This window comes from Oceanicella actignis (genome assembly GCF_008124525.1).
GTDB classification, from domain to species: domain Bacteria; phylum Pseudomonadota; class Alphaproteobacteria; order Rhodobacterales; family Rhodobacteraceae; genus Oceanicella; species Oceanicella actignis.
Genome location: NZ_VNHJ01000001.1, coordinates 334,166 through 390,600 on the forward strand (window position 1 = coordinate 334,166; position 56,435 = coordinate 390,600).

Genomic DNA, 56,435 nt, shown 5'->3' on the forward strand with positions numbered 1-56,435 from the left:
GACCATCGCGCCGTCGCCCGCACGATCATCGACGAGCTGCGCGAGATCGCCGAGCAGGCCGACGCGGCGCGCGAGGACGACGACGATCCGTTCGGGGTGCCGAAGGCCGAGGCGCCATCTCTCGTTGCCGAAATTCGCGGTGCGCTCGACAGCGGCGTGAGCGTCGAAGCGGCGCGCAAGCATTTCGCCGACAAGATCTCGGCTGCCGACGCGTCTGTCCGCGCCGAGGCCGATGCCCTGCTCTCCAAGCATGCGGAGGCCGCGCAATGACCTTCCGAGAGATCGACACGACCGGCTTCCATCCCGCTCAGCTGCGCGACCAGATGCAGCCGAGCCTGATCTGGGCCAAGGTGGCAGACTTGGTGATCGACGACCGCTACCAGCGTCAGATCACGACGGCTGGACGGCGCGCGATACAGAAGATCGCCGACAACTGGGACTGGCGCCTGTACCAGCCCATCATCGTCGCGCCGTCTGACGGTGGGCGCGTGGCGGTCGTGGACGGACAGCACCGCGCGCACGCGGCCGCTGTCTGCGGCATCGAGGCCCTGCCAGCGATGATGATCCCGATGACGCCGCGCGAACAGGCCAAGGCGTTTCATGGGCTGAACACCGAACGCACGCGCCTGCACACGACGGCGGTCTATCGCGCGCGCCTGGCGGCGGGCGATCCTGCGGCCATCGCCATGCGTGACGCCGTCGAGGCCGGAGGCTGCACGCTGATGACCTATGTCCCGTCTTACAAGGACCGCAAGGGCGGCCAGATATTCGCGATCGGCATGATCGAACGGATGGTGACGAATGGCGAGGCCTCCGCCGTGACGGCCGGTCTCAGGGCGATGATCGCCAGCGAGGCGGCGGGCCAAGAACCAGACAATTACGGCACCCATCTGCGCATCTGGGACGCGCCTGTGCTGACCGTCTGGCTGGCCGCGATCGCGTCGAACCAGCAGTTCCTGTCGATCGACCTGACAAGCGTGTTCGACGAAATCGATTGGTTTGATCTGCTGGACCGGTCACGCGCCCGCAGCCGGCTGCAGGGCAAACCCGCCCGCCAAATCGCGATCGAAGGCGTCAAGGACCGCCTGCGCGGCGCTCTGGACAGCGCTCGCGCCAGCAAGATGGAGGCCGCGCAATGACGAAGGTGATCGCGCAACCAGAGGAGGTCTCCTGATGATCACCTCGATCGGACACAGGTCACTCGCCATCGCGCGCGCGCGCATGATCGCCGCCGGCCTCATCGAGGCTGACGGCGAAGAGACCTGCGCGGCCGTCAATCTCCTGGCGCGCAGCGGAGAGCCCGGCGACGCCGGTCGCGCCGAGCGGCTCTTGCGCCGCGCCATCTTGGACGGAGGTAGGCCCGTGATCGGCTTCATCGGCCCGCTGTTCGGAGCCGCGATGCGCGTCATGGACCGGGATGTCGTGCTCGACGACGGGAAAGATGCCCGCAAATGAAGGAGGCAACCGCATGAAAGCGCTTCTGCAATCCTCGCCCTTCGATTCCGACGGCGGGAACCTGATCGGGCGCGACCCGCGACACGTGACGGCCGAGGAATGGGAGGCATCTGGTTTGCCGCTGCTCATTGGCATGCGGGCGATCAGGGCGAAATGTCTCGACTGCTGCTCCGGTTCGGCCGCCGAGGTTCGAAAATGCACCAGCGTGAGATGTCCGCTCTGGCCGCTCCGTATGGGCGCCCAGCCAAAGGGCATGGCCGCGGCGCGGCAGAATCACGGCGCCAAGCAGGCCACGGACCTGGAGGCGGAGCGATGAAGGATCCGCGCCGCGTGATCCGGTCGACGCAGGTCGAGAGCGTCGTCAGGGCCGCCCAGCGCGCGGGCCTGCGCCGCATCCGCGTCGTCGTCGACTACGAGCGCGGCAGGATCGAGATCGAGGGCGACATGACGCCGGAGACGACGTCCGTCCGCTCGCTCGACACGATCAGCTTCAGGGCGCAGTGATGAAGAAGCCCAACCTGCCATACCTCGTGCGCAAGCGCGGCCGCAGCAAGTACTACTGGTACTTCGAGCGGGCAGGGGAGCGCATCCCGCTGCCGGATCCTGACGCCCCTGATTTCCTAGAGCGATACGCGGCGGCCAAGCGCGGCCACATCCCGCCGGCGCTGCCCGACGGGCGCACGTTCAGGCGGCTGATCGCCGCCTATCGACAGTCCGCGCGCTGGACCAGGCTCGCGCCTCGGACGAGGCAGGATTACGAGAAGGTCCTGCTCTGGGCGATCCGGACGATGGGCGACCTCGACCCGACGAAGCTGGAGCGCCGGCACGTCCTGCGCGCCCGCGACGAGAACCGCGATCGCATGCGCTTCGCCAACTACATCGTCCAGGTCCTGTCCGTGCTTTGCGAGCAGGCGATCGACATGGGCTGGATGACGCACAACCCGGCCCGAGGCGTGCCGCTGCTGCGCCGCGAGGGAGATGGCCCGCACAAGCCCTGGCCGCAGGAGATGCTCAAGGCCTACGCCGATGAGGCCAGACCCGGCACGCTCGCGCGGACGGTGATGGAACTGTGCATCGGCACCGGGCAGCGCATCGGCGACGTCCTCGCAATGCGCTGGGACCATATACGCGACGGCGGCATCGAGCTGCGCCAGGCCAAGACGGGGACGCGCCTTTGGATCCCGTTCACGCCTCGCATCGCCGATTACTTGGACGGGCTTCCGCGCGCCGGACTGACCATCGTCGCGGATCAGGCCGGCCGCCCGCTGCGCTACCCAGCGGCCGCGCGGGCTGTCATGTCGATCCGCAAGCGCATCGGCGCGACCGGCTACACGATCCATGGCTGGCGCTACACCGCCGCCGCCGAGCTCGCCGCCGCCGGATGCTCCGATGATGAGATTCAGGCGATCACCGGACACAAGGCCTTGGCGATGGTGGTCAAGTATGCTGGTCCTAGCCGTCAGGAGGCTCGAGCGCGGGCCGCTCAGGCGCGCCGCAGCGACCCCAACAAGGAGGCCTGAATGTATGGCGCTACCGCAGCCGCACTCGTCGAGCTCGGCATCGTCGTCGCATGGCTCGCTTTCGTCGTCACCAGGTTTCGATGCTACGTTTTCCGCATGGACCGCCTGACCCCAGCCGCCCGCTCCGCGAACATGTCTCGGATCCGGAGTCGGGACACGAAACCGGAGCTCCGGGTCCGGAGGGCTCTCCACGCCATGGGTTACCGCTTCCGATTGCACCGCCGCGATCTGCCCGGTCGGCCGGACATTGTTCTTCCGAAGCACCGCACCGTCGTGTTCGTCCACGGATGCTTTTGGCACCGGCACCCCGGCTGCAGCAACGCGGCCGAGCCGAAAACCCGCGCGGAATTCTGGCGCCGGAAATTCGAGGCCAACGTGGCGAGGGACGCGAAGGCGCGTGCGGAGCTCGAGCGCGCGGGATGGAAGGTCGTGGTGATCTGGGAGTGCGAAACCGAGAACCCGGAGACGCTCGACCGCGTCATCCGGGAGCGTCTGCCCGCGCCTGACGGTCGCGCACCAGCCCGAGAAAATCGCGGAACCGCATGAGCCAGCCCACCGCGGTGCGGTCGTAGGCCTCGTGCAGGCTCTGCGGAACCACGAGGCGCAGACTGTTGCGCCGCATCTCGTCCATCTGGTGGACGGAGACGCCCGCCTGAAGCGTGAGCAGATGCTTCTCCGGGATCCGCTCCGCCTCGGCGAGCACCTGCCGCCAGCGGTCCTTCAGCGTCGATTTCACGCCAAGCATCGTCAGCAGCCGCGCATCGAAGGCCGGATCGTGATACTCGCGCGCGCCCGGGAACAAAAAATCTGGACTCGATTTGCCCTCGGTGGACGCCCCGCGGTCATAGCGCAGCCGCCACGCGCGGATCACCTCCTCCACGTGGTGCTCAAGCGAAAGGCCCATCCGCGACTTGCGCCGATTGAGGAAGGAAAGCGCCATTTTGAGCACTCCGTCCACGTCGGGATCGCCGCCGGCGCTCCAATGTTCCGGGAGGTGCATGACGAAATACGCCCGCTCGAGGCGCCGGAAAAGCGCTTCCTCGAAGTCGAGCCACGCCATCAGCGCGCCGTCCGGATCGTCCCATGGATCGGGCGCCTCCGCCTCCGCGCGGGCCAAGCCTGACACCACGCTCGTCGACGGGAATCTGCCGCCGGAGGCCCGAAGCAGGTTCTCGGCCAGTTCGTCCAGCCGTCCTTCCTCTGGGCTGCCGGCGTCTATCCCGAGCTCGTCGAGAATGAACCGTGCCGCGAAGTCGAGCTCACGGTCGCTGTGCCCGACATCTTGGAACAGGAAGCCGCTCCCAATCTCCTTTCCGACGTCGAACAGCCAAAGGATGCCCCGTTCGAGCTGGGAGCCCGCCGGGACCACGACAACGAGAAGCTCGCCGTCCGGTCGCTTGGCGATGAGCAGAAGGTCGCCCTCCGACGCCAGCTCCATCACCTCGTTCGAAGGGAAATACAGCCGCCACTCCGAGCGCGTCGGATGCCGTTCACGCGCGTCGTACCATGTCAGGAAGCCGTCGGACGAGAGGCCTTCGTTCTCGCCTCCCAGCCAGATGAATTTCGCCGGCATACGCTCACGCCGCTCCGTGCCGAGCAGTCGCCGCAGCGCCAGCGTGCCGTTGAATTCGTGCTGGTTCGACGAGGCCGGCTCGGCTTCGACTGCTGCCAGCCGCTTGACCACGACGCCCGTGAACAGACGGGAAAGACGCTCACGCTGCAAGCCGACCTCCTATTCGGCCGCGACGCCTGCCGCGCACCGCCCGTCGGCGCCGGCCACGGAGTCGATGGTCGGCGCCATATGCCGGGCCACGGCCTTGACCACGGGAACGACGACAGCGTTTCCGAACTGCCGGTAGGCCTGCGTGTCCGAGACCGGAATGCTGAAGTCCGCCCGCCCCGGCTGGTCGAAACCCATCAGACGGGCGCACTCGCGTGGCGTCAGACGCCGCGGATTGCGACCCTCGACCTGCCGCACGAGAATCTCGGAACCGTCCTTGTAGTAGCGGGCCGAAAGCGTGCGGGCCACGTCATCCGGGCCCACGATTCCGAAGCCGAACCCGTTGCCGCGGCGCCGGTGCTTCTCGGCGTAGTCCTGCAGATACCGCCAGAGCTTGTCCGAGAGGGTGTATTTCGGAAGCACGCGGCCAGCGTCGTCGAGATAGGCGGGATCGGCGGGCTCGCTCCCGTCCTCGCGGTGCAGGATGCTGCGGAGCTTTGGCCCCGTCGATGGGTCGGGAACCTCGAGAGCCGCCAGATCGACCGGCCTCCCAAGATCGCGCCGGACACCGGCGATGAAAATCCGCTCACGGTGCTGCGGCACGAATCCCTTGGCGTCCAGAACCCGCCAAGAGACATCATAGCCGAGCTCGCGCTCCAGCGTCCGCATGATCACGCTGAACGTCCGGCCGCGGTCATGGCTCGTCAGATTCTTGACGTTCTCCAGAAGGAACGCCGCAGGCCGGTGGTGGGCGATGATGCGGGCGACGTCAAAGAACAGCGTGCCCTGCGTGTCGCAGGCGAAACCGTGCGCGCGGCCGAGCGCGTTCTTCTTGCTGACGCCGGCGATGGAGAACGGCTGACATGGGAAACCGGCCAGAAGAACGTCATGCGCAGGGATCTCCTCAGCCGCGACGGCGCGGATGTCGCCCGCAAGGACATGGTCGGGGCCGTCCCGGAAGTTTGCCTGGTAGGTCGCCTGCGCATGCCTGTCCCATTCCGAAGTGAACACGCACCGCCCGCCGACCGCCTCGAAGCCGAGACGCAGGCCTCCGATGCCAGCGAACAGGTCGATGAACCGGAAACGCTCCGGCCGCGGAGCGAGCGCGCCGGCGATCTTCTCGAGCGCTTCCAAGATGTGGTCGGGCGCCCGCGCCTCGCCGTTCTCCCAGCGGTAGGCGGAGCTCTTCGAGACGCCCAGTCTCGCCGCGGCTTCGGGAACAGACACGGCTGCGGCTCTGCGCAGTCTGGAGAAGTCGCTCATGGTTTCTGCCCTGGGTTTGTTTTTCCCACTTTGGCACGGGAACAATGGCCGAACAAGGCCTAACCTTGGATGAACGGGATTCCGCGTCAGGGCAGAACAGGAACGGAGTGCGAATCTTGAAACCGCTCTTGAAACCGCTCGGACGGGGCGGGCTTCAAGATCACCGCAAGCCATTGAATGGCAATGGAGGCGACGACCGGAATCGAACCGGTGTACACGGATTTGCAATCCGCTGCGTAACCACTCCGCCACGTCGCCGCAGCGCCCCGTCCGAGCGTGGCCGTCATATAGCCGCGCCCCGCGCCCATGTCCAGCGCCCGCGCGTGGAGCGCGCAATCCCGACGCCCGCGCGCGGAGCGCGTAGTCCCGACGCCCGCGTGCAGAGCGCGGGGGCGAGACGACCCCACAGGTTCGCGCGCTTGCATCCCGTCTCGCGGGCGCAGGGGCGGCCGCCGGCGCGCAGGCTGGCCGACGGCGTGGCCGCGCACGACGCCTGCGCGGGCGGCGCCTGGCTTGCGGCGCCGCGCCGCCAAGCTCGCCCGGGGCACGCCATGAAGAGCGAACATCCAGACCTCGCGCCGCCGGGCCCGCACGGGTCCGGCGCGAGGCGCGGCGCCGCGACCCGCAGGCGGCTTGCGCCGGTGCGGCCGGGGCGGGGGCCGGCGGCCGCGATCGGACTTGCGCCCTCGCCGGGGCGCGGGCGGCCGCCGATCCGCCGGGCGCGGCCCGCCTCGGCTTTCGCCGCCTTGGCCGCATGGACAGACGGCGCGCGCTGTGGCAAAGCGTTCGCGTCCGTGTTCAACGCACAGCGGGAGTCCCCGATGACCGACTTCGAAGCCGCCCGCGTCGCCATGGTCGACAGCCAGGTCAGGCCGTCGGACGTGACGAGCCTGCCCATCATCGAAGCGATGCTCCACGTCCCGCGCGAGCGCTTCGTGCCCGCCGCCCTGCGCCCCGTCGCCTATGCGGGCGAGCATGTGCCCCTGTCCGAGGGGCGGGTGCTGCTCGATCCGCGCGTCTTCGCCAAGATGCTGGACGCGGCCGAGATCGGCCCCGACGACCTCGTGCTCGACGTCGCCTGCGGCTTCGGCTACTCGACCGCCGTCATCTCGCGGCTGTGCGCGGCGACGGTCGGGCTCGAAAGCGACGCGGCCATGGCCGCCCGCGCGGCCGAGCTGCTGGCCGAGCTGGAATGCGACAACGCGCAGGTCAAGGAGGGCCCGCTGGACCAGGGCGTGGCCGAGCACGCGCCCTACGACGTCATCTTCGTCAATGGCGGGGTCGAGGTGATCCCCGATGCGCTGGCCGCGCAGCTGCGCGAGGGCGGGCGCCTGGTCGCCATCGAGATGCGCGGCGTGATGGGCAGCTGCGCGGTGTGGACGCGCGCGGCCGGCACGCTCAGCCGGCGGCGCATGTTCGACGCCGCCGCGCCCGTGCTGGAAGGCTTCCGCAAGGCGCCCGAGTTCGTGTTCTGAACATCGCGCGGCCCCGCGCGCGGGGCCGGCGGCGCGGCTTTTGACCTTGGACAGCCGCGCGCCATCCCGCTATCGTGACTGCCAAATCCGCCCGCAAGGGGCGCGCCGCCCGGCGCGCCGCCAGGGCCGACAGCCACGAGGCGAGAGCATGAGCAAAAGCTTGGGCAAGAGCGCGCTGCGCATCTGCGCGGCGCTTGCGGCCGTCCTGACCGCGCCCCATCCAGCCGCGGCCGAGACCCTGGCCGACGCGCTGGCCAAGGCCTACGCCTTCCACCCGCGCCTGGCCTCGAGCAGGGCGGCCTTGCGCGCCGCGGACGAAGGCGTGACCCAGGAGCGTTCGCGCGCGCTGGGCACGGTCAACGGAACCTATTCCTACACCGTCTCGAACAGCTCGGGCTTCCGCCGCATCGTCGGCTCGCGCCGCGATTCGTCCGATCGCGACACCTTCGACACCCTGTCGCTGGGGATCAGCGGCGCCATTCCCATCTACTCGGGCGGGCAGATCGAGAACGCCATCGCCGGCGCGCAGGAGAATGTCGGCGCGCAGCGCGCCTCGCTGCTGGCGGTCGAGCAGGAGGTGCTGCTGGCCGCCGTCACCGCCTATGAGGACGTGCGCCGCGACCTGCAGCGCGTCGCGCTGGCGCGCAACAATGTGCGCGTGATCTCCGAGCAGCTGCGCGCCGCGCGCGACCGCTTCGAGGTGGGCGAGGTGACCCGCACCGACGTCAGCCAGGCCGAGGCGCGCCTGGCCTTCTCGCGCTCGAACCTGGCGGCGGCGACCGGCACGCTGGCGCGCTCGCGGCAGGCCTACGTGGCCGCGATCGGCGAAGAGCCGGTCGACCTGGCCCCGCCGCCGCCCCTGCCCGACCTGCCCGATTCGCTCGAGGCGGCGCTGGCCCTGACCGAGGCCGCGCATCCGCGCATGGTCGCCGCCCGCCGCGCCGTGCGTCAGGCCCAGTTCGCCGTCAAGCAGGCGCTGGGCGCCGCGCTGCCCACGCTCAACGTGACCGGCGGGGTCAGCTACGAGAACGACCTGACCACCGGAGCCAGCACGACCGGCGAGACCCTGTCCGCGCAGGTGGGGCTGTCGGGGCAGGTGCCGCTGTGGACGGGCGGGCGCAACGCCTCGCTGGTGCGCGCGGCGCAGGCCCGGCTGGCGCAGGCCCAGGCGGAGCTGCACGACGTCGCGCGCCAGCTGCGCCAGCAGACCTCGGTGGCGTGGGCGAATCTCGACGTGGCGCGCGCCTCGATCCGCGCCGCGCGCGAGCAGATCGAGGCCGCGCGCATCGCCTTCGAGGGCGTGCGCGAAGAGGCGACGCTGGGCGCGCGCACCACGCTCGACGTGCTCAACGCCGAGCAGGAGCTCAACTCGGCCCGCGTCTCGCTGGTCGAGAGCCTGCGCGACGAATATGTGGCGGCCTATCAGCTGCTGGCCGCGGTCGGGCGGCTGACGGTCGCGCATCTGGGCCTTGACGTCAGCCCCTACGACCCCGACGCCTATGTCGAGCAGGTGCGCGCCGCGCCCTACGATTACCCGCGCGACGACAGCGTGGCCTGGTCCAGCCCCTGGCGCCCCTGACGCGGGGCGCCCGGGCCGGGGTCGGGCCGCGCCGAGGCGCGCGCCGCAACAGACGAGGAACGTCATGCAGGACGACGACAAGAAGGGGCCGGGCGCGGACCCGCTCGACGCCATCCGCCGCATCGTGAGCGAAGAGCTGGGCCGTCCGCCGCTGCCGCCGGCGCAGGCGATCCGCCGCGCGGCCGATCCGGCGCCGGCCCCCGCGCGATCCGCCCCGCCGGCCCCGCCGGCCCCGCCGTCATCCCGGCCGCCATCCCCGCGCGACGAGGATGACGACGATGTGCTGGTTCTGACGCCGCAGATGCGCCGCGACCGGCCCGAGGCGGACGAGGGTCCGGCTGCCGAGGGTCCGGCGGACGAGGCGCCCGCGCCGGGCGACTCGCCGCTGCGTCTGCGCGCCTCGACGACCATCGCCGCGGAGGGCGCCGCGCCCTTGCGCGCCACGGCCGACGCCGCGCCCGCGGCGCGTGGCGGCGGCGACGAGGGCGCGGCGCGGCTGCGCGCGACCATGGCGGCGCGCGATTCGGACGCCTCGGACGAGGATGACGCCGACGCGGCGTCCGAAGCGCCGCTGACCCTGTTCGCCGAGCGCGACGATGACGAGCGCGTCGCGCAGATGAGCGTCGCCGAGCTGCGCGAGCTGGTGCGCGACGTGCTGCGCGAGGAGCTGGGCGGCGCGATGGGCGAGCGCATCTCGGCCAACATCCGCAAGCTGGTGCAGATCGAGGTGCGCCGGGCGACCGGCCGCTGACGCTGGGGACGGCGGGTGCGTGGGGCTGGGCTGGCGCGCCCGGCCGCGCCGCGCGGCGGACGCGCAAGGCGGCGCGGGGCCTTGAATTCCGGCGTCGCGACGATCGTCTACCCATGACGTCGCCGCCCATGAATGGCCCGGAGCCTGGCGCGGCCGGCGCATCGGCCGCGCGCGGCGCCAGGATCAGTGGCCAGGATCAGGGGGGGGGGGCGGGATCGGCGGGCGGCTCGACCCTGGCCGTTGCGGCAGGCGCCGCGGTCAAGACGCCTCGCCGCCGCCATTGCGGCGGCGCATTGCGCTTGCTTGCCCCCGGGGCCGCCGCGCGCGGCCCGTCGATCGGATCCGGTCGGCCGGACCGGGTCAGCCGCGCTCAGACCGGCCGAGGCGCCGAGACGGTCGCGACGCGCGTCGGGCCATACCCGTTGAAGCGCGTCACCGTCGCCATGCCGTAGGCCCCCAGCCCCTCGAACAGCACGAAATCGCCTTCGGCCAGATCGTCGGGCAGGGCGGGCTCGCCCGGCAGGCGGTCGACGCTGTCGCAGGTCGGGCCGAAGACCACGCGCGGGCGCGGCGCGCCGCGGCGCGGGCGCCCGGACGGATCCAGAACCCGCATGCGCGTGGCCGAGCCCAGAAGCGGCGCTTCGGCCAGGGCGCCGTAGATGCCGTCGTTGAGGAACACCGCGCCATCCTCGCGCACCAGCTTGACGCGCGTCGCCACGCTCATGCAGTCGGCGGCCATGGCGCGGCCCGGCTCGCAGGCCAGCGGCGGAACCTGATCGCCGAAGGCGCGGCGCGCGGCCTCGGCGATGGCGGCGAAGTAGTCCTCGAGCGCGAAGGCCTCGTCGCCCGTGCGCCGGGCGGGGAAGCCTCCGCCCACGTTCAGCTGCGCCAGCCGCACGCCGGCCATGCGCGCGATGCGCGCGGCGGCCTCGATGTAGATGCGCCAGGCGTCGGGGTTCAGGCACTGCGTGCCCGGATGGAAGGTCAGCGCGGGCGCGAAGCCCGCCGCCGCCGCCTCGGCCAGAAGGCGCGCCGCGGCCTCGGGCTCGGCGCCGAACTTGGCGCCGAAATCATAGGCCGCGCCCTTGGCGGGCATGCGGAAGCGAACCGAGATCTGCACCCCCTCGGGCGGCAGGACTTCGCGCATCTTGGCCAGCTCGGCGGCGCTGTCGCAGGCGAAGACGCGCACGCCGCGGCGATGGGCGAAGGCCAGCTCGGCGCGCGATTTGACCGGGTTGTGATAGTGCAGCCGCGCATCGGGCGCGAGGGACAGCACGGTCTCGATCTCGTCGGGCGAGGCGACGTCGAAGGCGCGCACGCCCGCCTCGAGCAGCGTCGCCAGCACCTGCGGGTGCGCGTTGGCCTTGACGGCGTAGGTGGTCAGGCCGGGGAAGCCGTCCAGAAAGCGCCGCGCCTGCGCCTTGAGGGCGGCGGGCGCGAAGATGAAGACCGGCTCCTCGGGCGCCTCGGCGGCGAGGAAGGTCACGGCGTCGGGCCAGATGATCGGTGCGTGAAGCATCGCGGCGTCTCCTCGCGTCGGCTGCGGCGGGCCTTGGGCGGGCCTTGTTTCAAGTGGACGCGCATTTGCAGCCGAAATCGACCGATGAAAAGACGCAGATCGACCGAAAGCATTGGCGATTCCCCGGAAACGCGATAAAATCGCCGACATGGAGACTCTGGACGACATCGACCGCAAGCTTCTCGCCCTGCTGCGGCGCAACGCGCGCACCCCGGCCTCGGATCTGGCCCGCCGCGCGGGCGTCGCGCGCAGCACCGCCCAGGCCCGCATCGAGCGCATGGAGCGCATGGGCGTCATCCGCGGCTACACCGTGCGCACCGACCCGCACGCGGCCGAGATGATCCGCGCCTATGTGCTGATCCAGGTCGAGCCGCGCCGCGCCGCGGCCGTCGCCGCAGCGCTCGAGCGCATGCCCGAGATCGAAAGCCTGCACACCACCTCGGGGCGCTTCGACATGGCCGCGCAGGTGGCCGGGCGCACCACCGCGCTGCTCGACCGCGCGCTCGACCGCATCGGCCTGGTCGAGGGCGTGCGCGGCATGGAGACGCTGGTCCAGCTCTCGACCAAGGTGGACCGGCGCGCCTGAGCGGCTTCCATCGGGCGGCCGCGCGGGGTAAACAGCCCGCCAGCCCCATGCATCCGAGCCGGAAAGCCGAACCCATGACCATGGACAAGACCTTCGACGCCAAGACGGCCGAGCCCGAGATCTACGCGCGCTGGGAAGAGGCGGGCGCCTTCCGCGCCGGCGCCAACGCCTCGCGTCCCGAGACCTTCTCGATCGTGATCCCGCCGCCCAACGTCACGGGCTCGCTGCATATGGGGCACGCGCTCAACAACACGCTTCAGGACATCCTGGCGCGGTGGAAGCGGATGCAGGGCTTCGACGTGCTCTGGCAGCCGGGCCAGGACCATGCGGGCATCGCCACGCAGATGGTGGTCGAGCGCAAGCTGGCCGCCGAGGGCCAGCCCTCGCGGCGCGAGCTGGGGCGCGAGAAGTTCCTGGAAAAGGTGTGGGAGTGGAAGCGCGAGTCGGGCGACACCATCATCCGCCAGCTCAAGCGCCTGGGCGCCTCGTGCGACTGGTCGCGCAACCGCTTCACCATGGACGAGGGTTTCCACGACGCGGTGCTGCGCGTGTTCGTCGGCCTTTACAAGGCGGGGCTGATCTATCGCGACAAGCGGCTGGTGAACTGGGATCCGCATTTCGAGACGGCGATCTCGGATCTCGAGGTCGAGCAGGTCGAGACGCGCGGCGCGCTCTGGCGGCTGCGCTACAAGCTGGCCGACGGGCTGACCTACCGCCATCCCATGGTGCGCGAGGGCGAGGGCCCCGACGCGCCGCTGCGCGGCTGGACCCCGGCCGACGGCGCGCCCGATGCGTGGGAGGAGCGCGACTACGTCGTCGTCGCCACCACGCGCCCCGAAACCATGCTGGGCGACGTCGCGGTGGCCGTCTCGGCCGATGATCCGCGCTATCGCGACCTGATCGGCAAGGAGCTTGTGCTGCCGCTGGCCAACCGGCGCATTCCCATCCTTGCCGACCAGCACGCCGACCCGACCAAGGGCACCGGCGCGGTCAAGATCACGCCCGCGCACGACTTCAACGATTTCGAGGTCGGCCGCCGCCACGGCCTGCCCATGATCAACGTCATGGACACGCGCGCGCGGCTGGCGCTGGAGGGCAACGAGGATTTCCTGCGCGCCGCCGCGCCGACCCCCGAGGCCATGGCCCTGCACGGGCTCGACCGCTACGAGGCGCGCAAGCGCATTCTCGAGCTGGCCGAGGCGCAGGGCTGGCTCGACGGCCGCGACGAGGAGGTGCACGTCGTGCCCCATGGCGACCGCTCGAAGGTGGCGGTCGAGCCCTTCCTGACCGACCAGTGGTTCGTCGACGCCAAGGCGCTGGCCGCCGAGGCGCTGGCCGCGGTGCGCGACGGGCGCACCGTGTTCCACCCCCGCAGCTGGGAGAAGACCTACTTCCAGTGGCTCGAGAACATCGAGCCCTGGTGCGTTTCGCGCCAGCTGTGGTGGGGGCATCGCATCCCCGTATGGTATGGCCCCGACGGCACGCCCTTCTGCGAGGCGTCCGAGGACGAGGCGCGGGCCGCCGCCGAGGCCCATTACGGCCGCCCTGTCGCGCTCGAGCGCGACCCCGACGTGCTCGACACCTGGTTCTCGTCGGGTCTGTGGCCCATGGGCACGCTGGGCTGGCCCGAGGACACGCCCGAGCTGCGCCGCTACTACCCGACCTCGGTGCTGGTGACGGGCTTCGACATCATCTTCTTCTGGGTCGCCCGCATGATGATGATGGGCCTGCACTTCATGAAGGACGCGCAGGGCCGCCCGCAGGTTCCCTTCCGCGACGTCTACGTCCACGCGCTGGTGCGCGACGAGAAGGGCAAGAAGATGTCGAAGTCGGTCGGCAACGTGATCGACCCGCTCGACCTGATCGACGAATACGGCGCCGACGCGGTGCGCTTCACCCTGGCGTCGATGGCGGCGATGGGGCGCGACATCAAGCTGGCGGTGGGGCGCGTGGCCGGCTACCGCAACTTCGCGACCAAGCTGTGGAACGCGGCGCGCTTTGCGCAGATGCATGGCTGCAAGCCCGATCCCGCCTTCGACCCGGCCGCGGCGCGGCTGCCGCTCAACCGCTGGATCGCGGGCGAGACGGCGCGCCTGCGCCGCGACGTGGATGCGGCGCTGTCGGACTACCGCTTCAACGACGCGGCGGGCGCGCTCTACGCCCATGTCTGGGGCGTGGTCTGCGACTGGTATGTCGAGATGGCCAAGCCCATCCTGACCGGCCCCGACGGCGCCGACAAGGACGAGACCCGCGCCGCCATGGCCTGGGCGATCGACCAGTGCCTGATCATGCTGCACCCCTTCATGCCCTTCGTGACCGAGGCGCTGTGGGGGCAGATCGCGCCGCGCGACAAGATGCTGATCCACGCCGACTGGCCCGCCTGGGGCGCCGAGCTCGAAGACCCCGCCGCCGATGCCGAGATCGGCTGGATCATCGCGCTGATCGAGGGGGTGCGCTCGGTGCGGGCCGAGATGAACGTGCCGCCTTCGGCGAAGATCCCGCTGACGCTGGTCTCGGGCGGCCCCGAGGCCGAGGCGCGCATCCGCAAGAGCCTGCCGCTGATCTCGCGCCTGGCGCGGATCGAGACGTTCTCGGTCGCCGATGCCGCGCCGCGCGGCGCGGTGACGCTGACGCTCGAGGGCGCCGAGGTGTGCCTGCCCCTGGCCGGCGTGATCGATGCGGGCAAGGAGAAGGCGCGGCTGGAAAAGGCGCTGGACAAGCTGCGCAAGGAGATCGCCGGCCTCGAGAAGAAGCTGTCCAACCAGAGCTTCCTCGCCAAGGCCCCCGAAGAGGTGGTCGCCGAGCAGCGCGAGCGTCTGGAGGCCGCGCGCGACGAGGCCGCGCGCCTTGAGGGCGCGGTGGCGCGCGCGGCGCAGATGGTCTGACCGGCGCGCCCGCGCCGGCGTCTTCCCCCGCGGGCCCGCGGGTCGTCATGGGGGCGCGCAAGGGGCGCATCAGGCCCGGCCTCTCCCGCGCGCCCGCGGGTCCCCGCGGGTCATGGTCGGACCCTGCGCTTGCGCGGCAGGTTTCGATCTGCGCGTCTGCGCGGCGGCCGGCCGCTCTTGCGCCGCGGGGCGATCGGTCGGCGGCGTCTTGCCCGAGCTCGCGGCGCCGGGCGTGGGCGGATCAGTCCGCCTCGGCCGGCGCGTCGCGCAGGCTGGCCAGCAGCTTGTCCAGCGCGCGGTCGAAGGCGGCGGCCTCTTCGGGGGCGAGGGCGGCGCGCATGCGGCGCTCGAATGCCAGCGCCTTGGGCGCGATCTCGTCCATCAGCCGCCGCCCCGCCGGGGTCAGCGACAGCGCCACCAGGCGCCGGTCCTCGGGATCGGGGGCCTTGCGCACATAGCCCGCCGCCGCCAGCCGCGCCGCCGCGCGCGAGACCTTGGACTTGTCCATGTCCACGCGGCCGTGGATCTCGCGCACGGAAACCTGCTCGACCTGCGACAGGTGGCACAGCACCCGCCATTCGGGGATCGAGATGCCATGCTCGGCGCCGTATATCGCCGCCAGCTTGCGCGAGGCGGCGCTGGCCAGCACGGCAAGCCGGTAGGGCAGGAAGTCGTCCAGAATGAATTCGGTCACGGCGCGTCCGGGCTGATCGTTGCTTCTCCAATGAAGTCACGGATGGCGCGCCGGATCAAGGCGCGCGCCACGAGGCGCCGGCCATGTCGAACGGGCGCGAACGGCGCCGGCGCCGGCGCCCGCGCGATCCTGTCGGAGCGCGACGGCGGCGGGTGGGACGCCGGCTGGAGAGGCGCCGGCGGGCGGCGGCTCTCCTGCCCGGGGGCGCTCGGGAATCGCCAGCGAGATTCGCTTCCTCCCTTCTCCGTCAGAGCCGATGAAACTCCGCAACGGGCGAAGGGCGCGGAGTTTTCCGGGCGTCCGCGCGCCGATCCGCTCCGGCGGCGCCCGGCGGCCAATCTCGCGGACTTCGGCTTGCGCCGAGCCTCGAGGAACAGCCGGTCGTCCTGCGCTTTCGCTTCCCAAGGCGGCAGGCCTGCCCGCGGCGCCCCGTCCGAGTCGCTCATGCTTGCGGAGATCGCCGACGCTCCGCATCTGCGGGCCATCGATGAATCGGATGATCGCCGTGCGGTGAATCACGCTCTTCTCGCCTCCGCGCAGGTCCGCGCCGGATACGATCCGCGCCCTCCCGCATCGGGGCCACCCGGGCGACGCCGGCCAGGCCGAGTTGCAAGGTGGCGGCGTTTGCCGGGACGCGATCGGCGCCAGCCAGAACGGGCCTCATCCCGTTTCCAAAGCCAGGATGTGCTTGACGCCCGCCGCGGCGAGGTCCGGCTCGGGCAGCCGGAGGGTTCTGGCCAGGGCGCGCAAGGCATCGATGTCCGGCGCAACGCGACGACCATGAAGAAGGTCGTCGAGCCATCCCGCATCGAGGCCGGCTTTCGCGACCGCGGCCGATGCATCAAGGCCCCGCAGCTCCATGATCCGGGCAACGGCTTCGGGAAAGCTCAGATCCGGATCATGCAGCATGCCGACGCTGGCGAGGTCGGGGCCGTCTTCCGCCGCTTCCTCAAGCTGGGGGATGAAGCCGCGCCGCCGCGAGAGCCAGAGCCTGGCATCCGCATTGGCAAGGGTGAATCCGGTTCCCTCGAGTCTGGAGCGCGCGTGGCCCCGTCTCTTTTGGAGCTTGAAGCCCTCCTTGCTCAGCGAGGTGCGCACAGCCGGCACGGTCATGTTCGCCAGCAGCGAGAGCTGACGAATGTCCATGTCCCACTGCCAATCCTTGTCCAAAAGGGCGAAGCGGGCGAAGAAGGTTTCGAGCATGCGCCGCAGCGGGAAGTCGTTGAGCGTGCAGAACGGCGATGGCTGGGCGTCCGCGTCCGTTTCCGGAAAACCCTGCAGAAGGCCATCGACCTCGTGCCAGGTGCTGAGAACGGCGGAACGGTCCTGCGGGCGGCATTGATAGGCGTAATCATATGCCACGCGCGCATGGTAATGGATCTCGTGGCGCGTGATATCGATCGCGGCGATCTCTTCGCGCGTCAGATCCTGAACGTCCACGAAGCCGTCTCCGTCGAGGCCAAGATAATCGCGCACCGTTCGCCCGTCATCGTCCGGCCCGAAGGCCGCGAGGATGCTTGCCTGACACAGGATTGCGTCACGGATCTGCTCTTCGATCTGATCCCAGCTGTAAGGGATTTCTCCGGTCTTGTTCATGCGGACTCCCCTTCGCGCGTTGCCATCTGTTCGGAAAGACGGGCGAATGCCTCGATCAGCGGCCCGGGCCGTGTTCTGGGTGAAGCGTCCTCGGGGCGTTTTCGGCCAAGGAAGACGGCGACCCGCTCGGCATTCGCTCCGCTGGGGTGGGGCATGCCGGCGAGCACGCGCGAGCCGCGCAAGAGGCCGGCCTGAACCAGGTGCGCCGCTGCGGCCTCGGCCTTTGCGCCAAGCGGCAGCCAGAGCGCATCCGGCAGCAGCCGGGCTTCTTCCGCCAGCCAGGTTTCGACCATGCGCCGCAGAATCGGGGTTTTCAGCATGTGCGGGGCGCCGTTGTAGTTCTTGCCGTCGACGAGGACCGGGTAGCGCAGGGCCGAGGTGAAGTGGACATCGGTCGACCCCGAGCGGAACAGTTCTGCGGCGCTGGTCAACCCGAAACGCCGCGCCACGCCGATGGCGTCCAGCATCGCCACAAGGTTGGCGCGCGTCGCCCCGCCGCTGAAGCTTGCCGTCATCTTCGCCTTTTCAAGAACGGCCTCGATCGGCAGGCCGGCATCGCGCGCTTCGACGGCGGCGTTCACGGCGTTGACCGCCTGCGTCAGGCCAGGGGTGATGCCCAGGATGACGAGGCGCGCCGTGCGGACGATGTGGTCGAACGGGGCGTAATGGACGCTCACGCGGCCGTCCTGCGCCAACAGGAGGTTCTTCTGGCGAGCGAATTCCTCGTTCCTCGTGGGGGTCAGGGTTGGAAGGAGCATTCTTGCAAGCGTCAGGTCTTGTTCCATGGGTCTCAACCTTTTTCGAGGGGGTTACTGACGGAATCGGCGAGTGCGACGTGCGGCGGTGATGATCTGATCGCCGTCGCCGACGATCACATACGCGCCGCAATAGCGCCCGAGCCTGTCCCGTCGCGTGCGATCGCCGTCGGCGGCCAGATCGATCGCTTGACGGTCGAGCGTCAGGCTTGCGGCGCCCCTCGAGTGACGAGGGGTTCCGAATTCGTAGATCGTGGCGACGACATCGAGCGGCAGGCATCGCTTTCGAGCGCGATATTCGGCGTGGCGTGTGAGTTGCATGGCCCCTCCTTGAGATTATGTTGATAACATATCGATAACATTTTTTAGCGCAACAAGGAAAGTGATACGGATAACTCATCAATTGCCTGTTTCCGTGTTATGTTGCCTTCGTGCAACAGCGGCGGCCTATGCGGCTGTCTGGCGGTTGCGAGCTGAAGGCCGCCGGCGGCTGGGCTTGCGATCCTGGCCATGGCGCATCGGCTTTTCATGATCTTGCGGTTCGGCGCGGGCGCTGACGCGGGCTCGGCCCGGCGCGATCCGTGACGGCGGCGGCGGCCGGCCGTCGGACCAAGGGGGCGGTCGCCTTCGCCGCTTGACATCGTTGCAAATGCAACGTTACCGTTCCCCCGAGGCCGGCCCAGCATCGCCGGCCAGGTCACCGGGGAGAGAGCGATGAACGTCAATGCCGCCTCGCGCGAGATGGTGCGCGCGCCCAGCGCCATCGGCACGACCGAGGGCTACATGCCCGGCTTCGGAAACGACTTCGAGACCGAGGCGCTGCCCGGCGCGCTGCCGCGCGGGCAGAACAGCCCGCAAAAGTGCAATTACGGCCTTTACGGCGAGCAGCTTTCGGGCACCGCCTTCACCGCGCCCAGCCACCAGAACGAGCGCACCTGGTGCTACCGCATCCGCCCGTCGGTCAAGCATGTGGGGCGGTTCTCGCGCATCGAGCTGCCCTACTGGAAGACGGCGCCGCACATCGTGCCCGACGTGGTCTCGATGGGGCAGTTCCGCTGGGATCCGGCGCCGCTGACGGACGAGAAGCTGACCTGGCTGACGGGCATGCGCACCATGACCACGGCGGGCGACGTGCACACCCAGACCGGCATGGCCAGCCACATCTACCTGGTCACCGAGTCGATGGTGGACGATTACTTCTACTCGGCCGACAGCGAGCTTCTGGTCGTGCCCCAGCAGGGGCGGCTGAGGTTCTGCACCGAGCTCGGGATCATCGATCTCGAACCCAAGGAGATCGCGATCATCCCGCGCGGGCTGGTCTATCGGGTCGAGCTGCTCGAGGGGCCGGCGCGCGGCTTCGTGTGCGAGAATTACGGCCAGAAGTTCGAGCTGCCCGGCCGCGGTCCCATCGGCGCCAACTGCATGGCCAACCGGCGCGACTTCAAGACCCCCGTCGCCGCCTTCGAGGACCGCGAGGTTCCCTCGACCGTGACCGTCAAGTGGTGCGGCCAGTTCCACCGCTGCGAGATCGGCCATTCGCCGCTGGACGTGGTCGCCTGGCATGGCAACTATGCGCCGTGCAAGTATGACCTGCGCAACTACTGCCCCATCGGCGCGATCCTGTTCGACCACCCCGACCCGTCGATCTTCACCGTGCTGACCGCGCCCTCGGGCGTGCCGGGAACGGCCAACATCGACTTCGTGCTGTTCCGCGAGCGCTGGATGGTCATGGAGCACACCTTCCGTCCTCCCTGGTATCACAAGAACATCATGTCCGAGCTGATGGGCAACATCTACGGCCAGTATGACGCCAAGCCCCACGGCTTCGTGCCCGGCGGGATGAGCCTGCACAACATGATGCTGCCCCACGGCCCGGACCGCGAAGCCTTCGAGAAGGCCTCGAACGCCGATCTCGTTCCCGAGAAGCTGGACAACACCATGTCCTTCATGTTCGAGACGCGCTTCCCCCAGCAGCTGACCGAATACGCCGCCCGCGAAGCGCCCCTGCAGGACGATTACGTCGATTGCTGGAACGGGCTCGAGAAGAAGTTCGACGGCACGCCGGGCGTCAAGCCATGAGCGCATGGGTCGCGCTTCTGGGCGCCAAGGGCGGGCCGGCCATCCGGCCGGGCTCGTCCATGCCCACCTCCAGCCTCGCGCGGCTGGGCGGGCGGCTGGCGCTGATCGACGCGGGGCTGGGCGCGGCGGCGGGGGTGACGCGCCAGGGCGTGGAGCTGACGGCGCTCGACCTGATCGTCGTCACGCATCTGCACTCGGACCATGTGCTGGAGCTGGGGCCGCTGATCCACACCGCCTGGACGGCGGGCCTGCGGCGCCCGCTGACGGTGCTGGGCCCGCCGGGGCTGGCGCGGGCGTGGGAGGGCTTCGTCGCCTCGATGGCCTGGGACATCGACCTGCGCATCGCCGACGAGGGGCGCCCCGACCTGCGCGATCTGGTGCGCATCGAGACGCTGCGCGAGGACGCGGCGCACGAGTTCGGCCCGCTGCGGCTGCGCGCCATGCGCAACGATCATCCCCCCGTGCGCGACAGCTTCGCCCTGCGGCTCGAGGCCGAGGGCCTGGCGGTCGTCTTTTCGGGCGACACGGCCCCGATGGACGAGATGGTTCCCTTCGCCGCCGGCGCCGACCTTCTGGTGCACGAGGCGCTGCTGGAAGAGGCGGTGGACGCGCTGTGCGCGCGGGTCGGCAACGGCGACGAGCGCCTGCGCGCCCACATCATGCGCAGCCACACCCGCGCCGAGGACGCGGCGCGCATCGCCGCCCGCGCCGGGGTGCGGGCGCTGGCGCTCAACCACCTGATCCCGGCCGACGATCCGGCCTATGACGAATCGCACTGGCGCGCGGCGGTCGCGCCGCACTGGAGCGGGCCGCTGCACATCGCCCGCGACGGTCTGCGCATCGATCTTGGCCCGCAGGGCGCGGGCGGCGCGGCCGGGCTGACGACAGGAGAGACGATTTGAGCCTTGAGCAAAGCTGGGTCGAGAGCGCCAACGCCCCCGACCACGACTTCCCCATCCAGAACCTGCCCTACGGCGTGTTTTCGCCGCTCGACCGGCCCGACGCGCCGCCGCGCTGCTGCGTGGCGATCGGCGACATGGCGCTGGACCTCGCGGCGATCGAGGAGGCGGGACTCTTGCGCCCGGGCGGCGCGCGGGCGGTGTTCGCGGCGCCCGCGCTCAACGACTTCATGGCGCTGGGGCCGGCGGCCTGGGAGGCGGCGCGCGCGCGGCTGACCGACCTGTTGCGCGAGGGCGGCGCGCGCGATCTGCGCGACGACGCGGCGCTGCGCGCGCGCGCGCTGGTTCCGCTGTCGCGCGCGCGCATGCATCTGCCCTTCCGCGTCGCCGGCTACACCGACTTCTATGCCGGGCGCCAGCACGCGTGGAACGTGGGCGTGATGTTCCGCGGCCCCGAGAACGCGCTGCCGCCCAACTGGCTGCACATGCCCATCGGCTACAACGGCCGCGCCTCGACGGTGGTGGTGTCGGGAACCGAGCTGCGCCGGCCGCTCGGCCAGCTCAAGGGGCCGGACGACGCCGCCCCGCGCCTCGGCCCGTCCGAGCGGCTGGACTTCGAGCTCGAGATGGGCGCGGTGGTCGGCGTCGGCAATCCCATGGGCCGGCCGGTCAGCGTCGCCGAGGCCGACGAGATGATCTTCGGCCATGTGCTGCTCAACGACTGGTCGGCGCGCGACATCCAGGTGTGGGAGTATCAGCCCCTGGGCCCCTTCCAGGCCAAGGCCTTCGCGACCACGATCAGCCCCTGGGTGGTGACGCGCGCCGCGCTCGAGCCCTTCCGCGCGCCCTCGCCCCCGCGCGAGAAGCCGCTTCTGCCCTATCTGCACGAGCCCGGCCCCATGCTGCACGACGTGCGCCTCGAGGTGGCGCTGGCGCCCGAGGGCGGCGAAGAGACCGTGATCAGCCGCACCAGCAGCCGCGAGCTCTACTACTCGTCCGCGCAGCAGCTGGCCCATCATGCCCTGTGCGGGTGCGCGATGCAGACGGGCGATCTTCTGGGCACGGGCACCATTTCGGGACCCGAGCGCGACTCGTTCGGCTCGCTGCTCGAACTGACCTGGGGCGGGAAGGAGCCGCTGACGCTGAAGGGCGGCGCGCGGCGCGCCTTCCTGCAGGACGGCGACGCGGTCGTCATGCGCGGCTGGGCGCAGGGCGAGGGCTGGCGCGTGGGCTTCGGCGAATGCGCGGGCCGCATCCTGCCCGCGCCCGATTTCGCGGGCTGAGCCCGCCCGACCCGACCGCGCCCGCATCCGCGCGGGCGCGGGGCAGGCGGCCGACGCATGGCCGCGCGACGAGAAGGGAGAGAACTCATGGCCAAGGCGTTCGCTTCGCAAGGCGACCTTGAGGAAAAGAAGACCAGCTTCACCGAGATCGGCCGCGGCCTGTGGGCCTTCACCGCCGAGGGCGACCCCAATTCGGGCGTCATCATCGGCGACGACTCGGTGATGGTGATCGAGGCGCAGGCCACGCCGCGCCTGGCGCGCAAGGTGATCGACGAGATCCGCAAGGTCACGGACAAGCCCATCACCCACCTGGTGCTGACCCACTACCACGCGGTGCGCGTGCTGGGGGCCTCGGCCTACGGGGCGGGGCAGGTGATCATGTCCGACAAGGCCCGCGCCATGGTGGCCGAGCGCGGCAAGGAGGATTGGGAAAGCGAGTTCGCCCGCTTTCCGCGCCTGTTCCAGGGGCATGAGAGCATTCCCGGCCTGACCTGGCCCACCACCACCTTCTCGGACCGCATGACGGTGTATCTGGGCAAGCGCAAGGTCGAGCTGATGCATCTGGGCCGCGCGCACACCGCCGGCGACATCGTCGCCTGGGTCCCGGACGAGGGGGTGATGTTCACCGGCGACATCGTCGAATACCGCTCGGCCTGCTATTGCGGCGACGGGCATTTCGCCGACTGGGGGCGCACGCTCGACCGCATCGCCGCCTTCGCGCCGCAGTCCATCGCGCCGGGGCGCGGCGACGCGCTGGTCGGCCCCGACATGGTCGCCGCCGCCATCGAAAGCACGCGCGACTTCGTCGACAGCACCTATCGCCCGGTCGAGCGCGTCGTCGCCCGCGGCGGCTCGCTGCGCGAGGCCTGGGAGGCGGTGCGCGCGGCCTGCGATCCCAAATTCGCCGACTACGCCATCTACGAGCATTGCCTGCCCTTCAACGTCGCGCGCGCCTATGACGAGGCGCAGGGCATCGACACGCCCCGCATCTGGACCGCGCAGCGCGACCGCGAGATGTGGGACGCCCTGCAGGGCTGAGCGCGGCGGCCGGGGGCGCGCGCAGCTCCCGGCCCGCACCGAGCCGAGGAGGAAGCCGTGCGCTACGAATACAAGGAATTCCCCTACGAAACGCCGCCCGCGCTGCGCGGCGCCCCCGAGCCGCGCCGCCCCGTGGCGATCGTGGGGGCGGGGCCGGTGGGCCTGGCTCTGGCCATCGACCTGGCGCTGCGCGGCGTGCCCAGCGTGGTGCTTGACGACAACAACGTCGTCTCGGTGGGCTCGCGCGCCATCTGCTGGTCCAAGCGCACGCTCGAGATCTTCGACCGCCTGGGCGTGGGCGAGCGCATGGTCGAAAAGGGCGTGACCTGGAAGGTCGGGCGCACCTATCACGGCGAGCGCGAGGTCTGGTCCTTCGACCTTCTGCCCGAGGAAGGGCACAAGATGCCCGCCTTCATCAACCTTCAGCAGTATTACGTCGAGGAATACCTGGTCGATCGCTGCCGCGATTTTCCCGAGCTGATCGAGCTGCGCTTCAAGAACCGCGTCGTCGCGCTCGAGCAGGGCGCCGAGAGCGCGGCGCTGACCGTCGAGACCCCCGACGGAACCTATCGCCTCGAGGCCGACTGGGTCGTCGCCTGCGACGGCGCGCGCAGCCCCGTGCGCGCCATGCTGGGGCTGGAATTCGAGGGCGTGCTGTTCGAAGAGCGCTTCCTCATCGCCGACATCGAGATGAAGGCCGACTTCCCCGCCGAGCGCCGCTTCTGGTTCGAGCCGACCTTCCATTCGGGCCAGTCGGCGCTGATGCACAAGCAGCCCGACGACATCTGGCGCATCGATCTGCAGCTGGGCTGGGACGCCGACCCCGAGCAGGAGAACCGCCCCGAGCGCATCATCCCGCGCATCCGCAAGGTGGTGGGCGATCGGCCCTTCGAGCTGGACTGGAGCTCGATCTACACCTTCCAGTGCCGGCGGCTCGAACGCTTCGTGCATGGGCGGGCGATCTTCGCCGGCGACAGCGCGCACATCGTCAGCCCCTTCGGCGCGCGCGGCGGCAATGGCGGGGTGCAGGACGTGGACAATCTGGGCTGGAAGCTGGCGGCGGCGATCCAGGGCCGGGCCGGGCCTGGCCTGCTGCCCAGCTACAGCGACGAGCGCGTGCAGGCGGCGGACGAGAACATCCTCAACTCGTCGCGCTCGACCAACTTCATGACCCCCAAGACCCCGGTCGAGCGCCTGTTCCGCGACCAGGTCCTGCGCCTGGCGTCCGAGGCGCCCTTCGCGCGGCGCATGGTCAATTCGGGGCGGCTCTCGACGCCGTGCGTGCATGACGGCTCGGCGCTCAACGGTCCCGACGACCCCGCGCTGCCGGCGGTCTCGCGCCCGGGCGCGCCGGCGCCCGACGCGCCGGCGCCCTGGGGCTGGCTGCTCGATCGGCTGGGCCGCGGCTTCGCGCTGCTGGCGCTGGGCGAGGCCGCGCCGCCGCCCGCGCCCGAGGGGGTCGAGACGCTGCGCATCCCGCAGCCTTCGGACGAGATGCGCGCCCGCTGGCTGGGCGAGGCGCCGGGGGCGATCTGCCTGATCCGCCCCGATCAGCATGTGGCCGCGCGCTGGACCGCGTGCGACGGCGCGCAGCTGGCGCGCGCGCTCGACCGCGCCATGGGCCGCGCGCCGCGGCAGGAGGACGAGGCATGAGCAAGCTGGCCGCCGATCCCAACATCGCCGATCCCGACGGCTTCTACGCGCGTCTGCTCGAGGCGCATCGCGGGCTGTCCGAGGACGAAAGCCATGCGCTGAACGCGCGGCTGGTGCTGATCCTGGCGAATCACATCGGCGACGAGGCCGTTCTGGACGAGGCGCTGGCGCTTGCGCGCCGCCTGGCCGAGCCGGGCTGAGCCCGCCGGGCGCCGGCGACGCGACGTCAAGCGGCGCGCGAAGCCCCGCGCCCTTGCGCGGGGGCGCATCCGGCGCCTAGATGGGGCATGTCCCGCGGACGCGCGGCGCGGCCGGTCCGCTCCTTGCGCGGCGCGCGCCGGGGCCGCATGGCGTCGCCGTGACGGCGCCGGCCCCTGGCGCGTCAGGTCCGCTTGCCGCGACGCGGGGCGGGTCCCGCCTTCGCCCCCCAACGAAGGCGGGACCTTTTCGTTCGCCTGCGCCCTGCGGCGGCCGCCCCCGGCGCCGCATCGCGGGTCCCGCGCGACCTTCCCGCCATCGCGCGCATCATGCGCCGTGCGCCATGGCGCGCGGCGACCGAGCCGGCGCCTTGCGCGCGCCATTCGCCGCGGCGCCTTGCGCGCCGCACTTGCCCGCGCGCCCGCGCCCGGCCTATAGCTGCGCCCAGCGACGCCCGGGCAGGACCGCGCCCGGCCCGCGCGCAGACCAGATCACGCCCGGCACGGAGCTCCGCCATGACCAGCGCCTCGCCCGACGCCGCGCCGCCCGACGGGGCCGCGCCCGCCTTCGCCCATCGCCGCCTTCTGGGCATCGAGGGGCTGAGCCGCGACGACGTGACCGCGATCCTCGATCTGGCCGACCGCTACGTCGCCCAGAACCGCCGCGCCGACAAGAAGATCGACGCACTGCGCGGCATGACGCAGATCAACCTGTTCTTCGAGAACTCGACCCGCACCCAGGCCAGCTTCGAGATCGCCGGCAAGCGCCTCGGGGCGGACGTGATGAACATGTCGCTGCAAACCTCGTCCATCAAGAAGGGCGAGACGCTGCTCGACACCGCCGCGACGCTCAACGCCATGCACCCTGACATCATCGTCGTGCGCCACCAGCATTCGGGCGCGGTGGCGCTGCTGGCGCAGAAGGTCAACTGCGCGGTGGTGAACGCCGGCGACGGCCGGCACGAGCACCCGACCCAGGCCCTGCTCGACGCGCTGACCATCCGCCGCCGCAAGGGCCGCCTGCGCCGGCTGACCGTGGCCATCTGCGGCGACGTCGCGCACAGCCGCGTCGCGCGCTCGAACATGATCCTGCTCGGGCTGATGGACAACCGCGTGCGCCTCGCCGCGCCGCCGACCCTGCTGCCGCCCGATGTCGGCCGCTACGGGGTCGAGGTCTTTCACGACATGGAAGAGGCCCTCGAGGGGGCGGATGTGGTGATGATGCTGCGCCTGCAGAAAGAGCGCATGGACGGCGCCTACGTGCCCTCGCAGCGCGAGTATTTCCACCGCTACGGGCTGGACCACCGCAAGCTGGCGCGCGCGCGCCCCGATGCGATCGTGATGCATCCGGGGCCGATGAACCGCGGCGTCGAGATCGACAGCCTCGTGGCCGACGACATCGACCGTTCGGTCATCGCCGAGCAGGTCGAGATGGGCGTGGCCGTGCGCATGGCGGTGCTGGACCTGCTGGCGCGCAACATCCGCGCCGAGCGCGCGCAGGAGGCCGCGCGATGACCGCCCGCACCCTGCTGACCGACGCCCGGCTGATCGACCCCGAGGCGGGGACCGAGACGCGCGGCGACCTTCTGATCGAGAACGGCCGCATCGCGCGGCTTGGCGCGGGGCTGGCCGCGGCCATGGCCGACGCCCCCGATCTGCGCCGCATCGACTGCGCCGGGCGCGCGCTGGCGCCGGGCATCGTGGACATGCGCGTCTTCATCGGCGAGCCGGGCGCGCGCCATCGCGAAAGCTACCGCACCGGGGGCCTCGCGGCCGCCGCCGGCGGGGTCACCACCCTGGTCGCCCAGCCCGACACCGAGCCGCCGGTCGACGATCCGGCGGTGATCGAGTTCATCGCCCGCCGCGCCGCCGAGGTCTGCCCCGTGCGCGTGCGCGTGATGGGCGCGCTGACCCGCGGCCTTCAGGGGCGGCAGATGTCCGAGATGGGCTTCCTGCAGGACGCCGGGGCGGTCGCCTTCACCGACGCCGACCGGCCCGTGGCCGATCCCACGGTGATGGCGCGCTGCATGCGCTACGCCGCGTCTCTGGGCGCGCTGGTGGTCCATCATCCGCAAGAGCCGCATTTCGCCCGCGCCGGCTGCGCGACGGCGGGCTTCTTCTCGACCAAGCTGGGGCTGCCGGGCGTGCCTGCCATGGCCGAGCGCATGATGCTCGAGCGCGACCTGGCGCTGGTCGAGATGACGGGCGCGCGCTACCACGCCGACATGCTCTCGACCCGCGGCGCGCTCGAGGCGCTGCGCCGCGCGCGCGCGCAGGGCCTGCCGGTCACGGCGGCCGCCTCGGTGCATCACCTGACGCTCAACGAGTTCGACATCGCCGACTACCGCACCTTCTTCAAGTTCGACCCGCCGCTGCGCGCCGAAGAGGACCGCGCCGCGCTGGTCGAGGCCGTGGCCGAGGGGCTGATCGACGTGATCGTCTCGTCGCATCTGCCCCAGGACGAAGAGCTCAAGCGCCTGCCCTTCGAGCAGGCCGCGCCCGGCGCCGTGGGGCTCGAGACGCTTCTGCCGGCGGCCTTGCAGATGGTCCATGCGGGCGCGATGGATCTGCCGACGCTGTTCCGCCGCCTCAGCCTGGCGCCGGCGCGTCTGCTGGGGCTGGACTGCGGGCGCCTTGCGCCGGGCGCGCCGGCCGATCTGGTGCTGTTCGACCCCGACGCGCCCTGGGTGCTGGACCGCGCGCGGCTGCGCTCGCGCTCCAAGAACACGCCCTTCGATCTGCGCCGCATGCAGGGGCGGGTGCTGGCGACCTTCGTGGGCGGGCGGCAGGTGTTCGACCGCGCGGCGGAGGAGGCGGCATGATCCCCGAATGGCTGCGCGCGCTTCTGGGCCAGGCGGCGGCGCCGGGGCTTGACGAGGCCGCGCCCTACCTCGCGGCGGCCTTCGCCGCGGGGTATCTGCTGGGCGCGATCCCCTTCGGCGTGGTCATCGCGCGGCTGATGGGGCTGGGCGATCTGCGCAAGATCGGTTCGGGCAACATCGGCGCGACCAACGTGCTGCGCGCCGGCGGCAAGGGCGCGGCGGCCGCGACCCTGGCGCTGGACGCGGGCAAGGGCGCGGCGGCGGCGCTGCTCTTTGCAGGCTGGGGCCCGGACGCCCAGGTTCTGGCGGGGGCGGGGGCCTTCGTCGGGCACCTGTTCCCGGTCTGGCTGCGCTTTCGCGGCGGCAAGGGGGTGGCGACCTTTCTGGGGCTGATCCTGGCGCTGGATCCCCTGGCCGGGCTTGGCGCCTGCGCGGTGTGGCTGGCGGTCGCCGCGCTGACGCGGATCTCGTCCGCGGCGGGGCTTGCGGCCACGGCTTCGGGGCCGCTGTGGCTGTGGGCGCTGGGCGATCTGCACGCGGTGCTGGTCGCGGCGGTCCTGGCCGCGCTCAGTTGGCTGCGGCACCGCGACAACATCCGCCGCCTGGCGCGCGGCGAGGAAAGCCGCATCAGCCTGAAGCGCCGCCGTTAACGGGGGCTTAACCGAGTCGGGGGCCTTCTGTCGGCGACAGGAGGATCCCCATGCAGGTTCGCTTCGAGTTCGCCGCCGCCCGCCCCGCGCCCCAGGATCGCCCCATCGACGTCATCCGCCTTGCGCGCAGCCGCAATGTGGGCCCGGCCACCTTCCGCGCGCTTCTCGCCCGGCACGGATCGGCGCGCAAGGCGCTGGCCGCGCTGCCCGAGCTTGCCGGGCGGGGCGGCGCGCGCGCCTACGAGGTCTGCCCCGAGGACGCCGCGGCGCGCGAGCTGGCGGCGGCCGAGGCGGTGGGGGCGAAGCTGCTGGCGCTGGGCGCGCCGGATTATCCGGCGGCGCTGGCGCAGATCCCCGATCCGCCGCCCATCCTGTGGGCGATCGGGCGGGTCGAGCTGCTGGCGCGGCCCTGCGTGGCGATCGTGGGCGCGCGCAACGCCTCGGCGCTTGGCCAGCGCCTGGCGCGCGGCTTGGCGGCCGAGCTGGGGGCGGCCGGCTGGACGGTGGTTTCCGGCCTGGCCCGGGGGATCGACGCGGCCGCCCATGCCGGCGCGCTGGCCACCGGCACGGTGGCGGCGACGGCCGGCGGCGCCGACAAGGACCCCGCCTTCGAGACCGCCGAGCTGGCCCGGCGCATGCGCCGCGAAGGCCTCGTCCTGTCCGAGCAGCCCATGGGCGCCGAGCCGCAGGCGCAGCATTTTCCCCGCCGCAACCGCATCATCTCGGGCCTGTCGCGGGGGGTGGCGCTGATCGAGGCGGCCGAGCGTTCGGGCTCGATCATCACCGCGCGCTGCGCGCTCGAGCAGGGGCGCGAGGTGATGTGCGTGCCCGGAACGCCCCTCGATCCGCGTTCGGGCGGCTGCAACGCCCTGATCCGCGAGGGCGCGACGCTGATCCGCTCGGCCGAGGACGTGATGGAGGCGCTGGGCATGGTCCTGACGCCCGAGCGCGCGCCCGACTCCCCCGACGCCGGCCTGGCCGAAGCCGGCGCCGCCTTCGCCCGCGCCCGGCCCGCGCCCGAACCCTGCGCCGATGCGCGGCTGCGCGCGGATGTGGCGCGGCTGCTCAACCTTTCCCCGGTCGAGGAGAACGAGCTTGCCCGCCTGACCGGCGCCAGCCTCGGCGCTCTTGCCGACGCCCTGCTCGAGCTCGAGCTGGCGGGGCGGCTCGAGCGTCTGCCGGGCGGTCTTCTGGCCCTTGCGCCGCGCTGAGGCGGCGGGCGGGGGCGGCGGCGCGCGACGGACGGGCGATTGACAAGGGCCCCGCCCCTCGCCCATGGTCCGCCGCCGAAGCCCGCATTCCCAGGAGCCGCGAACGCATGGCCGTCGTCGTCGTCGAGTCCCCCGCCAAAGCCAAGACCATCAACAAGTATCTTGGCGAGGGCTACAAGGTGCTGGCCTCATACGGCCATGTGCGCGACCTGCCGCCCAAGGACGGCTCGGTGGACCCCGATCGCGACTTCGAGATGATCTGGGAGGTCGACCCCCAGTCGGCCAAGCGCGTGCGCGAGATCGCCGAGGCGCTGCGCGAGGACAACGAGCTGATCCTCGCCACCGACCCCGACCGCGAGGGCGAGGCGATCTCGTGGCACCTGCTCGAGGCGCTGCGCAAGCGCCGCGCGCTCAGGAAGGACACGCCGGTCGAGCGGGTGGTGTTCAACGCCATCACCAAGGCCGCGGTCGCCGAGGCGATGAAGAACCCGCGCCAGGTGGACATGGAGCTGGTGCACGCCTACCTGGCGCGCCGGGCGCTCGACTATCTGGTGGGCTTCAACCTGTCGCCCGTCCTCTGGCGCAAGCTGCCGGGGGCCAGGTCGGCCGGGCGCGTGCAGTCGGTCGCGCTGCGGCTGATCGTCGAGCGCGAGATGGAGATCGAGGCCTTCCGTCCGCGCGAATACTGGTCGGTGCGCGCCGCCTTGCGCACGCCGCGCGGGGCGAGCTTCGAGGCGCGCCTGACCGAGCTGGGCGGGCGCAGGCTGGACAAGTTCGATGTCGACGCCGCGCCCAAGGCCGAGCTGGCCGCCGCCGCCGTGGCCTCGCGCCCGCTGCGCGTCGTCTCGGTCGAGGCCAAGCCCGCGCAGCGCAACCCTTCGCCGCCCTTCATGACCTCGACGCTTCAGCAGGAGGCCAGCCGCAAGTTCGGCATGGGCGCGCAGCAGACCATGCGCGCGGCCCAGCGGCTCTACGAGTCCGGCTACATCACCTACATGCGCACCGACGGCATCGACATGGCGCCCGAGGCCGTCGCCGCCGCCCGCCGCGAGATCGCCGAGCGCTGGGGCGAGGCCTATGTGCCCAAGTCCCCGCGCATCTACAAGAACAAGGCCAAGAACGCCCAGGAGGCGCATGAGTGCATTCGCCCCACCGACATGGCGCTGGACGCCGAGCGCCTGGCCGGCATGGGGCCCGATGAGCGGCGTCTTTACGACCTGATCTGGAAGCGCACCCTGGCCAGCCAGATGGAGGCGGCCCGGCTCGAGCGCACCACGGTCGAGATCCGCTCGGACGACGGCGAGGTGGGGCTGCGCGCCACGGGTCAGGTGCTGCTCTTCGACGGTTTCCTGAAGGTTTACGCCGAGGGGCGCGACGACGATCCCGAGGACGAGGACGAGCGCCGCCTGCCCGCGATCCACGAGGGCGACGCCCTGACGCTGGCCGAGGGCGCGCTGCGCGCCGAGTTCGACCGCGTCGCGCAGGCCGAGACGGACGGCGCCGGCGCGCCCGGCCAGGGGGCCGAGGCCGCCCCGCTACGCGCCGAGGGCGCGCTGCTGGCCGGAGCGGGCGCGGTTCTGGCCCAGCGGCACTTCACCCAGCCGCCGCCGCGCTACACCGAGGCGACGCTGGTCAAGCGGATGGAAGAGCTGGGCATCGGCCGACCCTCCACCTACGCCTCGATCGTCACCACGATCCAGGAGCGCGGCTATGTGCGCAAGGAGAAGAACCGCCTGATCCCCGAGGACAAGGGGCGGCTGGTCATCGCCTTTCTTGAAAACTACTTCCGCCGCTACGTCTCCTACGACTTCACCGCCCGCCTCGAAGAGGATCTCGACCTTGTCGCCGCCGGGCAGGAGGACTGGAAGGCGCTGCTTTCGGCCTTCTGGCGCGACTTCTCGGCCGCCATCGCGGAAACGAAGGACCTGACGATCACCGAGGTGCTCGAGAAGATCAACGAGGTCCTCGCCCCGCATCTGTTCCCTCCGCGCCCCGACGGCGGCGATCCGCGCCTGTGCCCCCATTGCGGGCAGGGGCGGCTGTCGCTGCGCACCAGCCGCGCGGGCGGGGCGTTCATCGGCTGCTCGAACTATCCCGAATGCCGCTACACCCGGCCCCTGGCCGGCGAGGTCGAGGGCGGCGACATGGCCGGCCCGGACGGCAAGCTGCTGGGCCATGACGAGCACGGCGTGCCGGTCACGCTGCGCGTCGGGCGCTTCGGCCCCTATGTGCAGCTGGGCGAGCAGGAGCCCGGCTCGGACCAGAAGCCCAAGCGCGCCTCGCTGCCCAAGGGGCTTGCGCCCGAGGCGGTGGATCTTGAAAAGGCGCTGGCGCTGTTGTCGCTGCCGCGCGTGATCGGCGAGCATCCCGAGGGCGGGCGCGTCGAGGCGGCGATCGGCCGTTACGGCCCCTACGTCATGCACGAGACCGTCGACGAGAACGGCAAGCCGCGCCGCATCTACGCCAATCTCAAGGACCCGGACGAGGTCTTCTCGATCGGGATGAACCGCGCCGTCGAGCTGATCGCGCAAAAGGCGGCGGGCGGGCGCGGGCGCGCGGCGGCCGAGCCGCTGCGCGTGCTGGGCGAGCACCCCGAGGGCGATGCCGTGGCGCTGCATGACGGGCGCTACGGCCCCTATGTGAAGTGGCGCAAGATCAACGCGACGCTGCCCAAGGATCTGCCGCCCGAGCAGGTGACGCTCGAGCGCGCGCTCGAACTCATCGCCGAAAAGGCCGCGCGCTCGCCGGCGGGCAGGAAGGCGGCGAAGAAGGCCGCCGGCGCCGCCAAGCCGGCCAGGAAGGCCGCGGCGAAGAAGCCGGCGACGAAGGCCGCCGACGAGAAGACCGCGACGAAGAAGGCCGCCGAGAAAAAGACCGCGACGAAGAAGAAGGCCGCGCCGAAGAAGGCCGCCGCGAAGGCCTCGTCCGCGAAGGCCTCGTCCGCCAAGGCCGAAGACCCGGCGCCGGACGGCGCGGCGGACGGCTGAGCGGTGTCGGCGCCGGCCCGCCTGCTCCGGCGCCTTTGCGCGGCGCTTGCGGCGGCGGCGCTGGGGCTGGCGGCGTCGCCGGTCGGCGCGCGGGCCGACGCGGCGCCCGAGATTCGGCTCGAGAAGCGCGCCGTCGGGCAGGGCGCCGCCGCCCGGCGCTGGTGGCTCGAGCGCGCGCGGCCGGCCGAGGGCGCGCCCCCCGCGCCGGCCCCGGTGCTGGTGGCGCTGCACGACGCGGGCGGCTCGGCCAGCGATCTGCGCAGGACGGCGCGGTTCTCCTTGGCGCGGCGCGGCTGGCTGGTCGTCTATCCCGAGGCCGCGGGGCCCGAGCGCGCGTGGAATGTCGGGCGCAAGACGGCGGCGGGGTTGGCGCGCAAGGGGGCCGACGACGTCGGCTTCATCGCCGCCATCGTCGCGGCGCTGCGCGACGAGGGGCTGGCCGACCCCTCGCGGCTGTTCCTTGCCGGCATGGGCGAGGGGGGGCTCATGGCGCTGCGGCTGACCTGCGCGCCCGGCCCGGTCTGGCGCGGGGCGGCGGCGGTGATGGGCGGCTGGCCGCCGGACCTTGTCTGCGACCAGGGCAGGCCGACGCCCGTCCTTCTGTTCAACGCCTCGCTCGATCCGGTGCAGCCGCTGCATGGCGGGCGCGCGCCGCCGGGGTTGCGCGCGGGCTCGGGCGCGGCGGCGTCGGTGGCGCGCACGGCGGCCAATATCGGCGCGCGCAACGGCTGCGCGGGGTTCGAGACGCGCTTTCTGCCCGCTCCGCCGCCCTTGCGCGTCGAGCTGCGCGCGCATCGCTGCGCGACGCCCTTCGAACAGGTCATCATCCACGGCGCCGGGCGGCGCTGGCCGGGCGCGCCCGAGCCCGCCGACGCGCGCGCGCGCGGCCTTGGCCCGCCCGCCCCTGTCCCCGACGCCACGGCGATGATCGAGGCCATGTTCTTGTCGCTCGCCAATCAGGGCCGCCCATGATAGGCCGCGATCCATGAGCAGACCCTTTCCGACCAAGCAAGAGATCCTCGATTGGATCCGCGACAATCCCGGCGCGGCCGGCAAGCGCGACATCGCCCGCGCCTTCGGCCTCAAGGGCCCGGCGCGGGTCGAGCTCAAGCGCCTGCTCAAGGAGATGGCCGCCGAGGGCCTGCTGGAGAAGCGCCCGCGCCGGGCGCTCGCGCCCAAGGGGCACATGCCCTCGGTCGCCGTGCTGATCGCGCTCGAGCCCGACGCCTCGGGCGACCTGTTTCTCGAGCCGCAGGGCTGGGAATCGGACGACCCGCCCCCGCGCATCCTGTTCGTGCCGCGCAAGGGCGATCCCGCGCCCGGGCCGGGCGACCGGCTGCTGTGCCGCCTGACGCGCGTGCATGATCTGGACCACGCCTACGAGGCGCGGCTGATCCGGCGCATCGGCGCGGGGGCGCGGCGCATGCTGGGCGTGTTCCGCGCCGGTCCCGACCATGCCCGCGTCGAGCCCATCGCCAAGGGCGACGCGCATGTCTGGATGGTTCCGCCCGGCGCCGAGAACGGCGCGCGCGACGGCGAACTGGTGCGCGCCGAGGCGCTGGACGGCCCGCGCGCGCACCATCTGGGCCTGCCGCGCGCGCGGGTGATCGAGCGTCTGGGCGACCCGTTCGCGGCGCGCTCGGTCTCGCTGATCGCGATCCACGAGCATGGCATTCCGCTGGATTTCCCGCAGGAGGCCGAGGACGAGGCCCGCGCCGCCCGCCCCGTCGGCCCCGAGGGGCGCGAGGATCTGCGCCACCTGCCGCTTCTGACCATCGACCCGGCCGACGCGCGCGACCATGACGACGCCGTCTGCGCCATGCCCGACGACGACCCGGCCAACCCGGGCGGGCATGTGGTGTGGGTGGCCATCGCCGACGTCGCGCATTACGTGCGCCCGGGCTCGGCCCTTGACCGCGAGGCGCGGCGGCGCGGCAACTCGACCTATTTCCCCGACCGCGTGGCGCCGATGCTGCCCGAGGCGCTGTCGGCGGATCTGTGCTCGCTGCACGAGGGGGCGGACCGGCCCTGCATCGCGGTGCGCATGACGCTCGATGCGTCGGGCGAGCGGCGCGGCCACCGCTTCGTGCGCGCGATCATGCGCTCGGCCGCCTCGCTCAGCTACGAGCAGGCGCAGGCGCTCGAAGACGGGCGGGCCGATCCCGCCCTGGCGCCGCTCGAAGGGCCGGTGCGGGCGCTGTTCGCCGCCTGGCGCGCCGCCGACAAGGCCCGCGCGCGCCGCGCGCCGCTGGCGCTGGACCTGCCCGAACGCAAGGTCGTCCTCAGCCCCGAGGGCGAGGTCGAGCAGATCACCTTCCGCGAGCGTTTCGACGCCCACCGGGTGATCGAGGAGTTCATGATCCTGGCCAATGTCTGCGCCGCCGAGACGCTGGAGCGCAAGCGCCGCCCGCTGATCTACCGCGTGCACGAAGAGCCGGGCCCCGACAAGATGGACGCGCTGCGCGAGCAGGCCGAGGCCTGCGGCCTGGTCTTTCCCAAGGGGCAGGTCCTGCGCACGCGCGACTTCAACCGCTTGCTCGAGCAGGCGGCGGGCGGCGAGTGCGCCGAGCTGATCAACCTGGCGGTGCTGCGCGCGCAGACGCAGGCCTATTACGCGCCCGAGAATCTGGGCCATTTCGGTCTGAACCTGCCGCGCTATGCGCATTTCACCTCGCCCATCCGGCGCTATGCCGACCTGACGGTGCATCGGGCGCTGATCTCGGCCCATGGCTGGGGGCCCGATCCGCGGCGCGACGGCGCCACGCTGGAAGAGCAGGAGTCGCTGAAGGAGACGGCCGAGCACATCTCGTTCACCGAGCGGCGCTCGATGACGGCCGAGCGCGACACCATCGACCGCTACCTGGCCGCCTTCCTGAAGGATCGCGTGGGCGAGGTGTTCGAGGGGCGCATATCGGGCGTGGCGCGCTTCGGGCTGTTCGTGAAGCTGGACGAGACGGGGGCCGACGCGCTCGTGCCGATCTCGTCGCTGGGGCGCGAGTATTTCGTCCACGATCCCGAGGCGCAGACCCTGACGGGCGAGCGCACCGGCCGCGTCATCGGCCTTGGCCAGCGCGTGACCGTGCGCCTGCGCGAGGCGATGCCCGTGACGGGCGGCATCGTGTGCGAGCTGCTCTCGGTCGAGGGCGGCGCGCTGGCGGGCGGCGGGCGGCGCGGCAAGGCGCGGGGCAAGGCGCCGCGGCGCAAGCTGGTCAAGGAGCGCGTGCGGCGCGCCAAGGTTCCCCGCCGCCGGCCCTGAGGCGCGCGGGCGGGGCGGCGCCGACTTGCGATGTTCCAGCCGCGATGGCCGGCTGCGGGCGCGGGCGGCGGCGCCTTCGGCCGTCCGGCTGCGCGCGGCGCCGGGCCTTGGGCGCGTGCGCGCATGGGGCCCCGGGCGCCCGCCCGGCCCCTGGCCGCGGGGCGGCGCGCCGGCCCGCGGCTTCAGCGCCCGTCGAGCGCGCGCATCAGCTTGCGGTCGAACACGCGCATCACCTGCCGCAGGTCGTGCCCGCGCCGCAGGATGCGCCCATCCATGCCGATCACCGCGTAGGCGCCTTGCCGGGCCGCAAGGCGCGGGCGTTTCTCGATCCGATAGATCGGGTGTTCGGCCGCGCGGCGAAAGATCGAGAACACCGCCGCCTCGCGCAGATGCGAGATGGCGTAGTCCCGCCACTCGCCCGCCGCGACCATGCGCCCGTAAACGGCCAGGATCGTCGCCAGCTCGACGCGCTGGAAGGCCACCGGCTCGGCGCGCGCGGGCCCGCCGCCGCCCGGCCCCGACATGATGTGAAGCTCGCCGCCGCTCATGCCTTCAGCATGGGCGCGGCGGGCCGTCGGGGCAAGGCCGCGGCGGCGCCGGCACGCGGAAATCGCGCGCGCCGCCGCGCCGCCGGCGCGCTTGCGCCTTGCCATTCGCGCCGGGCGGGGACATCGTCCGACGGTCTGCGGCGCGCCGGCGCCGCCGCGCCGCGCAGGGAGGACAGGATGAGCTACGACAGGACGCGCGATTTCCAGAAGCCCGGGCGCTCGCAGGTGATCGCCTGCAACGGCATGTGCGCCACCTCGCATCCGCTGGCGGCCAAGGCCGCGGTCGAGGTGATGGAGCAGGGCGGCAACGCCGTCGACGCCGCCATCGCCGCGGCGGTGCTGCTGGGCATTTGCGAGCCGCAGATGACGGGGCTGGGCGGCGACTGCTTCGCGCTGGTCGCCAAGCCCGACGGCGCGGTGATCGGGCTCAACGGCTCGGGCCGCGCGCCGGCGGCGCTGTCGGCCGAGGCGCTGCGCGCGCAGGGCTTCGAGCGCATGCCCGAACGCTCGCCCCATGCGGTGACGCTGCCCGGCGCGGTCGACGCCTTCGACCGCCTGTCGCGCGATCACGGGCGGCTGGGGCTGGCGGCCAGCCTGGCGCAGGCCATCCGCTATGCCGAAGAGGGCGTGCCCGTCGCCCCGCGCGTGGCCTTCGACTGGGCCCGAGGGGCGCAGAACCTGAGCGGCGCGGCGCGCGAGTTCTACCTGATCGAGGGCGCGGCGCCGCGCGCGGGGCAGGTCTTTCGCGCGCCGCGCCAGGCCGAGATCCTGCGCCGCATCGCCGCGCAGGGGCGCGCCGCCTTCTACGAGGGCGAGGTGGCGCAGGACATGGTCGACACCCTGCGCGCGCTGGGCGGCGTGCACACCATGGAGGACTTCGCCGCCGTCGAGAGCGAGTATGTCGAGCCCGTCAGCGGCGACTACCGCGGCGTCGAGCTGGTCGAGCTGCCGCCGAACGGGCAGGGGGCCACGGCGATCCTGATGGCCAACATCCTGCGCCGGTTCGATCTGTCGGCGCTCGATCCCTTCGGCGCCAAGCGCGCGCATCTCGAGGCCGAGGCGACGCGCCTTGCCTATGACGCGCGCGACCGCTTCATCGCCGATCCCGAGCACGCCGCGCTGCGGCTGGGGCACATGCTGTCCGAGCGCACGGCCGAGCGCCTGGCCGCCCTGATCGACCCCGAACGCGCGCTGCCCGAGCCGGTCAAGGCCGCGACCGAGGCCGTGCACCGCGAGACGGTCTATGTCAGCGTCGTGGACAAGGACCGCATGGCCGTGTCGCTGATCTATTCCATCTTCCACTCGTTCGGGTCGGGCCTGGCGTCCGAGCGCTTCGGCGTGCTGATGCACAACCGCGGCGCGTGCTTCAACCTGATCCCCGGCCATCCGAACGAGGCCGCGGGGGGCAAGCGGCCCATGCACACCATCATTCCCGCGCTGCTCCGCCGGGGCGGGGCGGTGACGACCTCGTTCGGGGTCATGGGCGGCGCCTACCAGCCCTGCGGGCATGTGCGCCACCTGACCAATCTGGTCGATTACGGGATGGAGCCGCAGGTCTCGATGGACGGCCCGCGCAGCTTTTTCGAGAAGGGCGCTCTGACGCTCGAGCGCGGCTACGACGCCGCGGCGGCCGAGCGCCTGGCGCAGATGGGTCACCGCGTCGAGCGCGCCGAATCGCCCATCGGCGGCAGCCAGTCCGTCACCATTGATCGCAAGCTGGGCGTTCTGATCGGGGCGTCCGATCCGCGCAAGGATGGCTGCGCGCTGGGCTACTAGGCGCGGCGCCGGCGCGCGCGAGCGCCGGCGGCCCGTTCAGTGGCGGCTGATGCCCGCCACTTCGTACTGGTCGTCGTGCAGCTCGCCGAAATGCTCGATGACCTCGGGGTGGTCGACGGGCTCGCCGCTGTCGTCGGCCACCAGGTTCTGCTCCGAGACGTAGGCGTGGTAGTAGCTGGTCTCGTTCTCGGCCAGCAGGTGGTAGAAGGGCTGGTCCTTGCGGGGGCGGTGATCCTCGGGGATCGAGTTCCACCACTCGTCGGTGTTCGAGAACACCGGATCCACGTCGAAGATGACCCCCCGGAAGGGGTGCAGCCGGTGGCGGACCACCTGACCGATGCGGAACTTCGCTTCCGCGCGGATCTTCTTCGTCTGAGCCAATTCGCAATTCCTTTTCGGTCGTCTTCGCGCAGATATAGGCCGCGCGGGGAGTCGAGTCCATGGGCGGGCCCCGCGTCGTGCCCGGCCTCGGGGCCGGGCGGCCGCGGGGCGCGTTGCGCGGGGTCGGCGTTCATGTCATAAGGCCGCCTTATCGCCGTCGGGGGCGAGAGGAGGCGCCGTTCATGTCCGTCATCGTCGAGGTTCTGCGCGTGGTCGCGCCGGTGTTCGTCCTGGGCTTCGCGGGCTGGGCCTGGGTGCGCGCGGGCGAGGATTTTCCCCTGCGCTTCGTCACCCGGCTGTGCTTCACGGTGGCGGTTCCCTGCCTGATCTTCGTGGCGCTGGCGCGCGCCGAGCTCGACCGCGGGGCGCTGGCCTCGCTGGCGCTGGCGACGCTGGGCGGCTATGCGGCGGCCGGGTTGGCGTTGGCGGCGCTGCTGCGCGCGGCGGGCCTGTCGCAGCGCGCCTTCCTGGCGCCGCTGACCTTCGGCAACACGGGCAATGTGGGCCTGCCGGTGGCGCTGTTCGCCTGGGGCGAGCAGGGGCTGGCGCTGGCCGTGGTCGTGTTCGCTGTCATGGCCTGCCTGAGCTTCACGGTCGGGGTGTGGCTGGTGTCGGGCGGCGGCTCGCCGCGCGAGGCGCTGCGCCAGCCGATCTTCTACGCCGCCGCGGGCGGGCTGGCCGCCGCCGGCTTCGGCGTCGCGCCGCCGGGCTGGGTGATGGACAGCCTGGCGCTGGCGGGGCAGATGGCGATTCCGCTCATGCTGTTCACGCTGGGCGTGGCCATGGCGCGGCTGACGCCCGCGGGGGCGGGGCGCGCGGCGCTGCTGTCGGGGGCGCGGCTGGTCGTCTGCGCGGCGGCGGCGCTGGGCGCGGCGCGGCTGGCGGGCCTGCCCGAGCTGGCCAGCCAGGTGCTGCTGATGCAGCTGACCATGCCGGTGGCGGTGACCTCGTATCTGATGGCCGAGCGCTACGACGCCCGCCCGGTCGAGGTGGCGGGGCTGGTCGTGGTCTCGACGGCCATCGCGGTGCTGGCGATCCCGGCGATGCTGGCGGTTCTGCTGGGCGCGGGCGCGCCCTGACCGCGCGGCGGGCGGCCCCGGGCTTGGCCGCCGGGGCGATGCGCGCTATCGTGTCGCCAGAGCGGAACGAGCCCGCCGTCAGAGCCGGGCCGATGGATCGAGGCGCATGCGGATCATCGTCAGGGCAATGCGCGTCGCGGCGCTTTGCGGAGCCCTTGCAGGCTGCGCGGCCGATGATTCGCGCCCCGCGAACGTGATGGACGCCTGCGCGATCTACGCCGCGCGCCCGCACTGGGCCGAGGCGCTGGAACGTTCGCAGGCGCGCTGGGGCGCCCCGGCCCCGATCCAGCTGGCGATCATCCAGCGCGAGTCGAACTTCCGCAAGGACGCCCGCCCGCCCATGCGCTACGCGCTGGGGGTCGTGCCGGTGGGGCGGGCCTCGTCGGCCTACGGGTTTGCGCAGGCGCTCGACGGCACCTGGGACTGGTATCGGCGCGAGACGGGCGCGCATGGCGCCGACCGCGACGATTTCGCCGACAGCGCCGATTTCGTCGGCTGGTACATGGCGCGCACGGCGCGGGTGAACGGCGTGGACATGAACGACGCCTACGCCCACTACCTGGCCTATCACGAGGGCCACGCCGGCTATGCGCGCGGGCGCTGGCGCACCAAGCCCGGCGTGCTGCGCGCCGCGGCCGAGGTCGAGGCCCTGGCGCGCCTTTACGAGATCCAGCTGCGCGGCTGCGGGGCGGCGCGTTCGGCCGCGGCGGCGCCCGCGCCGCTGGGCGCCGGCTGAGCGGTCCGCGCGGCGCCCGGGCCCGAACTTCTTGCGCCGCGCCGCGCCAGGGCCTAGAAATCGCCCGCACTGAAGGCAGTGCCGCAACACCACACAGCGGGGCGACGCGCATGATCTCCGGCAACCAGATCCGGTCCGAATTCCTGAACTTCTTCAAAGAGCGCGATCACGAGATCGTCGACAGCTCGCCCATCGTGCCGCGCAACGATCCGACGCTGATGTTCGTGAACTCGGGCATGGTCCAGTTCAAGAACGTGTTCACCGGCGTCGAGACGCGGCCCTACTCGCGCGCCGCCACCTCGCAGAAATGCGTGCGCGCGGGCGGCAAGCACAACGACCTCGACAATGTGGGCTACACGGCCCGCCACCACACCTTCTTCGAGATGCTGGGGAACTTCTCGTTCGGCGACTACTTCAAGGACGTCGCCATCGAGCAGGCCTGGACGCTCTCGACCAAGGTCTTCGGCCTGCCGCCCGAGAAGCTGCTGGTGACCGTCCACGCCTCGGACGACGAGGCGGCGGCGCTGTGGCGCAAGATCGCCGGCCTGCCCGAAGAGCGCATCATCCGCATCAACTCGGACGACAACTGGTGGCGCATGGGCGACACCGGCCCCAACGGCCCCTGCACCGAGCTGTTCTACGACCACGGCCCCGAGGTGCCCGGCGGCCCGCCCGGCAGCCCGGACGAGGACGGCGACCGCTTCGTCGAGTTCTGGAACCTGGTCTTCATGCAATACGAGACGCATGAGGACGGCTCGTCCACGCCGCTGCCCCGCCCCTCGGTCGACACGGGCATGGGGCTCGAGCGCATGACCACCATCCTGCAGGGCGTGCACAACAACTACGACACCGACCTGTTCCAGCCGATCATCCGCGCCTGCGCCGAGCTGACCGGCCAGGCCCCGGACGGCCCCATGGTCGTCAGCCACCGCGTCGTGGCCGATCACCTGCGCTGCGCCGCCTTCCTGATCGCCGAGGGCGTCCTGCCCTCGAACGAGGGGCGCGGCTACGTCCTGCGCCGCATCATGCGCCGGGGCATGCGCCACGCCCACATGCTGGGCGCGCGCGAGCCGCTTCTGCACCGGCTGGCGCCGGCGCTCATCGACCTGATGGGCGGCCATTACGTCGAGCTGCGCGCCGCCGAGCCGCTGATCCGCGAGACGCTGCGCGCCGAGGAAGAGCGCTTCAAGGCGCTGCTCGAGCGCGGGCTGCGCCTGCTCGACGCCGAGCTCGAGCGCCTCGACCCCGGCGCCCCGCTGCCCGGCGAGACGGCGTTCAAGCTGTATGACACCTACGGCTTCCCGCTGGACCTGACGCAGGACATCCTGCGCGGCAAGGGCGCGCAGGTCGACGTCGCCGGCTACGAGGCCGCCATGGCCGCGCAGAAGGCCGCCGCGCGCGCCGCCTGGGCGGGCACGGGCGACGCGGGCGCGCAGAAGCTGTGGTTCGACATCCGCGACCGCGTCGGGCCGACCGAGTTCCTCGGCTACCAGTCGCTCGAGGCGTCGGGCCGCGTGCTGGCGCTGGTGCGCGACGGCGCCGAGGTGGCCCACGCCGCCATCGGCGAGACCTTCGAGCTGGTCGCCAACCAGACCCCCTTCTACGCCGAGCAGGGCGGCCAGGCGGCCGACCGCGGCGTGATCGAGGCCCCCGGCGGCGTGCGCATCGAGGTGCTCGACGTGCAAAAGCGCGCCGACGGCGTCTTCGCCCATCTGTGCCGCATCGCCGGCGACGACGCGGCGCATGTGGTCAATGTCGGCGACACCATAACGCTGCGCGTCGATCCGGCGCGGCGCGCGGCGCTGTGCGCGCATCACTCGGCCACCCACCTTCTGCACGAGGCGCTGCGCCGCCGGCTGGGCGATCATGTGGCGCAGAAGGGCTCGCTGGTCGAGGCCGACCGCCTGCGCTTCGACATCTCGCACGGCAAGCCCCTGACGGCCGAGGACGTGGCCGCGGTCGAGCGCGAGGTGAACGCGCGCATCCGCGCCTGCACCCCCGTCGAGACCCGCGTGATGCCGCTGGACGAGGCGCGCGAAAGCGGCGCGCGCGCCCTGTTCGGCGAGAAATACGGCGACGAGGTGCGCGTGGTGTCCATGGGCGGGCGCGACCCCGGCCAGAACCGCCCCTGGTCGATCGAGCTGTGCGGCGGCACCCATGTGGCCAATACCGGGCAGATCGGCTTCTTCAAGATCCTGCGCGAAGAGGGTCTGGCCGCGGGCGTGCGCCGGGTCGAGGCCGTGGCGCACGAGGCGGCCGAGGCGCATGTGGCGCGGCTCGACCGCATCGTCTCGGGCGCGGCGGCCACGCTCCACGCCCAGCCCGACGAGATCGAGGCGCGCCTGTCCGCCCTTCTGGCCGAGCGCCGCGCGCTCGAGAACGAGCTGTCCGAGACGCGCCGCAAGCTGGCCGCCGGCGGCGCGGGCGGCGCCCCCGCGCGCAAGCTGGGCGAGGCCACGCTGACGCTGCGCGTGGTCGAGGGCATGGCCCCGCGCGAGCTCAAGGCCGCCGCGGACGAGATCCTGGCCGCCGCGCCGGGCGTCGCGGCGCTGGCCACGCGCTCGGACGACGGCAAGGGGTCGATCGTGGTCGCGGTCTCGCGCGACTTCCTCGACAAGGTGGACGCGGTGACGCTGGTGCGCGCGGCGGCGCCGCATCTGGGGGCCAAGGGCGGCGGCGGCCGGCCCGAGATGGCCCAGACCGGCGGCCCCGACGGCGCCGGCGTCGAGGCCGCGCTCAAGGCGGTGGAAGAGGCCGCGGCGGCGGCGCTGGGCTGAACGCCCGGGGCGCCGGATCGCCGCGCGGCGCGCGGCCCCGCCCCTTGGCCGAACCCGGCCTCCGCCCGGCCGAGCCTGCCGCTCGGTCGGGCTCTCGAAACGGCGCAAGCCGCCCGGCCGAGCCCGTCGCCCGGCTGGGTCCGGCCAACGGCGCACGGCGCCCGGTCGAGCTCGTCGCCCGACCGCGCCCGTCGCCCGGCCGCGCCACCCCAATGGCGCCTGGCCGTCCGGCCGGCGCCGGGGTTGCGATCCGCAGCGGGGCTGGCGCCTCAGGGCTTGAAGAAGACCAGTCCTGCGCCGCAGGCGATCAGCGCGAATCCCAGCAGCTGGCTCGGCGACATGGGCTCCTTGAGCCACAAGGCCGAGAAGCCCGCGAAGACCGTCAGGGTGATGACCTCCTGCATGGTCTTGAGCTGGGCGGCGGAATACACCTCGTGCCCGATCCTGTTCGCCGGCACCGCCAGCCAGTATTCGAAGAAGGCGATGCCCCAGCTGGCCAGAACCACCATCCACAGCGCCGTGGACTTGTAGGCCAGGTGCCCATACCAGGCGAAGGTCATGAACAGGTTCGACGCGACCAGAAGCAGCGGAGGCAGAACCCAGGGCGCAAGCGACGATGACGAGGACATGCGCGCCTTCTCCTTGTCTCAGACGACCTCGAGCGCGACCGCGCCCAGCTGCGCGATCTCGAAGCGCAGGCGCGCCGGCGCGTCGATCTGGCGCGGGGGCAGATGCGCGCCCAGCAGCAGGGTCTCGCCCGCGCGCAGGGTCTGGCCCAGCGCGTTGAAGCGGTTGGCCAGGAAGGCGACGGCCTCGAGCGGGTCCATGGGCGCCGTGCCCTCGGCGTCCAGCAGGGTTTCGCCGTTCAGCGTGACGCGCGCGCGCAGCCGGGCGGGATCGACCTGATCGGGCGCGGCGCCGGGCCCGCCCAGCGCGGCGCCCGCGTTGAAGATGTTGGCCGCCACCACCGCGACCGGGCGCGCGCCCGGATCGACGCGCCGGCGGTCCAGGATCTCGAAGGCCGGGACCAGCCGCGCCACCGCCGCCGCGGCCGAGGCCCGGTCATGCCCGCCCGGGCGGGGGGCCATGTCGGCGGCCAGGATCGCGGCGATCTCGGGCTCGACCGCCAGCGACATGAAGCGCGCCGCCTCGATGCGCGCGGGCCCGTCCTGCGCCGCCGCGATCTGGTCGGCGAAGACATGCGCCGCGCCCGGTTCGGCAAGGCCGGCCATGGCCAGCTGCTGCGCGCTGTTCCAGGCGATCTTGCGTCCGGCGACGCCGCCGCGCCCGGGCGCCAGCCGCGCCGCGACCTCGAGCTGCACGGCATAGGCGGCGTCCATGTCGGCCAGATCCGGGCCTGGATCGCGGAAGGGCGCGGGCGCGGCGATGTCCGCGGCGATGTCGGGCGCAAGCCGCGATACGAGGGCGCGCAGGCGATGCTCGGCGGGGTCGATGTCGGACATGTGCAGGGTTCCGGAAAGCGTTTCGGGAATGGGGTCAGTCGCCCGCGGCCAGGGCGCGCAGGCGCTCGTGCAGCTTGCGCGGCACGCGCAGCCCCTCGGCCTGGGCGCGGGCGCGGGCCTGAAGGCGGCGCTGGCCGGGCAGGCGCGCGCCCTCGATGCCCGCCAGCGCCGCGGCCAGCGCGGCCATGCGCTCGGCGAAGCCGGGGGCGATCAGCTCGGGGTCGATGGCGATCAGCGTCTGCGCCAGGTCGGGAGGCGGCCCTTCGCCGTCGAACAGGCTCGAGGCATGAACGCCCAGCGCGCCGCCGCCAAGGCAGGCGGACAGCACCTCGACCATCAGCGCAAGCGCCGCGCCCTTGGGGCCGGCCATGGGCGCGACCGTGCCCTTGAGCGCGGTCTCGGGGTCGGTGGTCGGGCGCCCGTCGGGCCCCAGCGCCCAGCCTTCGGGGATCGGCGCGCCAAGCTCGCGCGCGGCCAGGATCTTGCCGCGCGGCACGGTCGAGGTCGCCATGTCCACCACCAGCGGCGGGCCGTCCGGCATGGGTGCGGCGAAGGCGATGGGGTTGGTGCCCAGCGCCGGGCGCGCGCCGCCCCAGGGCGCCATGGCGGCGGGCGCGTTGCCGAAGATCAGCGCCACGCGGCCAAGCTCGGCCAGGGCCTCGCAATGCGCGCCGGCGACGCCGAAGTGATTCGAGCGCCGCACCGCCCCCAGCGCGATCCCGGTGCGCCCGGCCAGCTCGGCCAGGGCGGGGATGAGCAGGTCGAAGGCCGGATAGGCGAAGCCGTGGGCCGCGTCGACGCGCAGCGCCGCCGGGGCCGGTTGCTCGAGCGTGGGGCGCGCGCGCCCGTCCGCCTTGCCCGCGCGGCATTGCGCGACGTAGGAGGGCACGCGGCTCAGCCCGTGCCCCGCATGGCCCGACGCCTCGGCCGCGACCAGCGCCGCGGCGACCGAGCGCGCGACTTCGGGCAGGGCGCCGGCGGCGGTCATCGCCGCCTCGGTCAGCCTGCGCGCCTCGTCGAGGGAAAGGGTGACGTGATCGTTCATCCGACTGCTCCTGCGCCCGGGCGGCGTTCATGCCTTATGCCGCGCCGGACGGGCGGACGAAAGGGGGCGCCGCTTGCCTGGCGCGCGGCGGGGCGCCATCGTGCGGGAAACCGCAATCGACAGGGAAGCCGCCATGACCCATCTGCCCGCCATGCACCGCCTCTACGTCACATCGACCGCGCCCAATCCGCGCCGCGTTCTGGCCTTTCTGGCCGAAAAGGGCGTCGAGGTCGAACTGGTCGAGCTCGACATGGGCCGGCGCGAGCATTACGACCCCGAATACGTCGCCCGCGCGGGCGCGCCGGTGATCCCGGCGCTCGAGCTCGAGAACGGCGAGTTCCTGACCGAATCCGTGGCCATCTGCCGCTATGTCGAGGCGCTGCACCCCGAGCCCAACCTGATGGGACGCGACGGGCTCGAGGCCGCGCGGATCGAGATGTGGCAGCGCCGCGTCGAGTTCGGCCTTCTGCTGCCGGTGGGTTTCGTGTTCCGCCATTCGCACCCCAGCATGGCCGGGTTCGAGAACCAGGTGCCCGAATGGGCCGAGGCCAACCGCCCGCGCGTGCTGGCCGGGCTCGAGATGCTGGACCGGCGTCTGTCCAGCGCGCCCTTCGTGGCCGGCGAGCGCTTCACCATCGCCGACATCACCGCCTGGCTGGCCATCGACTTCATGCGCGTCACGCGCATCGCCCCGCCCGAAGAGCTCGAGGCCCTGCGCCGCTGGCACGCGCGCCTGGCCGACCGCCCCGGCTTTCAGCGCCCGGCCCGGCCCGCGCGCAAGCAGACGGCGGGCTGACGGCCCGCAGGCCGGCCGGGCCCCGGAACCAGGGGCCCGGAACTAGAGGCCCAGGACGCGTTCGTATTCGCGCAGGGTCTTTTCGTTCATGGCGAAGCGGTCCCCATCGACGCGCACCAGCACGCCGGTGCGGATCAGCTTGCCGAAGGCGCGCACCCGGTCCTCGGGTCCGAAGGCGTGCGCCTCTTCCAGCCCCGCGAGCATGGCGATCAGGTCCGAGCGGGTGAACAGCGGCGTGTCGCGCAGCAGCGTCGCATAGGCCGCGGCGGCCTCCATCTGGTCGGCCAGATCCTCGGCCTCGACATGGCGCACGAATTGTTCGAGCGAGATCGGCTCGCCGCGGCGCACCGCCTCGTCCAGCGAGGGCGTATGCGCCCGCATGACCGCCTGCGCGCTGGGCCGCGGCGCTTCGGGGCGCGGGGGTTCGGCGCTCTGCGGCGGAGGGGCCTTCGGCGCGCGGTCCGATGCCGCGCGGTCCGTTGGCGCATGATCGGATGCGGGATCCGCGGCGGGCGCTTGCGGCGGCCGCTCCGGGCCGGGATGCGGGTCAGGATTCGGGGCAGGGTTCGGGCCAGGGTTCGGGTCAGGGTGCGGGGCGGCGTCGGGCGCGGCGCCGGACGGCGATCGGGGCGTCGCCGCGGGCGGCGCTTCGCCGTCGCGCGGCGTCTGGGCTGCGCGCGCCGCGGCCTCGCCTTCGCCGGATTTCGGCGCGCGCGCGGGCCGCGAGAAGAACTCGTCGAGCCGCGCCTCGATGTCCTCGGGGATCGAGCTGATCGGCACGCCGGGCACATCGGCCAGCACCCGCGCCGGATCGGGCCTGGGCCGTTCGGGGCGGCTCTCGGGGGCGGGCCCTGGGGCGGCGGGCGGCTCGGGCTCGGGCGGCGGTCGCCGCCCGATCAGGCGCGACAGCAGCCCGCCGCCGCGCGCCGCGGGCTTTGGCGAAGCTTCGGGCCGGGGCGCGCGCGGGCCAAGGGCGGCGCCCTGCGCGAAGGCGTCGCGGGCCTTGGCGAGGCGCGCCGGATCGATCGGCTCGCCGGCGGCGCCGTCATCGGGGCGCGCGGCCTGATGCGGCGGAGCGTCGGCATCCGCCCCCGGCGCGGCGTTCGCCGAAGGGGCGGGCTGGCGCGCCGGATCGGGCGCGGGGGGCGCGCCGGGTGGGGGCGCGGCGTGCTGCGGGCCGGGCTGCGGAGCGTCGGGCGCGGCATCGCCGCCGCTGGGCGGGCCGGCCTCCGTCGCCGGGCGCGCGGCTTCGGCGGCCGGCGCATCGGCGGCGCCTGCATCTGCTGCGGCATCGGCCTGCGATCGGGCGGCGGCATGAGCCTGCGCGTCGGCCGCGTCCGGCGCGTCCGCCCGCCCCTTCGGGAGCGCGGCGCCATCCTCGGGCGCAGCAAGGGGCGCGTCGGCCGGGGGCACGTCACCGGCCTTGCCGGCGGCCAGATCGCGGGCGTTGCGGTCCTGCGCGTCCTCTATGGCGGCGGCGAAGGCTTCGCGCGCGGCGTCGTCCCGCTCCTGCGCGGCCGCCTCCTGCGCATCCTCGACGGCCGGCCCGGCGCCAAGGGCGCCGGCGCGCGGGGCGGGCGGGCCTTCGCCCTCTTGCGCCGAGGGTTCGGCGGGGTGGATCACGATCGCGTCGTCGCCCGGCGTCGCGCCCACGGCCGCCCCCAGCGCCATCATGCGCCGCTCGAGCCGCTCGACCATCGCCGCGCGCGCCTCGGGCGCCAGCGCCGACAGCTCGGGCGCGCCGAAGGCCGGGTTGCCGGCCGACGCCTCGCGGCACAGGTCGAACACCTGGCGCAGCACCTCGACCGGGTCGTCCATGCCCTCGACGATGCAAGAGAATGACCCGTAGTTGACGCTCAGACGCTTCTGGCTCACGGTCCGGCTCCTGACAGGCCGCCGCATGACGCGCGGCGGGGCCTGCAATGGTCGGGCAATTGCCGCCCCCGGTCAACCTTGGGCGGGCGGCGGGCAAGGATGCGGGAGATGACGCGGATCCTGGAATTCGACGCGCCGGTGGCGCTGATCGGCGGCGGAGCGGCGGGGCCGGCCGAGCTGGAGGCGGCGCTGGCGCGCGCGCCGCGCGTGGTGGCCGCCGACGGCGGGGCGAACCTGCTGGCCGCGGGCGCGCGCAAGCCCGACGCGGTGATCGGCGACATGGACAGCGTCGCCGATCCGGCGCGCTGGCGCGACGATCCCGAGGTGCGCTTCGTTCCGGTGGACGAGCAGGACAGCACCGATCTCGAGAAATGCCTGCGCCTGACGCGCGCGCCGCTGTACCTTGGCGCGGGGTTCCTGGGCGGGCGGATGGATCATTCGCTGGCGGCGCTGCACGCGCTGCTGCGCCATGCGGATCGGCGCGTGGTGCTGCTGGGCGCCCATGACGTCGCCTTCGCCGCGCCGCCGCTGTGGCGCGCGCGGCTGGCGCCGGGGGCGCGGGTGTCGATCTTTCCGCTGGCGCCGTGCCGGGCGCATGGCTCGCGCGGGCTGCGCTGGCCGCTGGACCCGCTGGCGCTGGCGGCCGGTTCGGTCATCGGGACCTCGAACGAGGCCGCGGCCGAGGAGGTGACGCTGCGCTTCGACGGACCCGGCGCGGTGATCCTGCTCGAGCCGCGCTTTCTGGACGCGGCGATCGAGAGCCTGACGGGCGCGCCGCTCAGCACTCGGGCAGGTTGACGGCGAGGCCCCCCAGGCTGGTCTCCTTGTAGCGCGAGTCCATGTCCCGCCCGGTCTGGCGCATGGTCTCGATGCACGCATCGAGCGGCACCACATGCGCCCCGTCGCCGCGCAGCGCCAGCGAGGCCGCCGCCACCGCCTTGACCGCGCCAAGGCCGTTGCGCTCGATGCAGGGCACCTGCACCAGCCCGCGCACCGGGTCGCAGGTCATGCCCAGATGGTGCTCGAGCGCGATCTCGGCGGCGTTCTCGACCTGCTCGGGGCGCCCGCCCAGCGCCGCGCACAGCGCCGCCGCCGCCATGGCCGAGGCCGAGCCCACCTCGCCCTGGCAGCCGACCTCGGCCCCCGAGATCGAGGCGTTGAACTTGATGATCCCGCCGATGGCCGCGCCGGTCAGCAGCATCTCGCGCACATCCGAGCGGCGCGCGCCGGGGCAGTGCTCGAGATAGTATTTCACCACGCCCGGAAACACGCCCGCCGCGCCGTTGGTCGGCGCGGTGACCACGCGCCCGCCGGCGGCGTTCTCTTCGTTCACGGCCATGGCGTAGAGGCTGATCCAGTCGTTGGCGACATGGGGCGGCGGCATGTTCGCGCCGCGCTCGGCCTCGAGCTGGCGGCGGATGGCGGCGGCGCGCCGGCGCACGCCCAGCCCGCCGGGCAGGGTTCCCTCCTTCGACAGGCCGCGGGCGATGCACGCATCCATCGCCTCCCAGATCCGGTCCAGGCCCCGGTCCAGCGCCGCGCGCGACATGCGCGTCTCTTCGTTCGCGCGCTTGAGGCCGGCGATGCTCAGCCCCGACTCGCGGCACATGCGCAGCATCTGCGCGGCGGTGCGGAAGGGGAAGGGCACGTCCTCGTCCACCGGGGCGTGGGCGGCGTCGCGGGCCAGCTCGGCCTCGGTCAGCACGAAGCCGCCGCCGATCGAGTAGTAGGTCTCGCGCAGGTGCAGCCGCCCTTCGGCGTCATAGGCCGACAGCACCATGCCGTTGGCGTGTCCGGGCAGGGGCGGGCCGTAGTCGAAGATGACCGCGCCTTCGGGGTCCAGCGCCATGGGCGGCAGGCCCGGAGGGGCGGCGCGGCGCTCGACCGCAAGGCGCGCCAGCGCGGCCTCGGCCTCGTCGGGGTCGAGCGTGTCGGGCCGGTGGCCCAGCAGCCCCAGCAGCACCGCCCGGTCGGTGGCGTGGCCCTTGCCGGTGAAGGCCAGCGAGCCGTGCAGCCGGCATTCCAGCCGCGCCGGCGCGCCCGCGCCCGGCACGCGCGCGTCGCCCGCGCGCAGCGCGTCCAGAAAGCGCGCCGCCGCCGTCATGGGACCCATGGTGTGCGAGCTGGAGGGCCCGACGCCGATCTTGAAGATGTCGAACACGCTCAGGAACATCGCTTCTCTCCGCCGCCTCGCCGTCTCTCGCGCCGTCTCTCGCGCCGTCTTGCTCGCCGTCTTGCTCGCCGTCTTGCGCGCCCCGCGCGGGCCGCGCCGGCGCCGATCATAGCCGCGCGAGCCGCCCGCGGGCGAGGCGCTTGCGACCCTCGATGCGCCGATCGCGCCGCCGGCCCGCGCCGGGCGCAAGGGGCGAGCGTGCCGGGGGGCGCGGCTCGACCGGCGCGCGGAGCCTGCCGCCGCGCCCCGCGCGCCGTTGCCGCGCCCCATCCCCGCGCCCCGTCTCCGCGCCCCGTGCCCGCGCCCCGTCCTCGCGCCCCGGGCCTGCCCCGCGCCCCGGGCTCGGACCCGGCGCCGTTCCCCGGCCCGACCCAGCCCCGGCCGCAGACCTGGCTCCCGACCCGGCCCCGACCCGGCTCCGGCCCGGACCCGGCCCCCGCGCCGCCCGCCGCCGGGGGCGCGCTTGTCCGGCCGGTCCGGCGCCGCGCGGCTTGCATCGCACGGGCATCCGTATAGGTTCCGACTCGCCCTCGAACCACAGCAGGAAACCGCCATGGCCAAGACCCTCACCGCGGCCGACATCGCCAAGCGCGCCGCCGCGCGCGAAGCCGTCAAGCTTGTCGAATCCGGGATGCGCCTCGGGCTCGGCACCGGCTCCACCGCCGCCTGGTTCGTCGAGCTTCTGGGCGAGCGCATCCGCGAGGAGGGGCTGAAGGTGACCGGCACGCCCACCTCCGAGCGCACCGCGCGCCTGGCCGCGCGCCACGGCGTGCCGCTGGTCACGCTGGACGAGGCCGGATGGCTGGACCTGACCGTGGACGGCGCCGACGAATTCGACGCCGCGCTGACGCTCATCAAGGGCGGCGGCGGCGCCTTGCTGCAGGAGAAGATCGTCGCCGTCGCCTCGGACCGCATGGTGGTCATCGCCGACGAGACCAAGCAGGTCGAGACCCTGGGCGCCTTTCCGCTGCCGGTCGAGATCGTGCCCTTCGGCTGGGAGACCACCAAGGCCATCGTCGAGGAGATGCTCGAGGACATGGACGTGGACGGCCGCTCGTCGACGCTGCGCATGGCCAAGGACGCGCCCTACGTCACCGATTGCGGGCACTACATCCTTGACCTGCACCTGCGGCGCATCGGCGATCCCGAGGATCTGAGCGGCGCGCTCAACGCCATTCCCGGCGTCGTCGAGAACGGCCTGTTCATCGAGATCGCCGACATGGCCGTGGTCGGCCACGAGGACGACACCGCCACGACCATCGAGGCGCCCGACCTGACCGAGGACGACGAGCATTGACCGGCCCGGCGCGCGAGGAGGAAGGCTCGATGGAGTTCGACTACGACCTGTTCGTGATCGGCGGCGGCTCGGGCGGGGTGCGCGCGGCGCGCATGGCGGCCGGCTACGGCGCGCGCGTCGGCGTGGCCGAGGAGTTCCGCTTCGGCGGCACCTGCGTGGTGCGCGGCTGCGTGCCGAAAAAGCTGATGGTCTACGCCTCGGCCTTCTCGGAACTGTTCGAGGACGCCGAGGGCTATGGCTGGCAGGTCGGCCCGCGCAGCTTCGACTGGAGCCGCTTCATCGCCGCCAAGGACGCCGAGATCGCCCGGCTCGAGGCCATCTATGCGCGCAACCTGGACCTGGCCGGGTGCGAGCTGCACCGCTGCCGGGCCGAGGTGACGGGGCCGCACACCGTGCGCCTGGCCTCGCACGGGCATGAGGTGCGCGCGCGCCACATCCTCATCGCCACCGGCGGGACGCCCTTTGTGCCCGACATTCCGGGCGCCCATCACGCCATCACCTCGAACGAGATCTTCGACCTGCCGCATCTGCCCGCGCGCGTCGCGGTGGTCGGCGGCGGCTACATCGCTTGCGAGTTCGCCGGCATCCTCAACGGGCTGGGCGCGCGCGTGACCCAGCTCTACCGCGGCGAACAGATCCTGCGCGGCTTCGACGACGACGTGCGCGGCCATGTCGCCGGGCTGATGCGCGCCAAGGGGATCGACCTGCGCACCGAAACCGACGTGGCGCGCATCGACCGCGCCGAGGACGGGCTTGTCCTGACGCTCGAGGACGGGGCGCGGCTGGCCGTCGACTGCGTGCTCTACGCCACCGGGCGCGTGCCCAACACGGCGGGGCTGGGGCTCGAGAAGGCGGGCGTGGCGCTGGGCCCGCGCGGCGAGGTGCTGGTGGACCGCTGGTCGCAGACGAACGTGCCCTCGATCTTCGCCGTCGGCGACGTCACCGACCGCCTGGCGCTGACCCCCGTCGCCATCCGCGAGGGCGCCGCCTTCGCCCGCACCGTCTTCGGGGGCGAGCCCACCGCGGCCGATCATTCCGACGTGCCCACCGCCGTCTTCACCCAGCCCGAGATCGGGACCGTGGGCCTGACCGAGGCCGAGGCGCGCCGCGAGGCCGAGGTCGAGATCTACCGCTCGACCTTCCGGCCCATGTTCCATACCCTGTCGGGGCGGGACGAGAGGATGCTCATGAAGATGGTGGTGCGCAAATCCGACCGGCGGGTGCTGGGCGTGCACATCGTGGGCCACGCGGCCGCCGAGATGATCCAGCTGGCCGGCGTCGCGGTGAAGATGGGGGCGACGAAAGAGGATTTCGACCGCACCGTGGCCGTGCACCCGACGGCGGCGGAAGAGCTGGTCACCATGCGCGATCCCGTCGCATAGCACTTGAACGCGGCGCCCGCCCCGCCATCTTGCAGGGCAGGGGCGAGGCGAGAATTCACGGAGGACCGAAACCGACATGCCATTCAGCAACAACTCCGGCGGCCCATGGGGCGGCGGCGGCAAGGACGACCGGGGCTCGGGCGGCCGCAACCCCTGGGGGGGCGGGCCCGGCTCGGGCGGGCCGGGCGGCGGCGGGGGCGAAGGCCCCGACATGGACGAGCTGCTGCGCCAGGGGCGCGAGAGGCTGAAGGTCATCTTCGGCGGCGGCGGCCCGGGCGGGCCGGGCGGCGGCGGCTCGGGCGGCGGCGGCGGGCTTGGCCGCGGCGGCTGGACGCTGGCGGCGCTGGGCGCCTTCGCGCTGTGGGTCTACGCCTCGGTCTACACCGTCGCGCCCGAGGAACGCTCGGTCGAGCTGTTCTTCGGCGAGCTCTACGCCGTGCGCGATCCGGGCCTGAACTTCGCGCCCTGGCCGGTCGTCACCTACGAGAAGCTCGCGGTCACGCGCGAGAACCTGATCGACATCGGCTCCGAGCCGGCGACCTCGCGCCGCCGGGGCGGCGACACGGGCCTGATGCTGACCGGCGACGAGAACATCGTCGACATCGACTTCCAGGTGGTGTGGAACATCTCGGACCCGACCAAGTTCCTGTTCAACATCGCCGAGCCCGACGCCACCATCCGCGCCGTGTCGGAATCGGCCATGCGCGAGGTGATCGGCCGCTCGCAGCTCAAGCCGATTCTCAACCGCGACCGCGCCATCATCAGCCAGGAGGTCGAGAAGCTGATCCAGGACACGCTCGACAGCTATGAGTCGGGCGTGAACATCGTGCGCGTGAACTTCGACAAGGCCGACCCGCCGCCCGAGGTCATCGACGCCTTCCGCGACGTGCAGGCGGCCGCCCAGGACCGCGACACGGCCAAGAAGCAGGCCGAGGCCTACGCCAACAAGCGCCTGGCGCAGGCGCGCGGCGAAAGCGCCCAGATCCTGCAGGAGGCCGAGGGCTACGCCGCCCAGGTCGTCAACGAGGCCGAGGGCGAGGCGGCGCGCTTCCTGGCCGTCTACAAGGAATACGCCCGCGCCAAGGACGTGACGCGCAAGCGCCTCTACCTCGAGACCATGGAGCGCGTCCTGGCCGGGGTGGACAAGATCATCGTCGACGAGAACATCGCCGGCGGCGAGGGCGGCCCGGGCGTGGTGCCCTACCTGCCGCTCAACGAGCTCAACAAGGGGGCCAACCGATGAAGAAGGGACCCGTTCTGGCCGCGGTCCTCGCGGCGCTGGTCTTCGTGCTGGCCAATTCGGTGTTCATCGTCGATGAGCGCCAGCAGGCCCTCAAGCTGCAGTTCGGCAAGGTGGTGGGCGACCCCGACGGCTACCGCCAGCCGGGGCTCTACTTCAAGATCCCGTTCATCCAGAACGTGGTCTATTACGAGGACCGCATCCTGCCGCTCGAGACTTCCGAGCTCGAGATCACGCCGCTCGACGACCGCCGCCTGGTGGTGGACGCCTTCGCGCGCTGGCGCATCGTCGATCCGCTGCGCTTCCGCCAGGCGGTGCAGACCGAGGCGGCGGCGCTGCCGCGGCTCGAGCGCATCCTCAACGCCGCCCTGCGCGAGGTGCTGGGCTCGGTCATGTCCGACAACATCCTGTCCGACGACCGCGCGCAGCTGATGGCGCGCATCCGCGACGCCGCGCGCGGCAGCGCCGCGACGCTGGGCGTGCAGATCATCGACGTGCGCATCCGCCGCGCCGACCTGCCGCAGCAGAACCTTCAGGCGACCTTCGAGCGCATGAAGGCCGAGCGCGTGCGCGAGGCCGCCGACGAGCGCGCCCGCGGCGCCGAGGCCGCCCAGCGCGTGCGCGCCAACGCCGACCGCCAGGCCGTCGAGCTGGTTTCCGAAGCGCGGCGCGACAGCGAGATCATCCGCGGCGAGGCCGACGCCAAGCGCAACCGAATCTTCGCCGAGGCCTTCGGCAGGGACCCCGAGTTCTTCGCCTTCTACCGCTCGCTGGGCGCCTACGAGAAGTCGATCCAGCCCGGCAGCACGACGCTGGTGCTGACCCCGGGCAGCGAGTTCTTCGAGTATCTGGGCGGCGGCGCGGATCGCGACCCGCGCCGCGGCATGGCCGAATGAGCGAGGGGCGAGGGCGATGCGCGACGTCGTCTTCGCCATTGGCGCGGTGCTGGCCTTCGAGGGGCTGATGCTGGCCCTGGCGCCCGGGCTCGTGGTCCGGGCGCTGGCGTTTCTGCAGGCGGCGGGCGTCGAGCGGCGGCGCATGCTGGGTCTTGGCGCGGCGGCGGCGGGCGTGGCGCTGCTGATGATCGCGCGCTCGTGATCGCGGCGGGGCGCGATGCTCTTGCGGTGCGGCGCAAAAGACACATCTGAAAGGCGACGCCGCAGGCCCCGAGGGCGCCCGCAGGACGAAACAAGACAACGCAGGATCAGGAGGAGAACGACCTTGTCCATCACACGAACCCGCCGACCGTATGCGGTCGCGGCGGCCGCCGCGCGGCCCGGCGCGGCCCGGCTGCTGTGGGCCATGCTGGCCACGCTGGCGCTGGCCGCCGCGCTGGCGCTGGGCGCCGCGCGCGAGGCCGCCGCGCGCGGCGCGCCCGAAAGCTTCGCCGACCTGGCCGAGCGGCTCAGCCCGGCGGTGGTCAACGTCTCGACCTCGCAGACGGTGGCGCGGCCCTCGCGCCCGCTCGGGCCGCGCCTGCCCGAGAACTCGCCCTTCCGCGACCTGTTCCCCGAGCTGTTCGGCGATCAGGGCGGACCGCCGCGCAAGGTCAGCTCGCTGGGCTCGGGCTTCGTCATCTCGCAGGACGGCTACATCGTCACCAACAACCACGTCATCGACGGCGCGGACGAGATCAAGGTGAACTTCACCGACGGCGAGTCCCTGCCGGCGAAGATCGTGGGCACGGACCCCAAGACCGACATCGCGCTGCTCAAGGTCGAGCCCAAGGCGCCGCTGCCCTTCGTGCCCTTCGGCGACAGCGACAAGGCGCGGGTGGGCGACTGGGTGCTGGCCATCGGCAACCCCTTCGGCCTTGGCGGGACGGTGACGGCGGGCATCATCTCGGCGCGCAACCGCGACATCAACGCCGGACCCTATGACGACTTCCTGCAGACCGACGCGGCGATCAACCGCGGCAACTCGGGCGGTCCGCTGTTCAACATGGACGGCGAAGTGATCGGCGTGAACACGGCCATCATCTCGCCCTCGGGCGG

51 protein-coding genes and 1 tRNA gene (2 of these 52 running past the window's edge) are annotated in these 56,435 nt (G+C 72.5%); 37 read left to right on the top strand and 15 right to left on the bottom strand.

Features of this window, described 5'->3' with window-relative positions:
* The 7 genes in view from LY05_RS01560 to LY05_RS01585 are tightly spaced (at most 34 nt apart) and all read left to right on the top strand, a layout consistent with a single transcriptional unit that may run on beyond the window.
* Window positions 1-270 carry the 3' portion of an AAA family ATPase gene (locus tag LY05_RS01560; RefSeq protein ID WP_249041824.1) on the top strand. It extends 975 nt beyond the left edge of the window, so 270 of the gene's 1,245 nt are visible here — the last part of the coding sequence; its start codon lies beyond the left edge, outside the window; its stop codon occupies window positions 268-270.
* A complete protein-coding gene (locus tag LY05_RS01565) occupies window positions 267-1,139 on the top strand; it encodes a ParB N-terminal domain-containing protein (RefSeq protein WP_170258742.1) in 873 nt (290 codons plus the stop codon). The genes LY05_RS01560 and LY05_RS01565 overlap by 4 nt, the downstream gene beginning before the upstream one ends.
* Before the next feature lie 34 nt (window positions 1,140-1,173).
* A complete protein-coding gene (locus LY05_RS01570) occupies window positions 1,174-1,455 on the top strand; it encodes a hypothetical protein (protein WP_148921853.1) in 282 nt (93 codons plus the stop codon).
* A 13-nt stretch (window positions 1,456-1,468) separates the two neighbouring features.
* Window positions 1,469-1,771, top strand: coding sequence for a hypothetical protein (locus LY05_RS01575; RefSeq protein ID WP_148921854.1), 303 nt, complete (start codon window positions 1,469-1,471; stop codon window positions 1,769-1,771).
* A gap of 14 nt (window positions 1,772-1,785) precedes the next feature.
* Window positions 1,786-1,959 (top strand): hypothetical protein, encoded by a 174-nt coding sequence (locus LY05_RS15075; RefSeq protein WP_170258744.1) that lies wholly within the window; start codon window positions 1,786-1,788, stop codon window positions 1,957-1,959.
* Window positions 1,959-2,975 (top strand): tyrosine-type recombinase/integrase, encoded by a 1,017-nt coding sequence (locus LY05_RS01580; RefSeq protein WP_148921855.1) that lies wholly within the window; start codon window positions 1,959-1,961, stop codon window positions 2,973-2,975. Before LY05_RS15075 ends, LY05_RS01580 begins: the two co-directional genes overlap by 1 nt.
* Window positions 2,976-3,521 (top strand): very short patch repair endonuclease, encoded by a 546-nt coding sequence (locus tag LY05_RS01585; RefSeq protein WP_346265223.1) that lies wholly within the window; start codon window positions 2,976-2,978, stop codon window positions 3,519-3,521.
* Here LY05_RS01585 and LY05_RS01590 read toward each other — a convergent pair.
* The 3 genes from LY05_RS01590 to LY05_RS01600 all read right to left on the bottom strand — a co-directional run bounded on the left by LY05_RS01590 (window position 3,454) and on the right by LY05_RS01600 (window position 6,216).
* A complete protein-coding gene (locus tag LY05_RS01590; RefSeq protein WP_148921856.1) occupies window positions 3,454-4,698 on the bottom strand; it encodes a type II restriction endonuclease in 1,245 nt (414 codons plus the stop codon). The genes LY05_RS01585 and LY05_RS01590 overlap by 68 nt on opposite strands.
* A 9-nt stretch (window positions 4,699-4,707) precedes the next feature.
* The gene (gene dcm, locus LY05_RS01595) at window positions 4,708-5,958 is read right to left on the bottom strand and encodes a DNA (cytosine-5-)-methyltransferase (protein WP_148921857.1); all 1,251 of its coding nucleotides are present in this window, start codon (window positions 5,956-5,958) and stop codon (window positions 4,708-4,710) included.
* Between the two features lie 184 nt (window positions 5,959-6,142).
* Window positions 6,143-6,216, bottom strand: a tRNA-Cys gene (locus tag LY05_RS01600).
* Window positions 6,217-6,779: 563 nt separating this feature from the next.
* Here LY05_RS01600 and LY05_RS01605 point away from each other — a divergent pair.
* The 3 genes from LY05_RS01605 (at window position 6,780) to LY05_RS01615 (ending at window position 9,763) form a co-directional block, all read left to right on the top strand.
* Window positions 6,780-7,433 (top strand): protein-L-isoaspartate O-methyltransferase family protein, encoded by a 654-nt coding sequence (locus LY05_RS01605; RefSeq protein WP_148921858.1) that lies wholly within the window; start codon window positions 6,780-6,782, stop codon window positions 7,431-7,433.
* Between the two features lie 148 nt (window positions 7,434-7,581).
* A complete protein-coding gene (locus LY05_RS01610; protein ID WP_148921859.1) occupies window positions 7,582-9,012 on the top strand; it encodes a TolC family outer membrane protein in 1,431 nt (476 codons plus the stop codon).
* A 64-nt stretch (window positions 9,013-9,076) separates the two neighbouring features.
* A complete protein-coding gene (locus LY05_RS01615) occupies window positions 9,077-9,763 on the top strand; it encodes a hypothetical protein (RefSeq protein WP_148921860.1) in 687 nt (228 codons plus the stop codon).
* A 370-nt stretch (window positions 9,764-10,133) separates the two neighbouring features.
* On the opposite strand, the gene LY05_RS01620 is transcribed toward LY05_RS01615, so the two are convergent.
* On the bottom strand, window positions 10,134-11,282 hold the full coding sequence (locus LY05_RS01620; protein ID WP_072746294.1) for a type III PLP-dependent enzyme domain-containing protein: 1,149 nt from the start codon (window positions 11,280-11,282) through the stop codon (window positions 10,134-10,136).
* Between the two features lie 148 nt (window positions 11,283-11,430).
* Between LY05_RS01620 and LY05_RS01625 the strand changes: the two genes are divergently transcribed.
* The gene (locus tag LY05_RS01625; RefSeq protein ID WP_072746293.1) at window positions 11,431-11,868 is read left to right on the top strand and encodes an Lrp/AsnC family transcriptional regulator; all 438 of its coding nucleotides are present in this window, start codon (window positions 11,431-11,433) and stop codon (window positions 11,866-11,868) included.
* Window positions 11,869-11,942: 74 nt separating this feature from the next.
* Window positions 11,943-14,753: a valine--tRNA ligase gene (locus LY05_RS01630; protein ID WP_148921861.1), complete on the top strand. Its 2,811-nt coding sequence runs from the start codon at window positions 11,943-11,945 to the stop codon at window positions 14,751-14,753.
* A gap of 241 nt (window positions 14,754-14,994) precedes the next feature.
* On the opposite strand, the gene LY05_RS01635 is transcribed toward LY05_RS01630, so the two are convergent.
* From LY05_RS01635 to LY05_RS01650, 4 genes are all read right to left on the bottom strand, one after another.
* Window positions 14,995-15,447, bottom strand: coding sequence for a MarR family winged helix-turn-helix transcriptional regulator (locus LY05_RS01635; protein WP_148921862.1), 453 nt, complete (start codon window positions 15,445-15,447; stop codon window positions 14,995-14,997).
* A gap of 660 nt (window positions 15,448-16,107) precedes the next feature.
* Entirely contained in the window at window positions 16,108-17,043 is a 936-nt protein-coding gene (locus tag LY05_RS01640) for a helix-turn-helix domain-containing protein (protein ID WP_148921863.1), read from the bottom strand.
* Window positions 17,040-17,828, bottom strand: coding sequence for a uracil-DNA glycosylase family protein (locus LY05_RS01645; protein WP_148921864.1), 789 nt, complete (start codon window positions 17,826-17,828; stop codon window positions 17,040-17,042). The genes LY05_RS01640 and LY05_RS01645 overlap by 4 nt, the downstream gene beginning before the upstream one ends.
* A gap of 24 nt (window positions 17,829-17,852) precedes the next feature.
* A complete protein-coding gene (locus LY05_RS01650) occupies window positions 17,853-18,119 on the bottom strand; it encodes a hypothetical protein (RefSeq protein WP_072746289.1) in 267 nt (88 codons plus the stop codon).
* A 393-nt stretch (window positions 18,120-18,512) separates the two neighbouring features.
* Between LY05_RS01650 and hmgA the strand changes: the two genes are divergently transcribed.
* From hmgA to rnr, 13 genes are all read left to right on the top strand, one after another.
* A complete protein-coding gene (gene hmgA, locus LY05_RS01655) occupies window positions 18,513-19,877 on the top strand; it encodes a homogentisate 1,2-dioxygenase (RefSeq protein WP_072746288.1) in 1,365 nt (454 codons plus the stop codon).
* The gene (locus tag LY05_RS01660; protein WP_148921865.1) at window positions 19,874-20,779 is read left to right on the top strand and encodes an MBL fold metallo-hydrolase; all 906 of its coding nucleotides are present in this window, start codon (window positions 19,874-19,876) and stop codon (window positions 20,777-20,779) included. Before hmgA ends, LY05_RS01660 begins: the two co-directional genes overlap by 4 nt.
* A complete protein-coding gene (fahA, locus tag LY05_RS01665) occupies window positions 20,776-22,059 on the top strand; it encodes a fumarylacetoacetase (protein WP_148921866.1) in 1,284 nt (427 codons plus the stop codon). Before LY05_RS01660 ends, fahA begins: the two co-directional genes overlap by 4 nt.
* Before the next feature lie 87 nt (window positions 22,060-22,146).
* Entirely contained in the window at window positions 22,147-23,097 is a 951-nt protein-coding gene (locus LY05_RS01670; protein ID WP_072746285.1) for an MBL fold metallo-hydrolase, read from the top strand.
* 57 nt (window positions 23,098-23,154) lie between these two features.
* Window positions 23,155-24,750: an FAD-dependent oxidoreductase gene (locus LY05_RS01675; protein ID WP_148921867.1), complete on the top strand. Its 1,596-nt coding sequence runs from the start codon at window positions 23,155-23,157 to the stop codon at window positions 24,748-24,750.
* Entirely contained in the window at window positions 24,747-24,950 is a 204-nt protein-coding gene (locus tag LY05_RS01680; RefSeq protein ID WP_072746283.1) for a DUF2783 domain-containing protein, read from the top strand. Before LY05_RS01675 ends, LY05_RS01680 begins: the two co-directional genes overlap by 4 nt.
* Before the next feature lie 513 nt (window positions 24,951-25,463).
* Window positions 25,464-26,462 carry an aspartate carbamoyltransferase catalytic subunit gene (locus tag LY05_RS01685; protein WP_072746282.1) on the top strand — a complete coding sequence of 333 codons (999 nt, stop codon included), beginning with the start codon at window positions 25,464-25,466 and terminating at the stop codon, window positions 26,460-26,462.
* Window positions 26,459-27,769, top strand: a complete 1,311-nt coding sequence (pyrC, locus tag LY05_RS01690; RefSeq protein ID WP_148921868.1) for a dihydroorotase — start codon at window positions 26,459-26,461, stop codon at window positions 27,767-27,769. Before LY05_RS01685 ends, pyrC begins: the two co-directional genes overlap by 4 nt.
* Window positions 27,766-28,419, top strand: coding sequence for a glycerol-3-phosphate 1-O-acyltransferase PlsY (gene plsY / locus LY05_RS01695; protein ID WP_083581142.1), 654 nt, complete (start codon window positions 27,766-27,768; stop codon window positions 28,417-28,419). Before pyrC ends, plsY begins: the two co-directional genes overlap by 4 nt.
* Before the next feature lie 50 nt (window positions 28,420-28,469).
* Entirely contained in the window at window positions 28,470-29,630 is a 1,161-nt protein-coding gene (gene dprA, locus LY05_RS01700) for a DNA-processing protein DprA (protein ID WP_148921869.1), read from the top strand.
* 107 nt (window positions 29,631-29,737) lie between these two features.
* Window positions 29,738-32,617 carry a type I DNA topoisomerase gene (gene topA, locus LY05_RS01705; protein ID WP_148921870.1) on the top strand — a complete coding sequence of 960 codons (2,880 nt, stop codon included), beginning with the start codon at window positions 29,738-29,740 and terminating at the stop codon, window positions 32,615-32,617.
* A 3-nt stretch (window positions 32,618-32,620) separates the two neighbouring features.
* Complete coding sequence (locus LY05_RS01710; protein WP_072746279.1) at window positions 32,621-33,589, top strand: CE1 family esterase; 969 nt, start codon at window positions 32,621-32,623, stop codon at window positions 33,587-33,589.
* 13 nt (window positions 33,590-33,602) lie between these two features.
* A complete protein-coding gene (gene rnr / locus LY05_RS01715; RefSeq protein ID WP_148921871.1) occupies window positions 33,603-35,873 on the top strand; it encodes a ribonuclease R in 2,271 nt (756 codons plus the stop codon).
* A 182-nt stretch (window positions 35,874-36,055) separates the two neighbouring features.
* On the opposite strand, the gene LY05_RS01720 is transcribed toward rnr, so the two are convergent.
* Window positions 36,056-36,421 carry a DUF2794 domain-containing protein gene (locus tag LY05_RS01720; protein ID WP_148921872.1) on the bottom strand — a complete coding sequence of 122 codons (366 nt, stop codon included), beginning with the start codon at window positions 36,419-36,421 and terminating at the stop codon, window positions 36,056-36,058.
* 177 nt (window positions 36,422-36,598) lie between these two features.
* Between LY05_RS01720 and LY05_RS01725 the strand changes: the two genes are divergently transcribed.
* Complete coding sequence (locus LY05_RS01725) at window positions 36,599-38,197, top strand: gamma-glutamyltransferase family protein (protein ID WP_148921873.1); 1,599 nt, start codon at window positions 36,599-36,601, stop codon at window positions 38,195-38,197.
* A gap of 36 nt (window positions 38,198-38,233) precedes the next feature.
* Here the strand turns inward: LY05_RS01725 and hspQ are convergent, their stop codons facing one another.
* Entirely contained in the window at window positions 38,234-38,578 is a 345-nt protein-coding gene (hspQ, locus tag LY05_RS01730; protein WP_245728475.1) for a heat shock protein HspQ, read from the bottom strand.
* A gap of 182 nt (window positions 38,579-38,760) precedes the next feature.
* Here hspQ and LY05_RS01735 point away from each other — a divergent pair, with 182 nt between their 5' ends.
* From LY05_RS01735 to alaS, 3 genes are all read left to right on the top strand, one after another.
* Window positions 38,761-39,657 carry an AEC family transporter gene (locus tag LY05_RS01735; RefSeq protein WP_148921874.1) on the top strand — a complete coding sequence of 299 codons (897 nt, stop codon included), beginning with the start codon at window positions 38,761-38,763 and terminating at the stop codon, window positions 39,655-39,657.
* A gap of 106 nt (window positions 39,658-39,763) precedes the next feature.
* Window positions 39,764-40,393 (top strand): transglycosylase SLT domain-containing protein, encoded by a 630-nt coding sequence (locus tag LY05_RS01740; protein ID WP_249041825.1) that lies wholly within the window; start codon window positions 39,764-39,766, stop codon window positions 40,391-40,393.
* 110 nt (window positions 40,394-40,503) lie between these two features.
* A complete protein-coding gene (gene alaS / locus LY05_RS01745) occupies window positions 40,504-43,170 on the top strand; it encodes an alanine--tRNA ligase (RefSeq protein WP_148921875.1) in 2,667 nt (888 codons plus the stop codon).
* 269 nt (window positions 43,171-43,439) lie between these two features.
* Here alaS and LY05_RS01750 read toward each other — a convergent pair whose 3' ends face one another.
* The 3 genes from LY05_RS01750 to LY05_RS01760 are packed head-to-tail and all read right to left on the bottom strand — an operon-like array spanning window position 43,440 to window position 45,678.
* Window positions 43,440-43,799 (bottom strand): DMT family protein, encoded by a 360-nt coding sequence (locus LY05_RS01750; RefSeq protein ID WP_148921876.1) that lies wholly within the window; start codon window positions 43,797-43,799, stop codon window positions 43,440-43,442.
* Window positions 43,800-43,817: 18 nt separating this feature from the next.
* Complete coding sequence (locus tag LY05_RS01755) at window positions 43,818-44,633, bottom strand: fumarylacetoacetate hydrolase family protein (protein ID WP_072746272.1); 816 nt, start codon at window positions 44,631-44,633, stop codon at window positions 43,818-43,820.
* Window positions 44,634-44,667: 34 nt separating this feature from the next.
* Entirely contained in the window at window positions 44,668-45,678 is a 1,011-nt protein-coding gene (locus LY05_RS01760) for an Ldh family oxidoreductase (RefSeq protein WP_148921877.1), read from the bottom strand.
* Window positions 45,679-45,811: 133 nt separating this feature from the next.
* Between LY05_RS01760 and LY05_RS01765 the strand changes: the two genes are divergently transcribed.
* Window positions 45,812-46,474: a glutathione S-transferase family protein gene (locus LY05_RS01765; RefSeq protein ID WP_218139759.1), complete on the top strand. Its 663-nt coding sequence runs from the start codon at window positions 45,812-45,814 to the stop codon at window positions 46,472-46,474.
* A gap of 42 nt (window positions 46,475-46,516) precedes the next feature.
* On the opposite strand, the gene LY05_RS01770 is transcribed toward LY05_RS01765, so the two are convergent.
* Window positions 46,517-48,349 carry a hypothetical protein gene (locus LY05_RS01770; protein WP_148921878.1) on the bottom strand — a complete coding sequence of 611 codons (1,833 nt, stop codon included), beginning with the start codon at window positions 48,347-48,349 and terminating at the stop codon, window positions 46,517-46,519.
* A gap of 108 nt (window positions 48,350-48,457) precedes the next feature.
* Here LY05_RS01770 and LY05_RS01775 point away from each other — a divergent pair, with 108 nt between their 5' ends.
* On the top strand, window positions 48,458-49,147 hold the full coding sequence (locus LY05_RS01775; RefSeq protein WP_170258746.1) for a thiamine diphosphokinase: 690 nt from the start codon (window positions 48,458-48,460) through the stop codon (window positions 49,145-49,147).
* Here LY05_RS01775 and LY05_RS01780 read toward each other — a convergent pair.
* Window positions 49,128-50,522: an L-serine ammonia-lyase gene (locus tag LY05_RS01780; RefSeq protein WP_148921880.1), complete on the bottom strand. Its 1,395-nt coding sequence runs from the start codon at window positions 50,520-50,522 to the stop codon at window positions 49,128-49,130. The two genes, LY05_RS01775 and LY05_RS01780, sit on opposite strands and share 20 nt — an antisense overlap.
* Before the next feature lie 553 nt (window positions 50,523-51,075).
* Between LY05_RS01780 and rpiA the strand changes: the two genes are divergently transcribed.
* From rpiA to LY05_RS01810, 6 genes are all read left to right on the top strand, one after another.
* The gene (rpiA, locus tag LY05_RS01785; protein WP_148921881.1) at window positions 51,076-51,819 is read left to right on the top strand and encodes a ribose-5-phosphate isomerase RpiA; all 744 of its coding nucleotides are present in this window, start codon (window positions 51,076-51,078) and stop codon (window positions 51,817-51,819) included.
* Between the two features lie 29 nt (window positions 51,820-51,848).
* Complete coding sequence (gene gor, locus LY05_RS01790; protein ID WP_148922009.1) at window positions 51,849-53,201, top strand: glutathione-disulfide reductase; 1,353 nt, start codon at window positions 51,849-51,851, stop codon at window positions 53,199-53,201.
* A 76-nt stretch (window positions 53,202-53,277) separates the two neighbouring features.
* A complete protein-coding gene (hflK, locus tag LY05_RS01795) occupies window positions 53,278-54,444 on the top strand; it encodes an FtsH protease activity modulator HflK (RefSeq protein ID WP_148921882.1) in 1,167 nt (388 codons plus the stop codon).
* On the top strand, window positions 54,441-55,337 hold the full coding sequence (gene hflC, locus LY05_RS01800) for a protease modulator HflC (RefSeq protein WP_072746264.1): 897 nt from the start codon (window positions 54,441-54,443) through the stop codon (window positions 55,335-55,337). Before hflK ends, hflC begins: the two co-directional genes overlap by 4 nt.
* A 16-nt stretch (window positions 55,338-55,353) precedes the next feature.
* Window positions 55,354-55,539, top strand: coding sequence for a DUF2065 family protein (locus LY05_RS01805; RefSeq protein ID WP_072746263.1), 186 nt, complete (start codon window positions 55,354-55,356; stop codon window positions 55,537-55,539).
* Between the two features lie 204 nt (window positions 55,540-55,743).
* Window positions 55,744-56,435, top strand: the 5' portion of a protein-coding gene (locus LY05_RS01810) for a DegQ family serine endoprotease (protein WP_170258776.1). 724 nt of this gene lie beyond the right edge of the window; the window shows 692 of its 1,416 coding nt (coding positions 1-692); it begins with the start codon at window positions 55,744-55,746; its stop codon lies beyond the right edge, outside the window.

Excerpts from the sequence above, each read along its gene's own strand:
- LY05_RS01565 (WP_170258742.1), top strand. The coding sequence starts at position 267 with ATGACCTTCCGAGAGATCGACACGACCGGCTTCCATCCCGCTCAGCTG.
- LY05_RS01570 (WP_148921853.1), top strand. The coding sequence starts at position 1,174 with ATGATCACCTCGATCGGACACAGGTCACTCGCCATCGCGCGCGCGCGC.
- LY05_RS01575 (WP_148921854.1), top strand. The coding sequence starts at position 1,469 with ATGAAAGCGCTTCTGCAATCCTCGCCCTTCGATTCCGACGGCGGGAAC.
- LY05_RS01580 (WP_148921855.1), top strand. The coding sequence starts at position 1,959 with ATGAAGAAGCCCAACCTGCCATACCTCGTGCGCAAGCGCGGCCGCAGC.
- LY05_RS01585 (WP_346265223.1), top strand. The coding sequence starts at position 2,976 with ATGTATGGCGCTACCGCAGCCGCACTCGTCGAGCTCGGCATCGTCGTC.
- dcm (WP_148921857.1), bottom strand. The coding sequence starts at position 5,958 with ATGAGCGACTTCTCCAGACTGCGCAGAGCCGCAGCCGTGTCTGTTCCC.
- LY05_RS01605 (WP_148921858.1), top strand. The coding sequence starts at position 6,780 with ATGACCGACTTCGAAGCCGCCCGCGTCGCCATGGTCGACAGCCAGGTC.
- LY05_RS01610 (WP_148921859.1), top strand. The coding sequence starts at position 7,582 with ATGAGCAAAAGCTTGGGCAAGAGCGCGCTGCGCATCTGCGCGGCGCTT.
- LY05_RS01615 (WP_148921860.1), top strand. The coding sequence starts at position 9,077 with ATGCAGGACGACGACAAGAAGGGGCCGGGCGCGGACCCGCTCGACGCC.
- LY05_RS01620 (WP_072746294.1), bottom strand. The coding sequence starts at position 11,282 with ATGCTTCACGCACCGATCATCTGGCCCGACGCCGTGACCTTCCTCGCC.
- LY05_RS01625 (WP_072746293.1), top strand. The coding sequence starts at position 11,431 with ATGGAGACTCTGGACGACATCGACCGCAAGCTTCTCGCCCTGCTGCGG.
- LY05_RS01630 (WP_148921861.1), top strand. The coding sequence starts at position 11,943 with ATGACCATGGACAAGACCTTCGACGCCAAGACGGCCGAGCCCGAGATC.
- LY05_RS01640 (WP_148921863.1), bottom strand. The coding sequence starts at position 17,043 with ATGAACAAGACCGGAGAAATCCCTTACAGCTGGGATCAGATCGAAGAG.
- LY05_RS01645 (WP_148921864.1), bottom strand. The coding sequence starts at position 17,828 with ATGGAACAAGACCTGACGCTTGCAAGAATGCTCCTTCCAACCCTGACC.
- LY05_RS01650 (WP_072746289.1), bottom strand. The coding sequence starts at position 18,119 with ATGCAACTCACACGCCACGCCGAATATCGCGCTCGAAAGCGATGCCTG.
- hmgA (WP_072746288.1), top strand. The coding sequence starts at position 18,513 with ATGAACGTCAATGCCGCCTCGCGCGAGATGGTGCGCGCGCCCAGCGCC.
- LY05_RS01660 (WP_148921865.1), top strand. The coding sequence starts at position 19,874 with ATGAGCGCATGGGTCGCGCTTCTGGGCGCCAAGGGCGGGCCGGCCATC.
- LY05_RS01670 (WP_072746285.1), top strand. The coding sequence starts at position 22,147 with ATGGCCAAGGCGTTCGCTTCGCAAGGCGACCTTGAGGAAAAGAAGACC.
- LY05_RS01680 (WP_072746283.1), top strand. The coding sequence starts at position 24,747 with ATGAGCAAGCTGGCCGCCGATCCCAACATCGCCGATCCCGACGGCTTC.
- LY05_RS01685 (WP_072746282.1), top strand. The coding sequence starts at position 25,464 with ATGACCAGCGCCTCGCCCGACGCCGCGCCGCCCGACGGGGCCGCGCCC.
- pyrC (WP_148921868.1), top strand. The coding sequence starts at position 26,459 with ATGACCGCCCGCACCCTGCTGACCGACGCCCGGCTGATCGACCCCGAG.
- plsY (WP_083581142.1), top strand. The coding sequence starts at position 27,766 with ATGATCCCCGAATGGCTGCGCGCGCTTCTGGGCCAGGCGGCGGCGCCG.
- dprA (WP_148921869.1), top strand. The coding sequence starts at position 28,470 with ATGCAGGTTCGCTTCGAGTTCGCCGCCGCCCGCCCCGCGCCCCAGGAT.
- topA (WP_148921870.1), top strand. The coding sequence starts at position 29,738 with ATGGCCGTCGTCGTCGTCGAGTCCCCCGCCAAAGCCAAGACCATCAAC.
- rnr (WP_148921871.1), top strand. The coding sequence starts at position 33,603 with ATGAGCAGACCCTTTCCGACCAAGCAAGAGATCCTCGATTGGATCCGC.
- LY05_RS01720 (WP_148921872.1), bottom strand. The coding sequence starts at position 36,421 with ATGAGCGGCGGCGAGCTTCACATCATGTCGGGGCCGGGCGGCGGCGGG.
- LY05_RS01725 (WP_148921873.1), top strand. The coding sequence starts at position 36,599 with ATGAGCTACGACAGGACGCGCGATTTCCAGAAGCCCGGGCGCTCGCAG.
- LY05_RS01735 (WP_148921874.1), top strand. The coding sequence starts at position 38,761 with ATGTCCGTCATCGTCGAGGTTCTGCGCGTGGTCGCGCCGGTGTTCGTC.
- LY05_RS01740 (WP_249041825.1), top strand. The coding sequence starts at position 39,764 with ATGCGGATCATCGTCAGGGCAATGCGCGTCGCGGCGCTTTGCGGAGCC.
- alaS (WP_148921875.1), top strand. The coding sequence starts at position 40,504 with ATGATCTCCGGCAACCAGATCCGGTCCGAATTCCTGAACTTCTTCAAA.
- LY05_RS01750 (WP_148921876.1), bottom strand. The coding sequence starts at position 43,799 with ATGTCCTCGTCATCGTCGCTTGCGCCCTGGGTTCTGCCTCCGCTGCTT.
- LY05_RS01755 (WP_072746272.1), bottom strand. The coding sequence starts at position 44,633 with ATGTCCGACATCGACCCCGCCGAGCATCGCCTGCGCGCCCTCGTATCG.
- LY05_RS01760 (WP_148921877.1), bottom strand. The coding sequence starts at position 45,678 with ATGAACGATCACGTCACCCTTTCCCTCGACGAGGCGCGCAGGCTGACC.
- LY05_RS01765 (WP_218139759.1), top strand. The coding sequence starts at position 45,812 with ATGACCCATCTGCCCGCCATGCACCGCCTCTACGTCACATCGACCGCG.
- LY05_RS01775 (WP_170258746.1), top strand. The coding sequence starts at position 48,458 with ATGACGCGGATCCTGGAATTCGACGCGCCGGTGGCGCTGATCGGCGGC.
- LY05_RS01780 (WP_148921880.1), bottom strand. The coding sequence starts at position 50,522 with ATGTTCCTGAGCGTGTTCGACATCTTCAAGATCGGCGTCGGGCCCTCC.
- rpiA (WP_148921881.1), top strand. The coding sequence starts at position 51,076 with ATGGCCAAGACCCTCACCGCGGCCGACATCGCCAAGCGCGCCGCCGCG.
- gor (WP_148922009.1), top strand. The coding sequence starts at position 51,849 with ATGGAGTTCGACTACGACCTGTTCGTGATCGGCGGCGGCTCGGGCGGG.
- hflK (WP_148921882.1), top strand. The coding sequence starts at position 53,278 with ATGCCATTCAGCAACAACTCCGGCGGCCCATGGGGCGGCGGCGGCAAG.
- hflC (WP_072746264.1), top strand. The coding sequence starts at position 54,441 with ATGAAGAAGGGACCCGTTCTGGCCGCGGTCCTCGCGGCGCTGGTCTTC.
- LY05_RS01805 (WP_072746263.1), top strand. The coding sequence starts at position 55,354 with ATGCGCGACGTCGTCTTCGCCATTGGCGCGGTGCTGGCCTTCGAGGGG.